The sequence below is a fragment of the Streptomyces sp. NPDC002851 genome (assembly GCF_053591935.1).
Genome location: NZ_JBSFUT010000015.1, coordinates 111,380 through 169,050, shown reverse-complemented (window position 1 = coordinate 169,050; position 57,671 = coordinate 111,380). Strand labels below are relative to the sequence as shown.

The following is a 57,671-nucleotide window of genomic DNA, read 5'->3' as shown; positions in this document are numbered from 1 at the left end:
TTTCGAGGGCGCCGGGCGACGTACCACCACGCGGCTGCTCGAGGGCGACCTGCCGAAGTACCGGACGCTCTTCCCCACCGAGTTCAACTCGGTCGCCGTCATCGAGACCGCCCCGTTCGTCGAGGCCGTGAAGCGCGTGGCGCTCGTCGCCGAGCGGAACACTCCGGTCCGGCTCAGCTTCGAGCAGGGCGTGCTGATCCTGGAGGCCGGTTCCAGCGACGACGCACAGGCTGTGGAAAGGGTCGACGCGCAGCTGGAGGGCGATGACATCTCGATCGCCTTCAACCCGACGTTCCTGCTCGACGGCCTGAAGGCGATCGACGCACCCGTCGCGCAGCTCTCCTTCACGACGTCCACCAAGCCCGCGCTGCTCGGCGGCAAGCCGGCCGTGGACGCCGAGGCGGACGAGGCGTACAAGTACCTGATCATGCCCGTGCGCCTCAGCGGCTGAGCGCACGCATGAGCGGGTAAGCCCGACAGGTGTGCCCAAAGGTCCCGGCGTAGGCTCGGACGCGGGGTCGGCGCTGGGCCATTTGGCTCACGGGGCCCCCGCCACCGCACAGTCTGACTAAGGGAACACCACTGATGGAGCTTGGTCTCGTCGGTCTCGGCAAGATGGGCGGCAACATGCGCGAGCGCATCCGCCGCGCAGGCCACACCGTCATCGGATACGACCGCAACCCCGACCTCGCGGACGTCCACAGCCTCAAGGAGCTTGTGGGCAAGCTGAAGGGCCCCCGCGTGGTCTGGGTCATGGTCCCGGCCGGGGACGCGACGCAGGCCACGGTCGACGAGCTGGCCACGCTCCTGGAGCCGGGCGATGTCGTCGTGGACGGCGGGAACTCGCGCTGGACCGATGACGAGAAGCACGCCGCGGAGCTCGCCGCCAAGGGCATCGGCTTCGTCGACTGCGGCGTCTCCGGCGGCGTCTGGGGCCTGGAGAACGGCTACGCCCTGATGTACGGCGGCGACAAGGACCATGTCGCCAAGGTGCAGCCGATCTTCGATGCCCTGAAGCCGGAGGGCGACTTCGGCTCGGTGCACGCCGGCAAGGTCGGCGCGGGCCACTTCGCGAAGATGGTCCACAACGGCATCGAGTACGCGATGATGCAGGCCTACGCCGAGGGCTGGGAGCTCCTGGAGGCGGTGGACTCCGTCACCGACGTCCGTGAGGTCTTCCGCAGCTGGCAGGAGGGCACCGTCATCCGCTCCTGGCTGCTCGACCTGGCGGTCAACGCCCTCGACGAGGACGAGCACCTGGACCGGCTCCGCGGCTACGCCCAGGACTCCGGCGAGGGCCGCTGGACCGTGGAGGCCGCCATCGACAACGCCGTACCGCTGCCCGCCATCACCGCGTCCCTCTTCGCGCGCTTCGCCTCGCGCCAGGAGGACTCGCCGCAGATGAAGATGATCGCGGCGCTGCGGAACCAGTTCGGCGGCCACGCGGTCGAGAAGAAGTAATCCACAGCCTGTTCACACGCTCACACGCTCCACAGGGGGAGGTCGGTCCACGACCATGCATGTCACGCATCTGTCGCTGGCCGACTTCCGCTCGTACGCCCGGGTCGAGGTCCCGCTCGACCCGGGCGTCACCGCCTTCGTGGGCCCCAACGGCCAGGGCAAGACCAACCTCGTCGAGGCGGTCGGCTATCTCGCCACGCTCGGCAGCCACCGGGTCTCCTCGGACGCCCCGCTGGTACGGATGGGCGCCGAGCGTGCGGTCATCCGGGCCGCCGTACGCCAGGGCGAGCGCCAGCAGCTGATCGAGCTCGAGCTCAATCCGGGCAAGGCCAACCGCGCCCGCATCAACCGGTCGTCGCAGGTCAAGCCCAGGGACGTGCTCGGTATCGTGCGCACCGTCCTGTTCGCGCCCGAGGACCTCGCCCTGGTCAAGGGCGATCCGGGCGAGCGCCGCCGCTTCCTCGACGAGCTGGTCACCGCCCGCTCCCCGCGGATGGCGGGCGTCCGCTCCGATTACGACCGCGTCCTCAAGCAGCGCAACACCCTGCTCAAGTCCGCCGCCATGGCCCGGCGGCACGGCGGCCGCTCGATGGACATGTCCACGCTCGACATCTGGGACCAGCACCTCGCGCGGGCGGGCGCCGAGCTGCTCGCCCAGCGCCTCGACCTGATCGCCACGCTCCAGCCGCTCGCCGACAAGGCGTACAACCAGCTCGCCCCCGGCGGTGGCCCGGTCGCGCTCGAACACCGGCCCTCCGCCCAGGGCCACGGGCACACGCGCGAAGAGCTGTACGAGCAGCTGCTCGCCGCCCTCGCCGACGTCCGCAAGCAGGAGATCGAGCGCGGCGTCACGCTCGTCGGCCCGCACCGCGACGACCTGCTGCTCAAGCTCGGACAGCTGCCCGCGAAGGGGTACGCGAGCCACGGCGAGTCCTGGTCGTACGCGCTAGCGCTGCGCCTGGCCTCGTACGACTTGCTGCGTGCCGAAGGGAACGAGCCGATTCTGGTGCTCGACGACGTCTTCGCCGAGCTGGACGCGCGGCGCCGCGAGCGCCTTGCCGAGCTGGTCGCGCCCGGCGAGCAGGTCCTGGTGACGGCCGCGGTGGACGACGACGTTCCGGGCGTACTCCAGGGGACGCGGTACACCGTCGCGGCGGGCGAGGTGACCCGGGCATGAGCGAGCAGCTCCCCGACGGTCCGGATCCCGCCGAGCCCCGCAAGACCCCCGAGCCCTCCGGCGTCGACCTCGCCCGGGTCGCGCTGCGCGCAGCCAAGGAGCAGGCGCGCGCGCGGGGCGCCGCCGCCGAGCAGAAGCGGCAGGCCCGGCGCGGCGGCGGCCTGCGGTCCGGCGCGCGCGCCGACGGCCGGGACCCGCAGCCGCTCGGCGCCGCGATCAACCGGCTGATCGCCGAGCGCGGCTGGGAGACGCCGGCCGCGGTGGGCGGCGTGATGGGCCGCTGGCCGCAGATCGTCGGCGAGGACCTGGCCAAGCACTGTGTGCCGCAGCGGTACGACGAGGAGGAGCGGGTCCTCACCGTCCAGTGCGACTCCACGGCCTGGGCGACCCAGCTGCGGCTGCTCGCCCCGCAGCTCGTGGCCCGGCTCAACCAGGACCTCGGCCAGGGCACGGTCAAGCTGATCAAGGTGTACGGACCTCAAGGCCCGGGCCACGGACGCCGCTTCGGCCCGCTGCGCGCGCCCGGGAGCACGGGTCCCGGCGACACCTACGGCTGACGTTCCGGCTGACCCTCTCCGGCCGGTAGCGGATGGTTGACAGCCCGAAGCGCTGAGTGCCGCTGTGAGCCTCTTGGAGCCCCTTTCCGTATATGGGGAGTCGGCTGCGGCCGGTTCAGGGCGGCACATGCGGACTCAGGCACCGGCAAACGCCCATCACTGTCGGCGCTACCGGTAGACTGGAGTCCATCTCGCCCCGTCATGGGGATCCACGAGAGACCATCGCGAGAAGCTGCACCACGCTGACCGACGAATGTCGACAGATGCCGATACGACAGATGCCGACTGACGCCGACCGAAACCGACACTCACTGAACGACGCAGCCGCTCCCGTCGCCGACGGGAGCTCGGCTTGTGCTGTGCCAGAAAGGGCGCTTCGTGGCCGATTCCGGCAACCCCAACGAGATCATCCCGTCCACCGCCGCCGCCGGCGAGAACGGCGAGTCCCCGGCCTCGTACGACGCCAGCGCGATCACCGTCCTGGAGGGTCTGGACGCGGTCCGCAAGCGGCCCGGCATGTACATCGGCTCGACCGGTGAGCGGGGCCTGCACCACCTCGTGCAAGAGGTCGTCGACAACTCGGTCGACGAGGCGATGGCCGGTCACGCGGACACGATCGACGTCACGATCCTCGCCGACGGTGGCGTGCGCGTCGTCGACAACGGCCGTGGCATCCCGGTGGGCATCCACCCCGTCGAGAAGAAGCCGGCCGTCGAGGTCGTGCTCACGGTGCTGCACGCGGGCGGCAAGTTCGGCGGCGGCGGCTACGCCGTCTCCGGTGGTCTGCACGGCGTCGGCGTCTCCGTCGTGAACGCGCTCTCGACCAAGCTCGCCGTCGAGATCAAGACCGACGGGTACCGCTGGACGCAGGACTACAAGGGGGGCACTCCGACCGCGCCGCTCGCGCGGCACGAGGCCACCGAGGAGACCGGCACCACGGTCACCTTCTGGGCCGACGGCGACATCTTCGAGACCACGGACTACGACTTCGAGACGCTGTCCCGGCGCTTCCAGGAGATGGCCTTCCTCAACAAGGGCCTGCGGATCTCGCTCACCGACGAACGCGAGTCGGCCAAGGCCACCACTGGCGCCGACACCGCCGACACCGAGGACAACGAAGAGGCGCGCACCGTCTCGTACCACTACGAAGGCGGCATCGTCGACTTCGTGAAGTACCTCAACTCCCGCAAGGGCGACGTGGTGCACCCCTCGGTGATCGACGTGGAGGCCGAGGACAAGGAGCGGATGCTCTCGGTCGAGGTCGCCATGCAGTGGAACACGCAGTTCACCGAGGGCGTCTACTCCTTCGCGAACACCATCCACACGCATGAGGGCGGTACGCACGAGGAGGGCTTCCGCGCCGCGCTGACCTCCCTGGTCAACCGGTACGCGCGGGACAAGAAGCTGCTGCGCGAGAAGGACGACAACCTCTCCGGCGAGGACATCCGCGAGGGCCTCACGGCGATCATCTCGATCAAGCTCGGCGAGCCCCAGTTCGAGGGCCAGACCAAGACCAAGCTGGGCAACACCGAGGCGAAGACCTTCGTCCAGAAGGTCGTGCACGAGCACCTCACGGACTGGCTGGACCGCAATCCGAACGAGGCGGCGGACATCGTCCGCAAGTCCATCCAGGCCCAGACCGCCCGCGTCGCCGCCCGCAAGGCGCGCGATCTGACCCGCCGCAAGGGGCTCCTGGAGACCGCCTCGCTGCCGGGCAAGCTGAGCGACTGCCAGTCCAACGACCCGGCGAAGTGCGAGATCTTCATCGTCGAGGGTGACTCCGCCGGTGGCTCCGCCAAGTCCGGCCGTGACCCGCAGTTCCAGGCGATCCTGCCCATCCGCGGCAAGATCCTGAACGTCGAGAAGGCCCGCGTCGACAAGATCCTGCACAACAACGAGGTCCAGGCCCTGATCTCGGCCTTCGGCACCGGCGTGCACGAGGACTTCGACATCGAGAAGCTCCGCTACCACAAGATCATCTTGATGGCGGACGCCGACGTCGACGGCCAGCACATCAACACCCTGCTGCTCACCTTCCTCTTCCGCTTCATGCGGCCGCTGGTCGAGGCCGGGCACGTCTATCTCTCGCGCCCGCCGCTCTACAAGATCAAGTGGGGCCGGGACGACTTCGAGTACGCGTACTCGGACCGCGAGCGTGACGCCCTGATCGAGCTCGGCCGGCAGAACGGCAAGCGCTTCCGCGACGACACCGTTCAGCGCTTCAAGGGCCTCGGCGAGATGAACGCCGAGGAGCTGCGCATCACGACCATGGACATCGACCACCGGGTGCTCGGCCAGGTCACGCTCGACGACGCGGCGCAGGCCGACGACCTGTTCTCCGTACTCATGGGTGAGGACGTGGAGGCGCGGCGCTCGTTCATCCAGCGCAACGCCAAGGACGTCCGCTTCCTCGACATCTGAGTCGGCCGCAGAAGCCGCAGCTCGAAAGGACTTTGACCAGCAATGGCCGACGAGAACACTCCCACCACTCCCGTCACGCCCACGCCCGCGGAGCCCGAGGTTCCGGGCGTCGGCATGCGCGTGGAGCCCGTCGGGCTCGAGACCGAGATGCAGCGCTCGTATCTCGACTACGCGATGTCCGTCATCGTCTCGCGCGCGCTCCCGGACATCCGTGACGGACTCAAGCCCGTACACCGCCGCGTCCTGTACGCCATGTACGACGGCGGCTACCGCCCCGAGAAGGGCTTCTACAAGTGCGCCCGCGTCGTCGGCGACGTCATGGGTACGTACCACCCGCACGGCGACTCCTCGATTTACGACGCCCTGGTCCGCCTCGCCCAGCCCTGGTCGATGCGGATGCCGCTGGTCGACTCCAACGGCAACTTCGGCTCTCCGGGCAACGACCCGGCGGCCGCCATGCGGTACACCGAGTGCCGGATGGCGCCGCTGTCCATGGAGATGGTCCGGGACATCGACGAGGAGACCGTCGACTTCCAGGACAACTACGACGGCCGTAACCAGGAGCCGACGGTCCTGCCGTCCCGCTTCCCGAACCTGCTGATCAACGGCTCGGCGGGGATCGCGGTCGGCATGGCCACCAACATCCCGCCGCACAACCTGCGCGAGGTCGCGGCCGGCGCCCAGTGGTACCTGGAGAACCCGGAGGCCTCGCACGAGGAACTCCTGGACGCTCTGATCGAGCGGATCAAGGGCCCCGACTTCCCCACCGGCGCCCTCGTCGTCGGCCGCAAGGGCATCGAGGAGGCGTACCGCACCGGCCGCGGCTCCATCACGATGCGCGCGGTCATCGAGGTCGAGGAGATCCAGGGCCGCCAGTGCCTGGTCGTCACTGAACTCCCGTACCAGGTCAACCCGGACAACCTCGCGCAGAAGATCGCCGACCTCGTCAAGGACGGCAAGATCGGCGGCATCGCGGACGTCCGCGACGAGACCAGCTCCCGCACCGGCCAGCGCCTCGTCATCGTCCTGAAGCGCGACGCGGTCGCCAAGGTCGTCCTCAACAACCTGTACAAGCACACCGATCTGCAGACCAACTTCGGCGCCAACATGCTGGCCCTGGTCGACGGCGTGCCCCGCACCCTCTCCCTCGACGCCTTCATCCGCCACTGGGTGAACCACCAGGTCGAGGTCATCGTCCGGCGTACGAGGTTCCGCCTCCGCAAGGCCGAGGAGCGCGCCCACATCCTGCGCGGCCTGCTCAAGGCCCTGGACGCCATCGACGAGGTCATCGCGCTGATCCGGCGCAGCGAGACGGTCGACGTGGCCCGCACGGGCCTGATGGACCTGCTCGAGATCGACGAGGTCCAGGCCAACGCCATCCTCGAGATGCAGCTGCGCCGCCTCGCCGCCCTGGAGCGTCAGAAGATCACCCGGGAGCACGACGAACTCCAGGCGAAGATCAACGAGTACAACGAGATCCTGGCCTCGCCGCTGAAGCAGCGCGGGATCATCAGCGAGGAACTCGCCGCGATCGTCGAGAAGTACGGCGACGACCGCCGCACCAAGCTGGTGCCCTTCGAGGGCGACATGTCCATCGAGGACCTGATCGCCGAGGAGGACATCGTCGTCACGGTCACCCGCGGCGGCTACGTCAAGCGCACCAAGACCGACGACTACCGCGCCCAGAAGCGCGGCGGCAAGGGCGTGCGCGGCACCAAGCTCAAGGAAGACGACATCGTCGACCACTTCTTCGTGTCGACGACGCACCACTGGCTGCTCTTCTTCACCAACAAGGGCCGGGTGTACCGCGCGAAGGCGTACGAACTCCCCGATGCCGGACGCGACGCCCGCGGCCAGCACGTGGCCAACCTGCTTGCGTTCCAGCCGGACGAGCAGATCGCCGAGATCCTCGCCATCCGCGACTACGAGGCGGTCCCGTACCTGGTCCTCGCCACCAAGGCGGGCCTGGTCAAGAAGACCCCGCTGAAGGACTACGACTCGCCCCGCTCGGGCGGCGTCATCGCCATCAACCTGCGGGAGGCGGCGGATGGTTCGGATGACGAGCTGATCGGCGCGGAGCTGGTCTCGTCCGAGGACGATCTGCTCCTGATCAGCAAGAAGGCGCAGTCGATCCGGTTCACCGCAACGGACGAGGCGCTGCGCCCCATGGGCCGCGCGACCTCGGGCGTCAAGGGCATGAGCTTCCGCGAGGGCGACGAACTCCTCTCGATGAATGTCGTCAGGCCGGGTACGTTCGTCTTCACCGCCACCGACGGCGGGTACGCGAAGCGGACCCCCGTCGACGAGTACCGCGTCCAGGGCCGCGGCGGCCTCGGTATCAAGGCCGCCAAGATCGTGGAGGACCGCGGTGAACTCGTGGGCGCGCTGGTGGTCGAGGAGGCCGATGAGATCCTCGCCATCACGCTCTCGGGCGGCGTGATTCGTACGCGAGTCAGCGGAGTCAGGGAGACGGGCCGTGACACCATGGGCGTCCAACTGATCAACCTGGGCAAGCGCGATGCCGTCGTGGGCATCGCTCGTAACGCCGAGGCCGGACGTGAGGCCGAGGAGGTCGACGGTGACGTCGACGTCGACGCAGCGGCCGAGGACGAGTCGGCCGCAGGCACGGCCGAGGGCGCGCAGCCCGAGACCGAGTAGCGCGAGGAGTAAGTCGTGAGTGGAGCCACGGGCGCCGGAGCGAGCGGAACCGGAGCGGACGGCGGCCGTGGCCCCACCACTGACCCACAAGGGCCCCAGGGGGGAACCGTGACGGACACCCGGGCGCCGCAGGCGGAGGAGTACGACGGCAAGGCCGAGTACCCCGCCGGGCCGCTCCCCACCGAACGCAAGGCTGGGCAGCAGCAGGCGCAGCCGTACCACCCGCCACAGGCCTATCCGGCGCCTCCGGAGGGCGGTGTGCGCAAGCCGCGGACGGGGGCGCGGACGACTCCGCGGACCCGTAAGGCGCGGCTGCGGGTGGCCAAGGCCGACCCGTGGTCGGTCATGAAGGTCAGCTTTCTGCTCTCCATCGCGCTCGGCATCTGCACCATCGTGGCGGCCGCCGTGCTGTGGATGGTCATGGACGCCATGGGCGTCTTCTCCACGGTCGGCGGGACCATCGCCGAGGCGACCGGGTCGAACGAGTCCAACGGCTTTGACCTCCAGGCGTTCCTGTCGCTGCCGCGGGTGCTGATCTTCACCTCGGTCATCGCGGTGATCGATGTGGTCCTGGCCACAGCCCTGGCGACGCTCGGCGCCTTCATCTACAACCTGTCCGCCGGTTTCGTGGGCGGTGTGGAGCTCACGCTGGCCGAGGACGAGTAGGGCACGAGTAACCGATTTTGGGACTCAGCGCGTCGTGCGCTAATCTTCAGTGGTCAGCGCGGCGGGGAACACCGCAGAGCGCGGCGGGGCTATAGCTCAGTTGGTTAGAGCGCATCCCTGATAAGGATGAGGTCACTGGTTCAAATCCAGTTAGCCCCACAGCAGAAGACACAGAAGAAGGCGTCTCCCCTGGTGGGAGGCGCCTTCTTCGTGTGCCTGGGTACTTCTTCTTCGTGTGCCTGGGTACGTCGTGGGTCTGTGCTCCGGGCACTTCGTGGGTCTGTGCTCCGGAGGGGAGGGGGGGAGACGCGCGCCGCGTCGTTTCGGTGCCGGTCCCTCCCCTCGCAAGGACCGGTACCGAACGACGCGGACGACGTGGATCCACGCTGGGTCGGCGTATCAGCACGGATCAGGGATCTGAGCCGGTGACCTGCTCAGACGTTGTGTGGGTGGCTCGCGGCTGCGACGTGATCCTGCCATTTGCGGGGCCCGCAGAGGAGTTCGTGCGATCGTCCGGAGGGCTTTACCGCAGGTCAGGCGTATACAGTGAGTTTTCCGGTCCGGATGTCCAGGTGGGCAAAAGTAAGGGGTGGGAGGCCTTGAGTTCCGACTCAGGGGCACGCACGGCCTTCGCGGAACGTCTCGCGCTGCTGTACTCGGAGGCCGGTAACCCTCCCCTCAAGCGGGTGGCCGAGGCGGTCGTCCGGCTGCAGCGGATCGACGAACGCGGGCGGCCGGTACGGGTGTCCGCACAGCGGATCAGTGACTGGCGACGGGCCAAGAACGTGCCGGCCCAGTTCGCCGCCCTCGCCGTGGTCCTTCAGGTCCTCATTCCCGAGGCACGGCGTGAGCGGCCCACTCCAGTGTCCGCGGGCCTGTACGACCTGGCCCAGTGGCAGCGTCTCTGGGAGCGGGCGGTGGCGCATCCGGTCGGCGAGCGGGCCGGGGCGGGCGCGGAATCCGCCGAAGACGGGGCGCGATCCCTGGCCGAGGCCACGACCGGCCCCAGTGTGTGCCCCTACCGGGGCCTTGCTTCGTACCGTCGGGAAGACGCCCAGTGGTTCTTCGGCAGGGAGCGGAGCACGGAGGCGCTCGTCGGCCAGCTGCGCGCGGTGCGCGAGACGGGCGGCCTGGTGATGCTCGTGGGCGCCTCGGGGGCGGGGAAGTCCTCGCTCCTGAACGCCGGTCTGGTGCCCACGTTGCGGAACGGCGGATTGGGCGACGAGGGCGGCGGCGAGGGCGACGAGAGTGCCGCCGGTGCTGCCGGGCCGGTGCTCCAGTTCGTGCCGGGCGGCGATCCGCTCGCCGAGCTGACCCGCCAGATCCCCGAGCTCGCGCATGCCCTCTCCGTGGCGGAGAAGTCGGCGGGGCGAGAGCCCGGTACCCCGCGGTTCGCGCACGCGGTGCGGGAGGCGATCAGGGCATGGGCGGCCGGGCGTGAGGCATCCTCCGCGGCCCGTCCGGTCGTCATCGTGGATCAGTTCGAGGAGATGTTCACGCTCTGCTCGGACGAGGAGACCAGGCGCACGTTCATCCAGCTTCTCCACGCCGCCTGCTCGCCCGCGGACGGCGGTGAGCGGGCTCCCGCGCTCGTGGTCCTCGGCATACGCGCCGATTTCTACGAAGAGTGCCTTAGATATCCCGAATTGGCCGATGCGCTTCAGCACCGGCACATGGTGCTCGGCCCGCTGACCACGGCGGAGCTGCGCAAGGCGGTGACCGGACCGGCCAAGGCCGTGGGTCTGGAACTCGAGTCCGGGCTCGCGGAGCTGATCGTCCGGGAAGTGAGCACGGACGGACCGCGCGGGGCGCACGACGCGGGCGTCCTGCCGCTGCTCTCCCACGCCCTGCTCGCGACCTGGCAGCGACGGAAGACGGGACGGCTGACGCTCGCCGGTTACCGCGCGGCGGGAGGCATCCAGGGAGCGGTGGCGGCGACCGCCGAGCGCGCCTGGTCCGGCCTCGACCCGGCGGCTCGTACGGCCGCGAGGCTGCTCCTGCTCCGCCTGGTCCGGCTCGGTGAAGACACCCAGGCCACCCGCAGGCGGGGAACACGGCGCCAGTTGGCGGAGGAGTCGACGGACCCCGGCAAGATGGAGCAGTCGCTCGAAGCGCTGGTCCGCGCGCGGCTGGTGACCCTCGACTCGGAGACCGTGGAGATCACGCATGAAGCGCTGCTCCACGCCTGGCCCCGGCTGCGCGACTGGATCGACGAGGACAGGAACGACCACCTGCTGCGCCAGCGGCTCGAGGAGGACGGCCGGGCCTGGGAGGACTCCGGCCGCGATCCGTCCCTGCTCTACCGGGGTTCGCGCCTGGAGCAGGCCCACGCCTGGGCGAAGAGCGCCGGTAACTCCCTTCTGACCCGGGGCGCGGTCGAGTTCCTTGCCGCGTCGGCGAGGCTGCGCAGGCGTACGGTCTGGCTCAGCCGTGGCGCGGTGGCGGCGCTGGTCGTCCTGTCGATGGTGGCGGTCGCCGCGGCGGTGGTCGCGGGGCAGCAGCGGGACGATGCCGTGTTCGAGCAGGTGGTCGCGGACGCCGATCGCGCCCAGTACACGGATCCGTCGCTCTCCGCCCAACTCGATCTGGTGGCCCACCGATTGCGGCCTGACGACGCGGGTACGAAGAACCGGCTGATGTCGATCGTGAACGCGCCGCTGGCCACACCGCTGCTCGGCCACACCGGCGCCGTCTACCTCACCTCGTTCAGCCCGAACGGACAGCTCCTGGCCACCGCCAGTTACGACCGGACCGTCCGCCTGTGGGACGTATCGGACCGTTCTCGCCCCAAGCCCCTGGGCAAACCCCTCACCGGCCATACGAGTTGGGTGAGCACCGCGGTCTTCAGCCCGGACGGTACGACCCTCGCCAGCGCTTCGGACGACGGCACGATCCGGCTGTGGGATGTCCGGGATCCCCGCCACCCGCGCCCGCTGGGCAAGCCGCTGACCGGCCATGACGGCACGGTCTATCTGCTCGCCTTCAGCCCGGACGGGCGCACGCTGGCCTCGGCCAGTGAGGACCGCACCGTAGGCCTGTGGGACGTGCACGACCCGAGCAGGCCGAAGGTGCTCGATGCCTTGAAGGGGCACACCGCTGCCGTGCGATCGGTGGCGTTCAGCCCCGACGGAAAGACGCTGGCGGCCGGTGCCGACAACGGCGCCATCAGGCTGTGGAAGCTGGCCGGTCAGCGGGATCCGAAGCCGATCGACACGGTGCTCACCGGTCACAGGGGCACGGTGCACTCCGTGGCCTTCGCTCCCGACGGCCGTACGCTCGCCAGCGGCGGCTCGGACGAGACCCTACGGCTCTGGAATGTGGCCGACCCGCGCGATGCGCAGTCGATCGGCGAGCCGCTCGCCGGCCACACCGGCCCCATCTGGTCCGTGGCCTTCAACCCCGACGGAACGATGCTCGCGGCGGGCAGTGCGGACAGTACGGCGAGCCTGTGGAACGTCCGGGACCGGGAACACCCCTCCCAGGTCGGCGAGCCGCTCGCGGGCGGCAGCGGGGAGATGTACGCGATCGGCTTCAGCCCCGATGGGCGCACGCTCGCCACGGGGAGCGGCGACAACAAGGTCCGCCTGTGGTCGATCCCGACGTCCGACATGATCGGCCGCATCGGAGCGTTCCGCCCGGACGGGAAGGTGCTTGCCACGGTCGCGCGCGACCACATGGTCCGGATGTGGAACGTGGCGCGTCCCCACCGGCCCGTATCCCTGAGCGGGCCGTTCAAGCAGGGCGACGAGGACGTGCACACGCTGGTGTTCTCGCCCGACGGGCGCACCCTCGCGGTCCTGACGAGCGGTGCGGTGCAGCTGTGGGACGTCACGAAGCCGACGCGGCCCGTCCCTTACGGTCAGCCGGTGGAACTCGGGACACGCTTCGCGGGCCCGCACGCGCTGGCCTTCAGCCCGGACGGACGTACGCTCGCGACCGCTCAGACCGACCGCACCGTACAGCTGTGGAACGCCACCGATCCGTCCCGCCTCGTTCCGCTCGGAGCGCCGCTGACCGGCCACACCGGATACGTCAACTCCCTTGTGTTCAGTACGGATGGACGCTCGCTCGCGAGTGGCAGCGCGGACGGGACCATCCGGCTCTGGAACGTGACCGACCCGCGCCATGCCGCCCGCCTCGGCAAGCCGCTCACCGGCCACCTGGGGCCCATCAACACGCTCGCCTTCCGCCCGGACGGCCATACCTTGGCCAGCGGCAGCGACGACGGCACGGTCCGGCTGTGGAATGTCACCGACCCCCGTAAGGCCACCCGCCTCGGCCCCCGCCTGACGGGCCACACCGACGCGGTGGTGTCGCTGACGTTCAGCAAGGACGGCCGCACCCTGGCGAGTGGCGCCAACGACAACAGGGTCCGGCTCTGGGACGTCGCGCAGCCCTCCCGGGTCTCGCCCATAGGCGAAGCGATGAGCCCCAACGCCAAGACCGGCAATTTCCTGTCGTTCAGCCCTCAGGGCCACATGCTGGGGGTGTCGAGCGGCGCCGATACCGTCCGGATGTGGAACTTGGACACCGATGAGGCGATTCGCCGTATCTGCTCGACCACGCGGGGCGTTCTGACCCGGGAGAACTGGCAGGAGCATCTGCCCCGCCTCTCGTACGACCCTCCGTGTGACGGGTAACGATGCCTCCAGCTTCGCCGGTCCTCCCCCGCGCCGCCTCGCGCCAGGTGACCCAGCTCACAACTCCGCATTCTCCCTGGGTGGTTGGCTCCCCCTGTGCGAACTTGCTTGTTACTGTTGGATGCAGCCCGATCGCTGGTGCATCCCCCGTCGCCAGCGGTCGGGTTCTTCCATGGGGCCTCTAGTGCTCCAAGTGCATGACGTCCGCGAGCGAGATCGTGAACTCCCCGCCGGATGCAGGCGATTGCGACAGGTACTCCTTATCCGGCTGCATCCAGCCCGCCTTCTCGGCCGCGTCCACAGCCGCCTTCTCGGCGGCATCCGCCTTGTCGTTCAGGTCCTTGTTCGTGCCCAGGTTTCCCCGCGCCGCGGCGGCACCCGCTGCTTGCGAGGCATGGAGAGCGGCACGAGCGGCCGCCACGGCCTCGTCACCGGACTGGTCGTGGGCCTGAGCCGTCCGGGCGGCGAGCGCGGCGGCGGCGGAGGCGTTCCGGGCGCAGCGGGCTTCCGCGGCGGGGTCGGATGCGCTCGCGGAGAGCGCCTTCAGGGCCTGAGCGGCCGTCTGCACGGCATGCTCGGCCTTCAGAACGGGCCCCTCCAGGGCTTCGCCGACCTGCCGCTTCGCGACCAGAGCGCTGTGCCTGCTGGTGAGGTAGTGGCAGGTGGCCGCGGTACGGGCCGCGGCACTCCTGGTACGGGCCGCGTGGCTCTCGCTCGGGGCGTCCTCGGCGGTCTGCGTCGACTCCTGGGCGTCGTATGCGCGCATGGTCAGCTCCTCGTCCGACAGGGCGGATCGTGCGGCAGGGTGCCACCGTGGCCGCCAAGAGGCCATAGCGGCTCACGCATTGATGGGCACACGTATCGATGGGTCAGCCCTCAGCCGATGTTTCCCGTGAAACAAACGACGTGGGCGAGGTCGTGCCGCGCCACCTGGGCGCAGTGCGCACCGAGCGCTCGCTGGATGCGGTCGAGCTTGTCCTCGTCGAGGCCCATCGCGCGTTCGAAGCGCGAGGGGGACGTACGGCTGTGCCAGGCGATCGTGACCGTTCCGGCCGGGCGCGTGACGCGGCACAGCTCGGTGACGCCCGGCTCGAGCGAGGGCCAGATGGCGACATTGTTGACCGAGATCACGTGATCGAACGAGGCGTCGTCGTACGGAACCGAGTCCGCCGCACCGGCGCGGATCTCCGCTCGGCCCGCACGGATCGCGTCCGAGGCGACCTTCGAGGCCTGCGCACGCATCACGTCCGACGGGTCGACTCCGGCCACGTACGCGGCCTCGGTCGAGTCCAGGAGCAGCCGGATGAGTACGCCCGGGCCGTGCCCCACCTCGAGCACCCGGTCGCCGGGCTTGATCGTGAGCAGGCCGAGGGCCTCGCGCTGCGCCGCGTCGTTGCCCCGGGCCATGGCCCGGCCTCCGAGGCGGCCGAGGACGCCCCGCGGGAGGCCTGCGAAACGGTTGACCGGGCGGTCCGAAGTCCATGACGTCATGCCTCGAGCTTGGACCTTCGGGCCGCTTAGAGGAACAACCCCCAGACGCTGTCGAGCGACCAGGTCTGCCAGCTCATGGCGAAGAGCGCGGTGAGCGAGATCAGCGCCATCATCAGGTTCTGTCCCTGCTCGGCCCAGTCGTGGATCATGAGGACCAGATAGATCAGGTTGAGCAGCAGGCCGCCGACCAGGGCGATAGGCGTCAGAAGGCCGAAGATCAGGCCCAGGCCGAGAGCCAACTCGGCGTAGGCGACGACGTACGCCATGAGCCGCGGGCGAGGCTTCACGATGCCGTCGAAGCTCCGGCGCACGAAGGCCCAGCGGTGCTTGTCCGCGACGCTCGCCGCCCATCGGATGCCACCGCCGCCGAACCAGTCCTTCTTGTCCTTGTGGCGCCAACTCTCCAGCCACCACAGGCCGAGGCCGATACGGAGGACCGCGAGCCACTCCGCTCCGCTGAGCCAGATCGTCTGCATCCTGTACCCCTCCACCAAGAAATCTGACGATTCGTCAGTTCAGCGGATAGGCGGGCGATCGCGCAAGGGGCTGCACTTTGCGGGAGTGCCTTGCCGTCGCTCGGGCAAGGCCATAACCTCGAATCTGATGGATCGTCAGATCCAGTGACTCGGGCCGGGAAGACCGGCAGGCAGTAGGGGGTACGAGCGTGGTCAGCAACGAGAGCAGCGCCAGGGAGATCCCCAAGGTCATCAGCGTGGACGATCACGTCATCGAGCCCGCGCACCTCTTCGAGACCTGGCTCCCGGGCAAGTACCGCGACAAGGGGCCGAAGCCCTTCACCGCGGGGATCGGCGAGCTGGAGTACATCGGCGGGAAGTACCGGTTCACCACCGACCCTGAAGGCCAGGTCACGGACTGGTGGGAGTACGAGGGCGAGATCTTCCCGTACAAGCGCATCATCGCCGCCGTCGGTTTCTCGCGGGACGAGATGACGCTCGACGGGATCACCCGGGAGCAGATGCGGCGCGGCTGCTGGGACCCCAAGGCCCGGCTCGCGGACATGGACCTCAACCATGTGGAGGCCTCGCTCTGCTTCCCGACGTTCCCGCGGTTCTGCGGCCAGACCTTCGCCGAGGCCAAGGACAAGGAGGTCGGGCTCGCGTGCGTGCGGGCGTACAACGACTGGATGGTGGAGGAGTGGTGCGGCGACAGCGGGGGCCGGCTGATCCCGCTGTGCCTGATCCCGCTGTGGGACGTGGACCTCGCCGTCGCCGAGATCAAGCGCAACGCCGCCCGTGGGGTGCGGGCGGTGACCTTCAGCGAAATCCCCACGTACCTGGGGCTGCCCTCGATCCACTCCGGCTACTGGGACCCGTTCTTCGCGGCGTGCGAGGAGACGGGAACGGTGGTGAACATGCACATCGGCAGCAGCTCCCAGATGCCCGCGGCATCCCCCGACGCGCCGCCCGCCGTCCAGGCCTCGCTCAGCTTCAACAACGCCATGGCCTCGATGATGGACTTCCTGTTCAGCGGCGTGCTCGTGAAGTTCCCGCGGCTCAAACTCGCCTACAGCGAGGGCCAGATGGGCTGGATCCCGTACGCCCTCGAACGCGCCGACGACGTGTGGGAGGAACACCGGGCCTGGGGCGGCGTCAAGGATCTGATCCCCGAGCCCCCGTCCTCGTACTACTACCGGCAGATCTTCTGCTGCTTCTTCCGCGACAAGCACGGAATCGACTCCATCGAGACCGTCGGCGTCAACAACGCGACCTTCGAGACCGACTACCCCCATGTCGACTCGACCTGGCCGCACACGAAAAAGGTCGCCGAGGAGCACGTCGGAGCGCTCCCGGAGGACGTGGCGTACAAGCTGCTCCGGGGCAACGCGATCCGGATGCTTGAGCTGCCGTACGACGCGGATCGCTGAGCCGCCGCAGGACCGGCCATGGCAGCGGCCCGCGCAGCGGAGTTACCGTTTCGCTGAACCCCAGCGGAAGGCGAGCCGGTTGCGTACCCCCTTTTCAGAGGCCCTGGTCACCCTCGGGCGCCGCTACGTACGTGACGCCCCCGGGTCCCTCGGCAAGGCGTCGCTCGCGGCGCGGTACCTGAACCCGCGGCTGCGTGACGTGCCGCGGCGGCGCGTGGTCCAGGACCGGTCCGGGGCCAGGTTCGCCGTCGATACGCGGGATCTGATCCAGCGGTATCTCTACCTGTTCGGGGTGTGGGAGCCGCACATGACGAGCTGGCTCCGGCGGCGGTTGCGGCCCGGGGACGGGTTCGTGGACGTCGGTGCCAACATCGGGTACTTCAGCGTGCTCGCCTCGCGGCTGGTCGGTGCCGAGGGCCGGGTCGTGGCGGTCGAGGCGTCGCCGGTCATCCACCGGACCCTGCTGCGCCAGGCCGAGCTCAACGACTGCGCCAATCTGCGGGCCGTGAACGCCGCCGTGTCCGACACCGAGAAGCCGCTGACGTTCGTCCTGGCGAGCTCGGAGAACACCGGAGCCAACAGCATCGTCCCGTACGACGGCCCGGCGGAGGCGACCTTCGAGATCGAGGCCCGCCCGCTCCCCGACCTCCTGGACCCGACGGAGATCCGCAACGCGCGCGTCATCAAGATCGACGTGGAGGGCGCCGAGGGCGGCGTCGTACGCGGCCTGGCCCCCATGCTCGGTGAGCTCCGCGAGGACGCCGAGCTCACCATCGAAGTCACCCCCGACCGGATGGCCCAACTCGGCGACTCCGTGGACGAGTTGATGGACATCATGCGGGGCCACGGGTTCCACGTGTACCGGCTGGCCAACGACTACGCACCGGAGAGCTATCCGAAGGCGCTAAGTGGCGCGCCCCTGGTGCCGGTCCGGTGGCGGGTACCGGTCGTGGGCGAGACCGACCTCATCTTTTCCCGGGTCGATGCGGAGGAGCTGCCCTGACGTCGCTGGAACGACCTGCGGTCGGTCGGACGGTGGGTCAGCCGGTGGTAGTGCCGTCGGCCGGGTAACGCCAGCCGAGGTCGGCGAGGGCGCGGGCGCGGGCGTCCACGATGGCCATGCGGGCCTCGCGCTCGGCCGGGTCCACGTGGGCGGCCTGGCCGGTCACCTGGCCTTCCCACTTGCGGTAGAGGAGTCCGACCTCGCTGGAGAACCAGCCGCGGCTGACCGCGTTCAGGGCAAGGAGCAGGCCCGTGTCCTCCGAGGCCGGGAGCGCCATCCAGCCGCCCAGGGCCAGGAGAAGGTCGCGGCGGACGCAGAGCGTCGCCGGATGGACCTGGGCGCGGTGGTCGTTCGCCCGCCAGTGGGCGAGCACGGCGTCACGCTCGACCGGTCCGTGCGCCGGGTCCCCGGGGAAACCGACCGTGGAGCCGTCCGGCAGCAGATCCAGGGCGCGTGACGTCGCCCAGCCGAGGCTGCGGTCGGCTTCGAGCGCGACGAGGTCGCGGGCGAGCGCACCCGTCGCCAACTGGTCGTCCGCGTCGAGCACCTTGACGTACTCACCGTCCGCCGCGGAGAGCGCCATGGTGCGCGCGACACCGGGCCCGCCCGCGCGCCCCTGGCGGAAGGTCACCCGCTCGTCCTCCGGCACATGCGGCCGGACCGCGTCGCTCCGGCCGTCCTCCTGGATCAGCCAGTGCCACGCCCAACCCTCGGGGAGTTCCTGCTCGCACAGGGACGTATAGGCGTCCGCGAGGAACGGGGCGGACGGCGCGTGGACAGCGGTGACGATGATGATGCGCCGGGACACGGCGGTCACCACCTTTCCAGGAGAGTGGTGAACAACATCTCCGTACGGTCGCCCGGCAGGATGACCTCGGAGATGTCCACGACGCGGTCATGGATGTCGTACGAGGTCTTGCGGAGCACCAGGACGGACGTGCCGGGCGGCAGCTCGAGCTCCTCGGCCTCCTCGGGCTTCGGAGGGCGGGCCGTGACGCGTTCCTCGATGCGGTCGACTTCGATGCCGACCGTGTAGAGCTGGTTCTGAGTGCCGCCCGGCCATGGCTCGTTGGCGTCGTTGAGGAGGTCCGGGTTCGACTCGATCAGGGCGCGTACGACATACGACGTCACCAGGCTGAACGGAGCGGTCTCCGCCGAGCACCTGGTCCGGTAGGTGCGCTCGAGCAGGCTGTCGCCCTCGGTGATGCCGAACGCCTCGGCGAGCTCCTGGTCCGCCTCGACCTCGCGGTACGCGGCGTGGAAGACGAGATCGTTCATCTCGAGTCCGGTCTCGCGCTCGGTGGCGCCGGTCTGTACCCGCTTCGCTCTCGGCTTGCGCGCGCGGTCCTTCTCCCACTGGTGCCGGGAGTTGTCGCGCAGCGCTCTGGTGCGGGGTTTCCGGACGAAGTTGCCGCGGCCGTGATGCTTCTCGATCAGCCCCTCGCCCTGGAGGACGCGCAGGGCGTTCTGGACCGTAGGCACGCTCTTGCGGTACTTCTCCGCGAGCCGGGTCTCGGCGGGCAGACGGTCGCCGGGACGCAGCTCACCTGCGCGGATGCTCTTACGGAGGTCATCGGCGATCCGCTCGTAGGCCTTCGCCATGGTGCTCACCGTCCCGTCCGCTCCGACGCAACACACCCTATGACTCCTCAACAGGTGTTGACGACCTGAGGAGGTGGGTGGTGCGGCCGCGGCGGACGCCGGAGGGGGCGACCAGGGGGCCGTCGAGGAAACAGGCGGACGTGACACGCCTGGTGCTCGAGGTGTTCGAGGGGATCGACTACGTATTTCGAGGAGATCGAGTCCGTATCAGGTGCTTCCGGGCTGCGGGTGCTGCGGATGTACGGGAACCGCTGTGCTGTGGACGTACGGGTACCGCTTGTGCTGCGGATGTACGGAAACCGGTTGTGCTGTGGACGTACGAACTGCGTGTGCCGAAGGGCTCACTCGCCCAGAAGGGCCGTGGCGTTGCCGGGCCGGGGGCGCGGCGGGAGGACGTCCGCTTCCTTGGTCTTGTCGACCTGGTGGATGTCGGAGAGCGGGGCCGCCGGCAGGTTCACGGTGCGGGAGCTGGGCGAGGAGCCGTGGGCCTCGGCGCGGATGCGCTGCTTCATCGTCGGGGGCCTGGAGCCGTCGTACGCCCGGGCCGCGGGCAGTGTCACGGGTGCGGTGCGGTCGGTGTGCTGCGCCGCGGGCTCGGCCGTGCGGTTGCCGGAGCTTTCCTCCTGCGGTACGGCCGGGGTGGCGGCGGCGGTGCTGCTCAGGCCGAGAGAGGCGAAGAACGCCAACAGAGCAGTCACGATGACGGACCAGACGCGGATGACCTTGTGCTTAGCCACGATCCCTCACTTTCGGGTCGGCGGATTTGCGTACTTTCCTCATGATGTGTACGAGGGCCGAGAAGTGGTGGAGCGGCGGCCGTGATTCGTGGATCTTCAGATGAACACCACACGGATGGGCGCATGGACCCCTGGAGAGATACGGGTGGTCATGGCCGTCGGCGGGCCGTTGCGGGCGGTGTGCGGCCGACCGGGGTGATTGCTGTGCCGGGGGCGGGAGTTGGCCCGGCGGGAGGTCACCGATTGGTATCGGGCGGTGTGTATAGTCGGGCGGCAGAGGTCCCCTACGTCAAGGAAAGACGAGGTAGCGCGGTGAAGAAGCTTCTCCTGGTCGCACTGGCCGCCATCGGCGGGCTCCTCGTGTACCGCCAGATCCAGGCGGATCGCGCCGAGCAGGATCTGTGGACGGAGGCGACCGACTCCGTGCCCGCAGGTTCGTGAGCCTTCGACGGTCACTAGTTTCGACAGTCACTTCACTGGCCCCGGTTGCCGTTGGCGGCCGGGGCTCTGTGTTGCCTCTGGGGACATGTCGCGTGAGTCGCACCAAGGGCGACTTGCCCCCGTGTGTGCACATTCGCTGACGTGAAGCCGGTGCGCGCCTTGATGGGCGCTGCCGGGGGACGACGAGGGGCGGTGCTTGAGGATGCGGCGCGGCAGCATGCCTGGTAAGGGCGGCGGCAGCGGACGCGGCGGTCGCAGGGGTGGCGCGGGCGTGGTGGCGGCCCTGTGTGCCGTCATGTACACGGTCCTGGCGGTCCCGGCGCAGGCTGCCTGGGCGGCGGACGGTGAGCCGCGGCCGTACGACTTCCCCGACGACGCCACCCCCGTCACCGGCGGCACGAGCCGGGTCAGCCGGACGCCGATCGAGGCGGACAAGACGTACAAGGCCGCGATCGGGCCGAGCGAGAAGCGCTGGTTCCGGGTCGGGCTCGACAAGGCCTCGCACGCCTACTTCTCGGTCGCGGCCGTACCCGGATGGGACGGCCGGGTCACCTACAGCGACGGGATCGCGGTGACCATCCTCGACCGCGACGGTACGAAGTGCGGCTTCGAGCGGGCGACCTTCGCGGGCGACACATATCCGCGGCCGCTGACCGTGGCGGCCGAACGGGCCGTCGAGCCCGGCAGCAAGGCCTGCCGCCGGGCGGGGACGTACGACGTGCTCGTCGAGCGCACCACCGACGGGGCCTCCTCGCAGGACGCCTGGGACCTGGAGCTGCGCCTCTTCACCGAGCCCGCGGCGAAGGGCACGGGCTCCTCCGCGCCCCCCGCGGCCTCGCCCCCGCGCGCCCACGCGTCGCCGGGCGGAGAGCCGGAGGCGCGCAGGGGCGGCACGGGCTTCGCGACCGCCGCGACCGTGGGCACCGGTGTCTGGACGGACCGGATCCGCCCCGGCGAGACCCGCTTCTACCGGGTGCCGGTGGACTGGGGCCAGCGGGTCCTGGCATCGGCCGAGCTCGGCGCCTGCGCCAAGGGCAAGGGCCTGGTCTCCCGCGCCTTCGCCCTGGAGCTGGTCAACCCGGCACGGAACAGCGTGACCTCGGACAACCAGCCGTACAACTGCCGCCCCGCGCTCGCCGAGCTGGAGTCGCTGCCCGCGGTCGACTACCGCAACCGCTTCGGCGCGAGCAGCGGCGAGGAGCAGCACCTGCGCTTCGCGGGCGGCTACTACCTGAAGGTGTCGCTCGACCCGGAGGTCGCGGAGAAGTACGGCAGCGGCCCGCTGGACGTGACCCTCGGCATCGAGGTGCGGGGGAAGGCCGTGGACGGGCCCGCGTATGTACGCGACCCGGGGGTCTTCCAGGTCACCACGGACGACACGAAGGCGGCGGAGCAGGGGAGTTCGGAGTCGTCGCAGGAGCGTTCGGACGGCTCGGACGGCGGTGGCGCCGGTGGTGCGGAGCGGTCCGGCGGGGGCGGTGACGGCGCTGCCGCCGCGGCGCCGAGCGGCACGATGCAGGTGGTCGCGGCCGCGGGGCTCGGGACCGGGACGTTGCTTGTGCTCGGGCTTGGCGTGTGGCGGGTGCTTGCGGTGCGGCGTGAACGGCGGGGGGCTGCGGCTCGGGTGTAGTACGTGCGGCGGTGCCCGCCGTGCCACGCCGCATTGACTGGCGGTACGTCAGATGCGGGTGAGGGCCCAGATGCCCACCGCGTAACTGAGCACGGCGAGCAGGAGTACGGGGACCACTACCTTGCGCGGAGGGCCCACGCGCTTGCGCGGAGACTTTGCGGGGTCCCCCGCTTCCGGCGTACGGGACAGGTCCCGGGTCGACTCCTGTGGCTGTGGCTGCGGCTCGGCCCGGGCGGGCAGCCGGGGCGCGGTGGCTTGAGTGAAGGACTGCGCCGGGGACTCCGTGTGGGCGGTGTGGCTCGAGTGGGCTGGTGCTGGTGCTGGTGCCGGGGGCGGACTCGGGGTCGCGTCGTGAGGGTGCGCCGGGGGCGTCGGGGGTGCCGGAGGCGGCGTGCTGGGCTGTGCCGGAGGGGCGTACGGGCGCGGGGGTGGCGGGCTCGGGGTTCTCCCCGGCGGGGGCGGCGGCAGACGGAAGCTGCCGGTGTCCGACGGGGAGAAGGGCTGCGGGGCGGCCGTGGGCGCCATGGACGGGATCGGCGGGATGGGCGGGTGCGCCGGGGCCGGGGGTGCGGGAGGTGCGGCGGGCGGGGGGTTGGGGCTGGTTCCCATGCCCGCGCCCGTTCCGCTACCCGTTCCTGTTCCCGTTCCCGTTCCCGTGCTCGTACGAGGCCCGCGCCCCATCCCCGCAGACGTGATGTCCGTACGAGGTCGGAGCGGGCCGTCCGGGCCGAAGTCGGACGGGAGCGGGCCCAACTGGTCGAAGATTTCCACCAGTTCGTCGTCGGGGCCGGGCTCGGGCAGCAGTTCGGCGGCCGCGGTCAGGGCCTTGCGGGCGCCCGTCGCCGTACGGAAGCGGGATTCCGGATCGGGCTGTACGAGGCCCGCGACGACCTGCCACAGGGGCTCGGGCACACCGCGCGGCGCCCCCGGAGTGCCGTGTTCCGCGAAGTGCTCGATCAGCGCCTTGGCGTCCGGCTTGGCGCCCTCCAGGAGGTACAGGGCCACCAGGCCGACCGCGAACAGGTCGGCCGGGAAGTCCGGTTCCGCGCCCAGCATCTGCTCGGGCGCGAAGTACCCCGGCGTACCCACCACGTAGTCGGTCTCCGTGAGCCGCGGCTCGCCCTTGCGCATCGCTATGCCGAAGTCGGAGAGGCGCAGATGCGGACGGCCGGTGCCGGTCGCCTCCATCAGGATGTTGGCGGGCTTGATGTCGCGGTGCACGACGTCCTCCGCGTGCACCGCGGCGAGCCCGGCGAGCAGCTGGTCGAGGAGGGTGCAGACATACGCGGGCGGCAGCGGGCCGTAGTCCCCGATGACATGCGCGAGCGAGCCGCCGCAGATCAGGTCCATGGTGAACAGGACCTTGTCGTCGTCGGCGGCCCAGCTGGTCGGGGCCAGCACATGGGGGTGGTCGATCCGCAGGGCCTGCTCGCGCACGAAGCGGAGCAGGCTGTGGGCGTCGCTCTGCTGCAGCACCTTGGCCGCGACGTAGCGGCGCCGTCGGTGGTCCCAGGCGCGCCAGACCGCGCCGACACCACCGCGCCCGATCGGATCGACCAGTTCGTACCGGCCGGCGAAGACCTCACCCATGGCCCTGCTGCACTCCCAGCCCAGCCACTGCGGCTGCTCTGCTAGTTCTGATGCGCCTCGTAGTGGGCGACGGCGTCCGCGGTGCGCCCGGCGCCGTACACCCGGAGGAACTCTGCCAGCTCGGGGTGGGTCGGGGCGAGGGTGTCCGCGGCATCGAGGATGTCCCCGGCGGCGGCGACGCTGCGCAGCAGGGACTGGATCTCGCGGACCACGCGCTTGACGGTGGGGGCGCCCGAACTGGTCGTCGTCTGGCCGGTGTTGGTGAGCACGGAGCCGCCCTGGGACTTCTTGATCTCGTCCATGCGCGCGGTGGCCTCGGCGGCGGACACACTGCCGTCGGCGACCTGGCCGGAGAGCTCCTGGAGGTGCTGCACCCGCTGGACCACGGCCGGATTGCCGATCTTCGCGCGCTGGCCGCTCATCAACTGGGAGAGCATCGGCGCGGACAGACCGAGCACGGCGGCGAGCCGGGCCTGGTTCAGTCCGAGGTCGTCGATGAGGCGGCGGAACAGTGCCCCGAGTGGTTCCCCGTACCAGCTGCGCTGCAGTTCTCGGGCTCTTGCGGTCGCTTCCTGCTGTGCTGCATCCATGGCGTCTCCCCTTCGCTGCTGCTTCGCTGCCGCGAACCTCGCCGTGCATCCTACGGAGAGTGGTCATGGACCGGGACCCCCAATGCTTTTGTGAGACTCGGGGGGTAACCCGGTACTCTGGTCCCCGACGACCGGCCGCCCGGTGATTCCACGGCCGTCGGCGTCGCTTCGGGGCCTTAGCTCAGTTGGTAGAGCGCTGTCTTTGCATGGCAGATGTCAGGGGTTCGACTCCCCTAGGCTCCACTCGGTAAGACCCCTCTGACCTGCGGAAACGTGGCTGGAGGGGTCTTTTTGCGTCGGTTTCCCGTGCTGACGTGTCAGCGCAGTGGTGCTGACAGACGTCTGCGGAGGCGGGTGTTGCGGGGTTCCGGGGAGGCGTCTCTCCCCTGCGGATCCCCTAGGCCTTGCTGCTGTAGCAGTCGGGAGCCAATCTCAGTGCGACGTGTGTGGGAGGCCCGGTGAAGCAGAGTCTGCTGGCCAAGCTGGATGACGTGGTCGATCGGGACGGAGTGGGGTCTGCTTGCGGAGTGCGTCGCTGATCCGGATCCCGCGATGCGGCTCGGCATCGTGTCGGGGCGCCGTCGGCACCGGAAGTCGTATCTCTTGCAGGCTTTGTCCGAACAGTTCGGCCGCCTGTATGTCACGGCCGTCCGGGAGGAGGGACGGCTTTCGGCGATCCGGCGGTTCAGTGATGCGGTCGCTGCCCATGCGGGTCTGCGGCCGGGGAGTCTGCGCCTGACGGACTGGCGCGATGTGCTGCCCAAAGCCCGTGATATGACGGCCCGTTCGCCGAACCCGCTTTTGGTGATCGACGAGTTGCCGTATCTGCTTCGGTAATCACCCGAGATCCCCGGTCTGCTTCAGCAGCTCGACGGCGAGGGCCAGCGAGGCACACGGCCCGGAGCAGGGCCTCGGTCCCGGCTGATCCTGTGCGGTTCCGCGATGAGTGTCATGCACGAGTTGCTGTCGGGGACGAAGCCGCTGCGCGGCCGGGCCGTGGTCGATCTGCGCCTGGGCGCCTTCGACTACCGGGACAACCGGGCTTGTGGCAGATCGAGGATCCGTTGACCTGGATGAATACCTCGAGGCTACTGCGGGCCTTGCCCATGAAGTTTCCGGTCGCCCGATGGTCGGATGTCAGGGGGCTACGGGCACTGAGCGCGCGGCTCGCGCTCCGTTTCCCGTGGTCGGACGATCACGCTGAAGTCGGCCCTCGCGTACGTTGCGGTGCCCGCCTGGTCGTCCCGGAACTCCCCGTTCGGATTGTCGTCGCAGAACACCTGGCCCAGCTGCGTGTTGGGTTCGACGATCACATTTCCGTGCGCTGATCCGAACTGGAGGGTCTGGAGTGTGTCGGGTTGGCCGATCACCATCCAGCCGCGCGGGTTGGTCGAGTAATGGTGCAAGGAGAGCTGGGGGAGGGTGGCCCCGGTGGGTCTGCTCACTGTGGCTTCGATGGTGAACGGGGATGGTGCCCGAGGGGGAGGAGCCGTGAAGGTGAACTCCTTCGTGGTCTCGCCGGGGCCGAAGCTCAGGTCGAACCTCAGATTCGGGACGTGGACGATCTCGTCCTGGCTTTCGCCCCCTTCCCGCCGCAGGAGCCTGACCAGGTCGAGATTGTCCGAGACGTACCAGAGCTGGTAGACGTCGAAGTGTGGCGGCGGCAGCAGCTCCTGCGGCGGCTCTCCCTCGGGGGGTACCAGCAGGGGGACCCGGAACGTCGACCAGGTGGACGGTCTGGGGCGCGAGTTCCCGACCCACACGCGTTCGCAGTGGACTGCCTCGATGCCCAGTGCGACGCGCGGCTCCAGCGGATCATCGGGGCTGGGCGGCCTGGTCGCGTCGATGGTGAACTCGTCCGGGACGAGGGGGTCGATGTTGCGGAGCGGCACCTCCGGATTGGCGACCACGGCTGTGCAGCCGTCCGTGCGAACCGGCGTCGGGCCCTGTGCCTCGACGGTGGGCGCGGTGAGCGTGAGCAACGAGCAGCCTAGCGCCACTGAAACCGTCAATGTCCGCATTCTCCGGGTCCAACGCATCGCGACGTTCCTTTGTGTACGGCGTGGTGAGTGAGCCCATCGTCACGCCGTACGGACTGGCGATCTCGTTCCGCGTGCCGGACGGGTGATGCTCGCCTTGGCCCCCCGGTGCGCCTGGCGACCGTCGGCCGGCCCATCGCCTCAGCTCCGCCGTGGCACCTGCTCGGCATCTCCGTGGCATCTCCTTCGACGAGCAGGCCAACGGGCCCCGACGTACGGTGGGTTCCGAAGAGGTGACGCATGGTTACATCACGACAGGTGATCTCGCAGCGCTGCTGGGCCGTAGCGGCTGCCGCAGGCCTTGTGCTGACGCTGACGGCCACCGCCCCGGCGGACGCCGATGCCGCACAGCCCGACCGTTGCACGGGGCGTGAGCGACGAGACGCACTGCGCGCGGAACAAGCCGATGTGCTGGCCTTCGTCGGCGAGCACCGGACCCTGCGAAACGAGGCCGACCTGGCCGCTCTGGGTGTTCCCGACCTTGCCAACCAAAAGGCCTACAACCTTCTGGACCACCAATTCGCCAGCGCGCGCGGGATCGGCGTCAGCGTCGTCGATTCCCTCGGCACCCAGACGGTGACGCCGGGCCAGCCCGACCTGCTGTTCTACGCTCCCCGCCCCGGTACTACGGATGCCGAGGCGATCGACCCGTTCGGCCCCGACTTCCCGTACCGGCTCGTCGGCTGGGGATACACCCCGCTGTCCTACACCCCGGGAGATCCCCCGGGAGTTCCCCCGGAGGGGGACGAGGGACTCGACAGCAGGTGCATCGCCGGTGACGAGTGGTTCGTCCACGAGCGGAGCATCCACCCGTTCGACACATGGCAGAACATCGCTGTGCCGCCGGCCGATGACGAGCCCAAAGGCTCGAACCCCGGCCAGGAACTTCCCATCCGGCCGGACGAATGCGACCCGCCGTGCCCGCCCGGAGTCCAGCACGGACGCCTCTGGGACATCCACTTCTGGCTCGACGAGCGCGACGGCATCCCAGCCGTGTCGATCCTCAACCCCCACGAAGACATCCCCGGATGGGACCCCGAAGTCGGCGTCAGCTTCTTCTTCCCCGAGGCCCGGTAAAGCCGGGAGGACGCGTATCCATGGCATCACCATGCACCTTGAGGCGGTCGGCACGCGGCTTGATGCCCCGCGGATCCTCCCACCATGGTCCCCGGCCCTGGACCGCCGAGCGGTGCGTGGCAGAGCCGGAGAGGCCGGGGTCGGACTCGCGAAGCAGACCCGTTCGGGAAGGGCCGGGAGCGTGCGCACTGCGGACTCCGGTCAGCGCTTGCCCTTGCTTCCGTGAGTGCCGGCCTTCTTAGGGCTCGGCTTGGCGTCTGTCGCCTTGCGAGGACCAGATGGCAACTGCTTTGCGTATTCTGCCGGGCTTCCCGCATCCGCTGCGTCATGGCCGAAGGGGAAGTCTCTGGGGCGCGGTGTGACACGTCTTGGTGGTGTACCCGAAGGCTCAGATGGGGTTTGCGTTAGCACTTGCGGTCCAACGGCTTGTGATCGCTGGAATATGAATCACTCCGCACTGAGTGAGGCGTCTGGGATTCACGACTGCATCGGACGGCTGGTCCGTGCTGACACGTCAGCACGGAGGCCGGATCGAGCAGGGCTGAGCGGGATCCAGCAGGATGTAAACGAGGGTGTTTGTCCGGGTTTTCCGGCGTTGTTGCAGGTCAGGAAGGTAACGATTTCGGGTTCGACTCCCCTGGGCTCCACCTAAGAAATGCCCTCTGACCTGCGGAAACGCGGTCAGAGGGCATTTTTCGTGCGTGCCCGAGCAGCGCGGTGGAGGGTGACGGCGTAGCGCTGGACCTCACCGGCCGTGCGGTCGCAGCCGATGAGGACCGGTCGCGGGCCGAGGGAGTGCAGGTCGGCGGTGTGGTGGTGGGTGGTGCCGGTGCGGGGATCGTGGGCGGTCAGGGCGTAGCGGGTGTCGGTGGTGGGCTGCAGGGTGAGGTGGTGGAGGGGCCAGTCCCAGCCGTAGGTGCGGAAGAGTTCGCGTTCGAGGACCTGTTCGCCGGGGTGGGGCAGGCAGGCCCAGCCGCGGTAGAGGTCCATCAGGTCGGCGGGGTGGCCGGTGCGGTCGACGAGTTGGGCCATGCGGTCGGGGGTGAGGTTGCCCCAGTAGCGGGCTTCGGGGAGGTCGACCAGCGTGGGGGCGAAGCGGTGGCCGCCGAAGCTGCTGATGCGCCACACCCGTACCGTCCCCGTGCTGCCGTGGGCCTGGCGGAGCCGTTGGTAGAAGGGGTAGCCGCGGGTGCCGCAGCAGGCGTCGACCGAGGCGTGGGTGCAGACGGCGAGATCGCGGTGGGGGGTGGTTTCGCGGTAGGCGGTGAAGGGGGCCAGTGTGGTGGGTTCTTCGGCGGGGTTCTCGGGGAACAGGGCGTGGATCAGGGCCGGGGCCTGGTCGGCGGGGATGTGGTGTTCGACGCGGGTGAGCGGGGCGGCGGGGCCGGGGGTGCGGTCGAAGCGGATGACGCGCATCAGGTCGGGGGCGGAGTACTCCGGGTCCGGGGCCGCGGCGAAGGTCTTCATGGTCAGGCCGCGTTCCTCGGTGCGGCGGGTGGCCGTGCGGAGGGCGGCGCGCAGGGGAGCGGGGACCCGGTCGGTTTCCCATACCGGGGTGCCCATCCCCGGCGGCCAGGGCAGCGGGAGTTCGAGCATGAGGTAGCGGTCGAAGGGGCGGGCGGTGCCGATGGGGTCTTCGGCCGCGGCGCGGGCGACCAGGGAGCAGGACTGCCGGGCCGGGATCGCGGGTTGCGGTCGTGGGCGGTCGGGGGTGTGACCGGCCCGGGCGTCCAGGAGATTGCGGCGGGCCCGGTCCGCCTCGGAGTCCAGTTCTTCGACGGTGCCGAGCCGGGTGACGCTTTCCACGGCGCTGGGGCCGGTGAAGCCGTGGGCGCGCAGGGTGCGGAAGAGCCCGGTGAAGTCGACGATGCCGTCGCCGGGGGTGATGGCCGGTGGCATGGCTCCTGTGGTGTCGGCCCGGTGTCGGCCGCGGTCCGGATGGTCCCGTACCCCCACCGCCGCGATGTACGGGGCGAGTTCGGCAAGGCCCCGGGCGGGCGGCTCGCCGCCGTAGTGCACCAGGTTGCCCGGGTCCCAGCAGGCCCGGAACGCCTCGTGGCCCACGCGCTCGACGACGGACAGGGTGTCCGCCGCGGTACGGGTCAGCCCGCCGTGCGGCTTGACGGCGATGGTCACGCCGTGGGCGGCGGCGTACGGGGCCGCGGTCTCGATGAGCCGGAGATAGCGGTCGCCCTGTGCGGGCTCGGGACACCCCATGTCGACGAGCGTCGCCACCCCGAGCCGGGCGCAGTGGTCGAGCTGGCGGCGCAGGGCGGCCAGCGCCGCATCGTCGTCGCGGTCCAGGTCGGCGGCGTGGCTGAGGATCACGAGATCGAGGCCGTGGTCACGGATGACGGCGGCGATCTCCTCGGCGCGGGGGGCCGCGGTGTCGGGGGTGATCACCTCGGTGACCCCGTGCACCGGGAGGGCGACGGCGTCGTACCCGGCCGTACGGATGCCGCTCAGGGCACGTTCCAGCGGGAACTGTGCCCACGGGCGGACGGTGCAGGCGAGGTGGGGCATGGGCGTCATGGGCGTCATGGGCGGTACCTCTGTCGGAGGGCGACGGACGGGGTGTCTCTCGGGGCGCGAAGTCAGTCGTGAAGTCAGTTGCGAAGTCAGGGGCGTCGGGCGACTACGGGGACCACTCCTGGTCGTAACGGTCATAGCGGGTCACGATGGTGCGGCGGGGTAGGTCGGTCTCCCCGGCCGCGTCGAGGGTGAGGGTGTGGGCGCGCACGCCGTACAGGGCCGAGACGGCGGTGTCGGTCAGCAGCGCGTCGGCCGGGCCGACCCGGACGTCGGCGCCGCCGTACAGCAGCAGCGCGGTGTCGGCGATCTCCAGGGCGTGGTCGGGATGGTGGGTGGTGAGCACGATGGTGCGGCCCTCGTCGGCGAGTGAGCGCAGCAGGTGCAGCACCCGGCCCTGGTTGCGCAGGTCCAGTGCGGAGGCCGGTTCGTCGAGGACGAGCACGGGGCCTTCCGCGGCGATCGCCCGGGCGATCAGGACGAGTTGGCGTTCCCCGCCGCTGAGGGTCGGATAGTCACGGTCGGCGAGTGCGGTAAGGCCGACCCTGTCCAGGGCGGCGAGAGCGTGCTCGTAGTCCCGGGGGCCGGGCGTGGTCAGCGGCCGCAGGTGCCGTACGCGGCCCATCAGCACCATGTCGAGGACCGTGTAGGCGAAGGTGGTGCGGTGGCTCTGCGGGACGAAGCCGATCGCTCCTTGGGCGCGTATTCGCCCCTCGGTGGGCTCGGTCAGACCGACGAGGCAGCGCAGCAGGGTGGTCTTGCCGCGGCCGTTCGGGCCGAGGACGGTGAGGATCTCCCCGGGTGCGAGCCGGTGCGAGACGCTGCGGAAGAGCCAGCGGTCGCCGTGGTGTGCGAAGCCGAGCCGGTCGAGCTCAAGCATCGGACCACATCTTTCGGCGGCTGCGGTGCAGCAGCACCAGGAACACCGGGGCTCCGACGAGCGCGGTCAGCACACCCAGCGGGATCTCGGCGACGCTCAGGTTGCGGGTGACGGTGTCGATCGCGGTGAGGTACACCGCCCCCACACCGGCGCTGACCGGGATAAGCACCCGGTGGTCGGGCCCGACCCACAGCCGGGCCAGATGCGGCACCACAAGCCCCACCCAGCCGATGACCCCGCTCACCGCGACCGCCCCGGCCACGATCGCGGCCACCGTGGTCAGCAGGAGCCAGCGCAGCCGCCCGGGTCGAAGGCCCAGGGCCGTGGCGTCCTCATCGCCAAGGGACAGCACGTTGATCCGCCAGCGCTGGGAGCAGATCACCGCACCGCCGAGGAGCACCGGCACCGCGGCCACGGCGGCCTTGCCGTACGTGGCGGTGGCGAGGCTGCCGAGCAACCAGAAGACCAGGGACTGCAACTCGCCGTAGGGGTCGGCGAGATACGTAAGGAGCGAGACCAGCGCCGCGAAGAACGCCCCGACGACGATCCCGGACAGCACGATCGTCAGGGGTGGCGCCGGGCCGCGCACCCGGCTGGTCGCGAAGACCGCGACGAGCGCGAGCAGCCCGAACCCGAACGAGCCGAGCACCAGCGCGGCCGAGCCAAGGCCGAGGACGAGGGCGAGGGCCCCGCCGAAGGACGCGCCGGAGGAGACGCCGAGAATCTGCGGGCTGACGATCGGATTGCCGAAGACGGCCTGCAACGTCGCCCCGCACAGGGCGAGGCCCGCGCCGACCAGCATGGCAAGCAGCACCCGGGGGAGCCGGACGCGCAGCACGGTGGCTTCCTCGGTCGGCGTCCACGTCGGCTCCAGCGGCAGCAGTTGGCCGAGGAGGATCCGTACGACCTGGTCGAAGCCGACCGTGTAGCGGCCGAGGGCGAGGGCGGCGACGGCCACGAGCACGACAGCGGCCGGGAGGGCGAGGAGGGCGGTGCGGCGACGGGCCGAGCCGACCCGTACCGGCGTGGTTCCCGGCCCGCCGGGTCGCGCCGGGCCGCTGCGCCCGACCCGCTCAGCGGCCGAAGTCATCGTAGTCCCGGGACCCGGAGTTGGCCTTGGTCCGCAGAATGCCGTCCAGCTGGGCGTCGGTGGGTTCGGCGCCGTAGAGGAACGCGTACTGGCGGACCACCTCGGCCCGCAGGCCCGGCGCGCCGGTGCCGTGCACAAGCCCTGCGAGCCACTGCCACATGAGCGGCGACTCCTGGCTGGGCGGGTCCCAGCGGTAACCGCCCAGCGGCACCTTGTAGATGCGGCGCTCGCGCACGGCGCGCAGACTCGCCAACGCCGGGTCACCGTAGAGGTCCTTCGGGGCCGCCGGACCGAAGTTGCCGAGGAGGACGATGTCGGGGTCCCATTTCAGCAGCTGCTCGGTGTCGATGGCGGCCTGCTCGCTGTCGATCCCGGCCGCGGGATTGCGGGCGCCGACGAGTTCGGTGACGTAATGGTTGTACGAGGCGCCGCCCCCGACCTGCAGACTCTCGGTGGCCCCGCGCAGATAGAGCACCGACGGCGCGGACCTGGCCCCGGCACCGGGCGTGCGAAGCTCGGAGCGCAGCTTCCTCATCCGCTCGCGCATCCCGGCGACCATCCGCTCCGCCCGCTTCCGCTTGCCGAGCAGGGCGCCGTACAGCGCGATGGCGCCTTCCAGGTCCTTCTGGGTGCCGTAGGTGAGCCGGGCGACGGTCAGACCGGCCTGGCGGAGCGGTTCGACGATGCCCGGGCCGCGGTCGCCCCACTGGATGACGACATCAGGGCTCAGGTTCAGGACGCTCTCCACGTTGGGCGCGAACTCGGCACCGGCCACGTCGGTGGGGACCTTGAGCAGCTCGGGGTAGGCCGAGCCGAGGAAACTGCCCGCGACGGCGGTGCGCGAGGCGGCGTTCATCCCCACCAGCACCTCGGGTCCGCCGTTGACGGCGACCACCATGGACGCGGCCGGCAGCGGGATGGTCACCACCCGACGGGCCGGGTGCGGCAGTTCGACGCTCTTGCCGGTCAGATCGGTGACGGTGAGACCGTCACCGCGGCTCGCCGTCCCGGCTCGCCCGCAGGCGGTGCCGAGCAGGGGCAGGGCGACCGCGGTCAGCGCGCCACCGAGCAGTCTGCGGCGGGAGACGTCCGGGCTCGGCACAGTGCGTTCAGGCATCCGGGGTCCTCTCGGGTCCGGAGCACGATCCGCCAGGGGACCGGCAGCCGGGACCGCGACGCACCGGCCATGGCCCACTGGGCCGTCAGCCACACACGCCTAGCCGCCCGAACGGGTCTGCCGCGGCGCCTGTCGCCACCGCAGACCTCATGCACGCCTCCTGGAGTCCACGCCCCGTGGATGGTGTCCGCGACAGGTCAGTGTCCTGACTCCCGGATCGCTGCTCGCCCCGACCTTCCAGCCGCGCGGCCGTGGTCGTATGCGGGGTCCGCTCCCCGGTCACAGTGGCGGGACCGTGCCGGATTCTCACCGGCTTCCTGGCTCCCGTCGCGTGGTTCGACGGGCACACAGTAGCCAACCCGTTCCTACCCGGGGAAGACGAGCCTGCCGGTGCACCGGCGCACGGAGGGGTGTGAGCGAGGCACGTGGACCTGGACCGCACCGCCAAGTACGGCCGTGCTCAATACGTCTTGTCGTGCTCAATACGTCTTGTACGGATGCGTACGAGCGATCAGCAGGGCCACATCGTCCGGATCCTGGTGGTCGCGCAAGGTGTTGAGGAGGAGGTCGCAGGTTTCCTCCAGGGAGCCGCGGGGGCGGTCGAGGAGGCGGGGCAGGGCCTGGAGGCGGGTGTCGATGTCCTGGCCGCGGGACTCTACGAGACCGTCGGTGTAGAGGACGAGTTCGTCGCCGGCGGCGAGGGTGATCTCGCGGGCCTCGAAGGGGACGCCGCCGACGCCCAGGGGTGCTCCGGTGGGCAGGTCGAGGAGGCTCGGCGTGCCGCCGCCGGGTCCGGTGTGGGTGCGGACGGGGGGCAGATGGCCCGCCGTGGCGAGACGGCAGCGGCGGCTGTGTGGGTCGTACTCGGCGTAGACGCAGGTGGCGATGGTCTCGCCGAGGTCGGCGGTGATCCGGTCCAGGTGGGTCAGGACGTCGGTGGGCTCCAGGCCGAGCCCGGCCAGGGTGCGGGTCGCGGTGCGCAACTGGCCCATCGTTGCCGCGGCGTGCAGGCCGCTGCCCATGACGTCGCCCACGACGAGGGCGGTCTTGTGGCCGGGCAGCGGGATGACGTCGAACCAGTCGCCGCCGACCTCGATGGCCGTGGAGGCGGGCCGGTAGCGGTAGGCGACCTCGAGGCCGGGCGGGCGCGGCGGGCGCACGGGCAGCAGGTGGCGCTGGAGGGCGAGCGCGGCCTGGGACTGCTCCTGGTAGCCGCGGGCGTTGTCGATGGAGATGGCCGCTCGGGAGGCCAGTTCACCGGCGAGCAGCAGGTCGTCGTGGTCGAAGCCGCGCGGGTTGCGGGCGCGGGCCAGGGTGAGCGCGCCGAGCACCGTGCCCCGGGCGCGCAGCGGCACCGCGAGAAACGAGTGCACCCCGGCCTCGGCCAGGAGTTTCGCGGCGTTCTCGTCGCGCGCGATCCGCTTCATGTCGTTCGGCCCGACCTGCGCGACGAGGACCGGGCGGCCGGTGCGGATGCACTTGGCGACCAGGCGCGAGTCGTCGTACTGAATCGACCGGCCGACCGGGTCGGGGGCCTGGACGGCCGGGGTCGGGTAGGCCGTCTTGAGCGCGAGCGCGCGGAACCGGGGGTACCGGGTGGCGGTGGCGGACGGGCTCGGCGGGCCGTCCTGCAGCACGGCTTCGAGGAGGTCGACGGCGGCGATGTCGGCGAGCTCGGGGACGAGGCTGTCGGCCAGTTCGCGGGCGGTGAGGTCCAGGTCGAGGGTGGTGCCGATGCGCTCCGTGGCGTCGGCGATCATCGCGAGGCGGCGTCGGGCCCGGTCCGCCGCGGTGGCCGCGCGGTGCTGCTCGGTGACGTCCACGACGGACACGGCGAGGCCGAGGACGCCCCGGGACGGGTCCTCGAGCCGGTAGAACGACACCGACCAGGCGTGCTCGGTATTGGGGTCGGCCGGGGTGCGCCCGACCGTGAAGCTGTCCCGCACCGGGGCGCCGGTGTGCAGGACGTCGCGCATGGTGGCCGCGATGGCGGTGACGTCCAGGAACGGCAGTACGTCTTGGACGGTCCGGCCCAGGTGCTCCCCGGCGGGTACGCCGTTGATCCGCTCGAGGGCCGGATTGACCAGGACGTACCGCAGGTTGGTGTCCAGGATCGCGAGGCCGATGGGGGACTGCTCGACCAGGCGCATGGTCAGGGCCAGATCGCGTTCGATCCGCTGCACCGTGGCCCGGTCGGAGGCGAGGCCGAGCGCGTAGGGGCGGCCCTGGTCGTCCTCCAGACGCATATTGCGGAACTCGGCGTACAGCCTGCTGCCGTCCTTGCAGCGCACCGGGAACACGCCCGCCCATGGGGTGCCGTCCGCCATCACCTCGGCGTACAGCGTGAGCACCTGCTCCAGGTCCTCCTCGTCGACCAGGACCTTGGCCGCGGGCCGCCCGAGGGCCTCGGCGGCGGGGTAGCCGAACAGGTCCTCGGCCTGCGGGCTCCACAGCACGATCCGCCCGTCCGCGTCCAGGACCACGGCGGCCACGCCCAGCTCGTCGAGGAGCCCGCCCGGCTGGAGCGCGGGGTCGCTGTCGGCCCCGACCAAGCGGGTCCACGGCGTGGTGCGGGCCGAGGAGTTCTTTGGTGCGTCGGAGTCTTTTGGCGCGTCGGAGTTCTGTGGTGGGTCGGGTGTCCCGGGCGACTCACGCGCCGAGGGTGCCGAAGGTGCGTCGCCGGGCTGTGCCGACCGTTCGCTGTCTGCCAGTTCTGCCGGTTCTGCCGGTGCTGCCGGTGCTGCCGGTTCTGCTGGTCCTGCCGGATCCGGCGGTTCCGACGGTTCGGGAGACAGGGCGTCCGCAGCGCTCATGCGTCCGCTCCCTTCGTCCAGGCCGCCGCCGAGTCTCTCTTGCAGTCTCCTGTTTCGCTACGGGTTCCACGGCGCGGCCGGGGATCTCTCCATCATCTCCACTGCCGGGCCCGCCCGCCATACCTTTCCGGCGGCCGCTGCGGCTCATCCGGCCCCATAAAGCGGAAGAGATCCCTCACGCCTCCCCGTCCGCTTCTGCCTCCCCGTGTGCGCGGTAGCGATCGGCCAGGCCCGCCACCGTCCGGGCCAAGGCCGCGCGCAGCTCCGGTGGGCCGAGCACCTCCGCGTCGGTGCCGAGCCGGAGCAGATCCCCGACCGCGATGGCCTCCGCCTCTACCGGCAGCTCCACCCGCACCCAGCCGTCGGCGTCCGGCTCCCCGGCGTCCCGCAGCGCCGCGTCCCCCGCCGTCCCGAACAGCATCGGCAGCAGCCGCCGGGCCCGCGGCGAGAGCCGGACCACGGCCACCCCCTGGTACCGCGCCTCCTCGAGCCGCCGCGACGACTCCTCCCAGTACGCGGCCAGATCGAACCCGGCGGGCCGCTCGAAGCTCTCCCCCGCCACGGTGTCCACCGCCAGGAACCGGGAGACGCGGTACGTCCGTATCGACGCGTCGGCACGCGCCACCAGGTACCACATGCCGCCCTTCAGAACGAGCCCCAGCGGATGCAGCTCGCGGTGCACTCGGGTCCTGTCGTCCCAGCGCCGGTAGTGCACCCGCAACACCTCCTGCTCCCACACCGCGCGGGCCACCCGCTCCAGGTGCGGCACCGGATCGGCGTCCCGGAACCAGCCCGGTGCGTCCAGGTGGAAGCGGTCCTCGATCCGCCGGGCGCGGTCCGCGAGCCCGGCCGGGAGCGCGGCCTGGAGCTTGAGCCGTGCGGTACTGAGGATCGCGCCGAGGCCCAGGTCGCGCGCGGGCCCGGGCGCCCCGGCGAGGAACAGGGACGCGGCCTCGGGGTCGGTGAGGCCGGTGAGCCGGGTGCGGTAGCCGTCGAGCAGCCGGTAGCCGCCGAGCGGCCCGCGGTCGGCGACCACCGGGACACCGGCGGCGCCGAGGGCCTCGATGTCCCGGTAGACCGTGCGGACCGACACCTCGAGTTCGGCGGCGAGTTCGGGCGCGGTCAGGCGGCCGCGGTTCTGAAGCAGCAGGAGAACGGAGAGCAGCCGGTCGGCACGCATGACGCCATTCTCCCGGCCCGTGCTCCGTACCTGACAGAAGGTGTCAGATACGGCCGCAAAGCTGAGGGCACATCAAAGGCCGAGAGGAGCACGACCCGTATGCCCACGCAGACCACGCCGACTACGCAGACCCCGCAGACCACGCAGTCCACTCAACCCACCGAGACCACCGGACACTTCACCTTCGCCGACTGGGAGGAGAACGCCCGCACGCCGAGCGGCGCCGGTCCCGCGCTCGCACACGCGAAGGTCACCAACAGCTTCTCCGGCGGCATCGAGGCCGCCGACACCCGCTGCGAATACACCATCGTGTACGTCACCGAGAAGACCGGCGCGTTCACCGGCATGGAGCTGCTCACCGGCAGCGTCGACGGTCGTACCGGAACCTTCGCCGTCGAGGAGCGCGGCACCTTCGGCGAGGACGGCACGGTGCACTGCACCTTCGAGGTCGTCCCGGGCTCGGGCACCGGCGCACTCACCGGCCTGCGCGGCACCGGCGGCTTCACCGCGCGGCACGGCGAGCCGTCGGTCCCGTACACCTTCAGCTACGAACTCACGGAGTAGGCGCGGGAGTTCAGCGGTCCTGCGGCCGCCGTGGCGACCAGCCGCCGCCCTAGGCCTCGCCGCGCTTGTCCGGCCTGTCGGCCTCGGCCTGCTGGGACCGGACCTGGGGGTCGACCGTGTCCTGTTCCGGGCTGCCGTCGACCGAGGTGATCGGCTGGGAGCGGGCGGAGTCGCCGACCTCGGTGGCGGCGGGCGGCTCGACCAGCCAGTCCGGGTTGGCCTGCTTGTCCCACCACTTCCAGGCGGCGAACGCGGCGCCGCCGAGCAGCCCGATCGCGCCGATCCGCTTCGCCACCCGGCCGACCGCGCAGCGGCGCTGATGCCGGCGGGCGAGGCGCCGGATGTCCTTGGGCGAGACCTGGCCGCGCAGCGCCGCGACGGCTGCCGCACTGCGCGCGGCGGCCTCGTTGGCGGCGGGCTGTGCGACGGCCACGGCGTGTTCGACGCGCGGCTTGGCGGCGGCCGCGGCATCGGCGGCGGCCCTACGGGTGCGGCGGGCCGCGCGGTCGACCTTGGGCGGTACGTGCGTACGGGCCTGCTCAAGGCGCGGGTGCAGGTGGGCGTCGTACTGGTGGCGGGCCTGATGGGCCGCCTGGTGCGCGGCGTCGGACATGATCGGCGTCAGCCGTACGCGGGCCTCGTGCGCGTAGTGCGCCGCCCGGTCCTTGGCCGTACCGGCGTAGGGCGCCACCGCATCCGCGGCGTGACGCACGCTGTCCTTGGCCGAGACGGTCGCGGCGCGCACGCTGTCTTTGCGGGTCACGGGTTCCTCCTCCTCGGTGGCGTACGGTAAGTCACCTTTCCACCCTTTTCCGCATCGTGCCTCCCGAAGCGCCCAAGTGGCATGTGGCGGACGGCATCCGGGGCATGCGCCCCCGCCCGGGCGGTCTCCCCGCGCTCGCGTGGCCGGATCCGTGCGAGGATCGGGGAGACAGTTAAGGCAACGGAAGGCAGATCGTGGCCGAGAAGCTTTACGCCACCCTGAAGACCAACCACGGCGACATCGAGATCGAGCTCTTCGAGAACCACGCGCCGAAGACGGTCAAGAACTTCGTGGAGCTCGCCAACGGCGAGCGCGAGTGGACGCACCCGGAGACCGGCAAGAAGTCGACGGACCGGCTCTACGACGGCACGGTCTTCCACCGCGTCATCAGCGGCTTCATGATCCAGGGCGGCGACCCGCTGGGCAACGGCACGGGCGGCCCGGGGTACGAGTTCGAGGACGAGTTCCACCCGGAGCTCAGCTTCGACCGTCCCTACCTGCTTGCCATGGCCAACGCCGGTCCGGGCACCAACGGTTCGCAGTTCTTCATCACGGTCTCCCCGACCGCGTGGCTGACGCGTAAGCACTCGATCTTCGGCGAGGTCACCAGCGAGGCCGGCAAGAAGGTCGTCGACGCCATCGCGGGCACCCAGACCAACCCGCGCACCGACCGCCCGGTGAACGACGTCGTCATCGAGTCGGTCGTCATCGAGCGCCGCTGAGGCCCGCCCGCACGGGAACTTTTTTGCCCCGCTCATCCGTCAGGATGGGCGGGGCAGTGCGTTGGGCACATGTGTCTTCATACGGAGCGTGTGCCCTACGGAGCGCCTGCCGTCGTACGGAGATCGAGGGGACCCATGGACCAGGCACCCGGCAGTCCGCAGGAGCCGCGGAACACACCTGACCTGCCCGGCTGCTACCGGCACCCGGACCGCGAGACGGGCATCACCTGCACGCGCTGCGAGCGGCCGATCTGCCCGGAGTGCATGGTCAGCGCCTCGGTCGGGTTCCAGTGCCCGAACTGCGTCCGCGAGGGCTCCGGCACCGGGCACGCGCCCACGGCCGGCCGGCCGCGGAACATCGCGGGCGGTGTGGTGGTGGCCGACCAGCGGCTCCTCACCAAGATCCTGATCGTGCTCAACGTCGCCGTGTTCATCGCGGTGAGCGTCGACGACAGCCTGGTGCGCGAGCTGTTCCTGCTCGGCGGCACCCCGCCGCAGTACATTCCCGAGGGCGTCGCGCACGGCGAGTGGTACCGCCTGGTGACCTCGATGTTCCTGCACCAGGAGATCTGGCACATCGGGTTCAACATGCTGGCCTTGTGGTGGCTCGGCGGCCCGCTGGAGGCGGCGCTCGGCCGCGCCCGCTATCTCGCGCTGTATCTGCTCTCCGGCCTCGCGGGCAGCGCCCTCACCTATCTCGTCGCGGCCCCGACCCAGCCGTCGCTCGGCGCCTCCGGCTGCGTGTTCGGTCTGTTGGGCGCCACGGCGGTGCTGATGCGCCGGCTCAACTACGACATGCGGCCGGTTCTGGTGCTGCTCGCGATCAACCTGTTCATCACGTTCAGATTCAGCGGCATCGCCTGGGAGGCGCACATCGGCGGTCTGGTGGCCGGTATCGCCATCGCGTTCGCCATGGTGCACGCGCCCCGGGACCGGCGGACCCTGGTGCAGTGGGGCACCTGTGGGCTTGTCCTTCTGATCACGCTGGCCACGGTCGTGCTGCGGACCGTTCAGCTCACGTAGGGCCACCTCGGGTCAGAGTTGTCCACAGCGTGTGCCCGATCCTGTGCATGCTGTGGGGAACGACCGCGCCCCTCGTCGCTGACCTGGGTTTTCCCAGGGAGGACAAGGGGCGGACAGTCTTTCCACATCGCGGACGCCGGTCATACCGGCGTCAACACTCAATGGGTTATCCACAGATCGTCGTAGTTTTCCGCAGCTGTGGAAACGGCTGTGGATAACTCAGTGGATTGCTTGGGGGAAGGCTTGCGCGCGGCGCTGCTTCTCTGCTTGGCGGTGGTGCTGGGGCTGCCGCAGTGCTCGTCCTGCCCGGCGCGTCGGCGCGGGCTCTTACTTCCACTGCGTGGAGACGCCGAAGCCTGCGGCGATGAAGCCGAAGCCGACCACGATGTTCCAGTTGCCGAGCGCCGCGACGGGCAGCCGGGTGTCCGTGACGTAGAAGACCACGATCCAGGCCAGGCCGATCAGGAACATCGCCAGCATGACGGGAACGACCCAGCCGCGGCTCGTCAGCTTGATGTTGGTTGTCTGCTTCGACGACGGCGGCGGCGTGTAGTCGGCCTTCTTGCGGATGCGTGACTTCGGCACGAGGGTTTCTCCTGTCGATGCGCTGCGTGGCCGCGCAGAACGGGGTCGGGCTGGGGGCGCCGGGCGGAGGCGCTTTCGGGATACACAGGGGGGCTCCTGGCTCCCCTGGGCGTCCGTTAGCGTAGTGCTTCCGCGGCGCCGTAAGGAGTAAGGGTACGTTGAGCAATTCTGCCGACTTCCCCGGTGGGGCCGCAGGCCCTGGTCGCCGTGTCCGCTGGCGGCCGGTGCGGCTGCTGACCGCCGCCGTCTTCGCGCTCGCCGGTCTCATCTTCTTCACCAGCTTCAATACCGCCAAGGGTACAAATATCCGGACGGATGCCTCACTCCTGAAGCTCTCCGACCTCATCCGGGAGCGCAGCCACCGCAACGGCGCCCTCGACGACGCCAACGGCACCCTGCGCGAGCAGATCGACGGGCTCGCCCAGCGGGACAACGGCAGCTCGAAGGAGGAGGCGGCGAAGCTCCGGGCGCTTGAGGAGGCCGCCGGCACCAAGAAGCTCAAGGGCAGGGCCGTCACGGTCACCCTCAACGACGCCCCGCCGAACGCCACCGCCCGCATCCCCGGCTACCCCGAGCCGCAACCCAACGACCTGGTCATCCACCAGCAGGACCTCCAGGCTGTGGTGAACGCGCTGTGGAAGGGCGGCGCCGAGGGCATCAAGGTCATGGACCAGCGCCTGATCTCCACCAGCGCCGTCCGCTGCGTCGGCAACACCCTGATTCTTCAGGGCCGGGTCTACTCACCGCCGTACAAGGTGACCGCCGTCGGCGACCCGGACAAGCTCAGGACCGCGCTCAGCGCCTCCCCCGAGATCCAGAACTACATGCTGTACGTCAACGCCTACGGGTTGGGCTGGAAAGTCGACGAGCACCGGGCGATGACTCTTCCCGGCTACTCGGGCACAGTGGATCTCCACTACGCGCAGCCTGCGGAGTAGTCGAGGGGTAGGTAGTTCCGGGGAGGGCCCGCCCGTGTCGGTGCGAGCGATCGTCAGGACCTTCAGCGAACTGTGCATCACCGTCGGCATGGTGATCGTCCTGTTCGTGGCGTACGTCGTGTACTGGACCGGAGTGAAGGCCGACGGCGCGATGGACCGTCAGATCGACCAGCTCCAGGACCGCTGGTCCCAGGGCGCGATGGCGGCGGGCGCCAAGGGCGACGGGGGCGCCAAGGGCGATCCGGGCACCGGGGACGACGGGGACGACGGGGCCGGTTCCGCCCCGGAGGCTGCGAATCCGCCCGCCCCCGGCCCGTACGAGGACGGCAAGCCCTTCGCCGTGATGTACATCCCGCGGTTCGGTTTCACGTGGAACAAGCCCGTGCTCGAAGGCACCGCGACCGAGACGCTGAAGAAGGGGCTCGGCCACTACGACGCCACCGCGCGGCTCGGCCAGAAGGGCAACTTCTCCGTGGCCGGTCACCGCCGCACCTACGGCGACCCGTTCAAGGACTTCCCGAAGCTGCGCCCCGGCGACCCGGTGGTGCTCACCGACGGCACGACCTGGTTCACGTACCGCATCACCGACAAGCCCTACAAGACGCTGCCCAGCGACGTCGGCGTGATCGACCCCGAGCCGCGCAAGTCCGGAAGGGAGAAGGTCTTCGACGGGCCGGGCCGTTACCTCACCCTTACGACCTGTGAGCCAGAGTGGGGCCACAGCCATCGGCTGATCGTCTGGGCGCACCTCGATGCGAGCAAGCCGGTCGAGGAGGGGAAGCCCGAGGCTTTGCACAGCTGACCCACGGACACCGGGGGCCGCCCTTTAGTCTGGTGGCGTGGTCCGAACAGGCCACGGGGCCAACCGGCCACAGGCGTCACGGGAAGGGACAGCGGACGGCATGTACGGCTGGATCTGGCGGCATCTGCCGGGCAACGCGTGGATCAAGGCCGTGATTTCGGCCATCTTGATCCTCGCCGTGGTGTTTCTGCTCTTCCAGTACGTCTTTCCGTGGGCGGAGCCGCTGCTGCCGTTCAACGATGTGACGGTGGACCAGGGCATGTCCGCGCCGAACGGCGCCCTGGTGGGGGTGGCCCGATGAGCGCGCGCATTCTCGTCGTCGACAACTACGACAGCTTTGTCTTCAACCTCGTCCAGTACCTCTACCAACTCGGCGCCGAGTGCGAGGTCGTGCGGAACGACGAGGTCTCCACGGCACACGCCCAGGACGGCTTCGACGGCGTGCTGCTCTCGCCCGGGCCCGGCGCGCCCGAGCAGGCCGGGGTCTGTATCGAGATGGTGCGGCACTGCGCCGCGACCGGGGTGCCCGTCTTCGGGGTCTGCCTCGGCATGCAGTCGATGGCGGTGGCGTACGGCGGGGTCGTGGACCGCGCACCGGAACTCCTGCACGGCAAGACCTCGCTGGTGACGCACAAGGGGATCGGCGTCTTCGCGGGCCTGCCCTCGCCGTTCACCGCGACCCGGTACCACTCGCTCGCCGCGGAGCCGGACGCGATTCCGGATGTGCTGCGGGTGACGGCGCGCACCCAGGACGGCATCGTGATGGGGCTCCGCCACCGTGAACTGCCGGTCGAGGGCGTGCAGTTCCACCCCGAGTCCGTGCTGACCGAGCACGGTCACCGGATGCTCGCCAACTGGCTGGTCGAGTGCGGTGACGCGGGGGCGGTGGACCGCTCGGCGGGGCTCGCGCCGGTTGTGGGCAGGGCCACGGCGTGACGGCCCTCCGTCCCGAGCGCGACTCCGATGCCCCGTACGAGCACGAGCCGTACGGGGCCGCCGGTGCGTTCGAGGCGGCGGTGGACGGCCTCGCCGATCCATTGAACGACCCGCTGCCGGGGCAGCAACAGCCCGCGCAGCAGCTCCCTGAGCAGTCTCATGAGCAGTTCCACGAGCAGTTCCATGAGCAGTTCCATGAGCAGTTCCATGAGCCCGCGTACGGCTCGTACGACGTCCCGGGCGATACGTACGACGTTCAAGGCACCGCGTACGACGTCCAAGGCACCGCGTACGACGTCCAGGAGACCGCGTACGACATCGGTGAGCCGGAGGCCATCGGCACCGCCCCCGCACCGGCCCAACTCCCGTACCAAGACGAGACGGTGGGCCTGCGTACCGCCGACACCGACCCCCGGCCGACCGCCGAGGCGGACGACGCCACCGTCGAGGCCGCTACCGCCGAGGCCGCCACCGCCCCGGCCCCCGGCGGCCGCGCCGCCCGCCGCCGGGCCGCGCAGCAGGCGGCCCGGAACCGTTGGGGAGTTGAGGGCCTTGCGGGCCTCATAGGTCTCGCCGGGCGAGGTCGAGGAGGTCGAGGAGGTCGAGGGGGAGGCGGAGGGCGCCGTCGCGCCGCTCCCCGCGGCAGGGGCTCGGGCACGCGCGCCGCCACGGCGGCCGGGTCGTCCCAGAGGCAGAAGCAGCAGGAGCAGGAGCCGGAGAAGAAGGCGGCACCGCTCTCCCGGCTCGAGGCCCGGCGGGCCGAGCGGGCCAAGAAGCCGAGCCCCGCGGTGATCGCGAGCCGGGCCGTGGGTGAGGCGTTCATCACACTCGGCGTGCTGATGCTGTTGTTCGTCACGTACCAGCTGTGGTGGACGAACGTCCGCGCCGGGGCGCAAGCGGGCAACGAGGCGTCCAAGATCCAGGAGGGGTGGGCGAGCGGAAAGCGGGCCCCCGGCGCCTTCGAACCCGGACAGGGCTTCGCGATCATGCACATCCCGCGCCTGGACGTGGTGGTGCCCGTGGCCGAGGGCATCGACAAGGAACGGGTCCTGGACCGCGGCATGGTCGGCCACTACGCCGAGGGCGCCCTGAAGACCGCGATGCCCGGTGAGAAGGGCAACTTCGCGGTGGCGGGACACCGCAATACGCACGGCGAACCGTTCCGCTACATCAACCAACTGGAGAAGGGCGACCAGATCGTCGTCGAGACCCGGGACAAGTACTACGTCTACGCGATGCAGAGCATCCTGCCGCAGACCAGCCCGGGCAACACGGGCACCATCGCGCCGATCCCCAAGGGCTCCGGATTCACCGAGCCCGGGCACTACATCACGCTGACGACCTGTACGCCCGAGTTCACCAGTACCTACCGCATGATCGTGTGGGGCAAGATGGTCGAGGAGCGGCCGCGCAGCAAGGGCAAGCCGGACGCCCTCGTCCGTTGACCGAGGCGAGGGCGGGACAGAACGAGATCGGGGCAGAAACAGTGGGAGCCACCACGCGCCGGGGGCGGGGCCGCATAGCGACGGCCGTCAGTGTCTTCGGCGAACTCCTCATCACCGCGGGCCTGATCCTCGGCCTCTTCGTCGTCTACTCGCTGTGGTGGACCAACGTGCAGGCGGACCGCGAGGCGAAGAAGCAGAGCGACGCGGTCCGCGACAACTGGGCCCACGGCGACGGCGGCCCCGGCGCCCTGGACACCAAGGACGGCATCGGCTTCCTGCACGTACCGGCGATGAAACAGGACGACATCCTGGTCAAGAAGGGCACGGCGAGCGACACCCTCAACAACGGTGTGGCCGGTTACTACACCAAGCCGATCAAGTCCGCCCTGCCCCAGGACAAGAAGGGCAACTTCTCGCTCGCCGCGCACCGTGACGGCCACGGCGCGAAGTTCCACGACATCGACAAGCTCAAGAAGGGCGACGCGATCGTCTTCGAGTCCAAGGACAAGTGGTACGTCTACAAGGTCTACAAGACGCTGCCGGAGACCTCGAAGTTCAACGTCGACGTCCTGGACGAGGTCCCGAAGGAATCGGGCAAGAAGAAGCCGGGCCGCTACATCACCCTGACGACCTGCACCCCGGTCTACACGTCCACGTACCGCTACATCGTGTGGGGCGAACTGGAACGCACCGAAAAGGTCGACAGCGACCGGACGCCACCGGCGGAGCTGCGTTAGCGACGAGGCTCGTACGGCTCAGGCCTCCTACGGCTCAGGCCTCCTACGGCTCAGGCCTCGTACGCGTCAGGGCCCGGTCCCCTTCCGAGGGGGCCGGGCCCTGTTGCTGTTGCTTGTTACCGGTAGCCGTGCCGGTCAGTCCTTGCGGGTGCTGCTGAAGCCCGACGGCCCGCCGAAGAAGGTGTCGCCGTCATCGCCGCCGATCTGGCCGCCCTGGTCACCACCGTTTCCGCCGTTGCCGTTCCCGCCGTTGCCCTGGCCGGGAACCGTCGCCATATTGATCGCGGTGCCCTCCTCGACCTCGGTACCGGCCGCCGGGTTGGTTGCCGCCACCAGGGCGTCGTCCTGCTGGTCGCCGCTGATGGTGCCGACCTTGAGGCCCGCGTCCTCGATGGCCTTCTTGGCGTCCTTGAGCTTCTGCCCGACCAGCTCGGGCACTGCCGTCTTCTCGGGCGCCTCGGCGACGGTCAGGTGGACCGTCGACTCCGGGTCGGCCAGGGTGTTGCCCTTGGGCGTCTGGTCGACGACCTGACCCTCGGGGACGTCGCTGCGCGGTGTCTTCGTGACGTTCACCTCGAAGCCGTTGGCCTCGAGCTGCTGCTTGGCCGCATCGAGCTGCTGGCCGATGACGTCGGGGACGGTCTCCTTGGACTTTTCCGTGGCCACGGTCAGGACGACTGGGGAGCCCTTCCTCAGTTCGGTGCCGCTCGTCGGGTTCTGTTCGAGGACCGTGCCGGGCTCCGCTGAGGACGTCTCCTTGGTCTTCTTCTTGACCTTGAACCCGTACTCTTCGCTCTCCAGCTTGCTGCGCGCCTCGTCGTAGTCGTCGCCGATGACGCTCGGCACGGCGACCTTCGGCGGGCCCGTAGAGACGTCCACCGACACCGAGCCGCCCTCATCGATCTTGCCGCCGCCGTCCGGGGTCTGGCGGCAGACCTTGTTCTTCTCCACGCCTTCGCACGGCTTCTTCGTGACGTCGAGTTTCACCTCGCCGTTCTCGGCCCTCTTCTCCGCTTGCTCGAGCGTCAGGCCCACGAAATTCGGCACCGGCACCTTGCCGTCGTCCGCAACGCTGCCGCTGAAGATCCACTTGCCGATGAGCAGCGCGCCCGCAAGGACGAGGAGGGCCGCGAGGATCAGGAGCGCCGTGGAGGCGCCGCCCTTCTTCTGGCGGCGGCGGGGCTGCCGCTCGTCGTAGCCGTAGCCGCCGTCGTCCGGGTTGACCGGGGGCATCATCGACGTCTGGCCGCCGCCGTTCTGCGGCCGCAGCATCGCCGTCTGCTGGTCGTCCGGGTGGCCGCCGCCGTAGCCGACCGCGCCGAGCGCCGCCGTGGCCGCCACCGGCTGGCCGTCGAGGCAGGCCTCGATGTCGGCACGCATCTCGTCGGCCGACTGGTAGCGGTAGTCCGGGTCCTTGACCAGGGCCCGCAGGACGATCGCGTCCATCTCGGGCGTGATCTCGGGGTCGAAGGTGCTCGGCGGCTGCGCCTCTTCGCGTACGTGTTGGTAGGCGACGGCGACCGGGGAGTCGCCTACGAACGGCGGGCGGACCGTCAGCAGCTCGTAGAGCAGGCAGCCGGTCGAGTACAGGTCGGAGCGGGCGTCGACGGTCTCGCCCTTGGCCTGCTCCGGGGAGAGGTACTGCGCGGTGCCGATCACGGCCGCGGTCTGCGTCATCGTCATGCCGGAGTCGCCCATGGCGCGGGCGATGCCGAAGTCCATCACCTTGACCTGGCCGGTGCGGGTCAGCATGACGTTGGCCGGCTTGATGTCGCGGTGGACGATGCCGTTCCGGTGCGAGTACTCCAGGGCCTGGAGGATGCCGATGGTCATCTCCATGGCCCGCTCGGGCAGCAGCTTCCGCCCGGAGTGCAGCAGCTCACGGAGCGTGGAGCCGTCCACGTACTCCATCACGATGTACGGGATGGAGACCCCGTCGACGTAGTCCTCGCCGGTGTCGTAGACCGCGACGATCGCCGGATGGTTGAGCGAGGCGGCGGACTGGGCCTCTCGGCGGAACCGGGCCTGGAACGACGGGTCGCGGGCGAGGTCCACCCGGAGCGTCTTCACGGCGACCGTACGGCCGAGGCGGGTGTCATGGGCGAGGTAGACCTCCGCCATGCCGCCGCGGCCGAGCACCTGGCCCAGCTCGTACCGGCCGCCTAGGCGACGCGGCTCTTCCATAGCTACCTACCAGCCCTCTCCGTCGGTCCCGACCGCACCCGTGTGTGGTCCGGCGGTGTGCTGTCCCGGCATACCGTACCGGCCCTCCCTGGCGTGATCCGGGCCAAGTGGGATACCTGATACAGGACCGGTACCGCCGTGACCTGGGTCACTCGCCGCCGTCTCCGTTGTCGGCGGTGCTGCTGTCGAGAACGGCCTTCATCACGTTCTTGGCGATCGGGGCGGCGAGGCCACCACCCGAGATGTCACCGCGGTCGGCGTCGCTGTCCTCGACGACCACGGCGACGGCGACGGGTGAGCCGCCGTCGGGGTTCTTGGCGTACGAGATGAACCAGGCGTACGGCTTCTCGCTGTTGTCGACACCGTGCTGGGCGGTGCCGGTCTTGCCGCCGACCGTGACGCCGGGGATCTGTGCGTTGCTGCCGGTGCCCTGCCTGACGACCGTCTCCATCATGTCCTGGAGCTTCTGGGCGTTCGGCTCGGACAGCGGCTCGCTGAGCTCCTTCGGCTCGTGCTTCTCGATCACATCGAGGTTCGGGGCCCGGAGCTCCTTCACCATGTACGGCTCCATCAGGGCGCCGTCATTGGCGACCGCGGCGGAGACCATGGCCATCTGCAGCGGGGTCGCCGCCGTCTCGAACTGGCCGATGGAGGAGAGCGCCGTCTGAGACTTGTTCATCTCCTTCGGGAAGACCGAGGCGTTGGAGCGGACCGGAACGAACTGCTCCTTGTTGAAGCCGAACTTCTTCGCCGTCTCCAGCATCTTGTCGTTGCCGAGATCCGAACCGATCTTGCCGAAAACGGTGTTGCAGGACACCCGCAGCGCCTGGCGGAGCGAGGCGTTCCTACAGGGGATGTCGCCCTCGTTCTTCAGCTCGGTCGTGGTGCCCGGCATGGTCCACGGCAGCGGCGTCTTGGTGTCGTCGTCCGGGTCGCTGTAGAGCCCGTGCTCCAGGGCGGCCGCGGCGGTGACCACCTTGAACGTGGAGCCGGGCGGATAGGTCTCGCGCAGCGCCCGGTTCAGGGTCGGCTTGTCCGGGTCCTTCTCCAGCTTCGCCCAAGCCGCCTGGTCGGACTTGCCGTTGCCGGCGAACTTCGACGGGTCGTACGACGGCGTTGAGGCGAGCGCCAGGATCGCGCCGGTGGACGGGTCGATCGCGGCGACCGCGCCCTTCTTGGTGCCGAGGCCCTGGAACGCGGCCCGCTGCGCCTTGGCGTTGAGCGTGGTGACGACATTGCCGCCGCCCTGCTTCTTGCCGGTGATCATGTCGAGGGTGCGGCGGAAGAAGAGACGGTCGTCGTTGCCGGTGAGGATCTCGTCCTCGATCGACTCGATCTGCGTCGCGCCGAACGCCTGCGAGGCGAAGCCGGTGACCGGCGACCACATCTCGCCGTTCTTGTACGTCCGCTTGTACGCGAAGTCGCTTCCGGTGGTCCGCTCGGAACCGGTGACGGGCTTGCCGTCCACGATGATGTCGCCGCGCTCCTGCGCGTACCGCTCGATCAGAACCCGACGGTTCTTGTCGTGCGTACGCAGCTCCTCTGCGGAGACGTACTGCAGCCAGTTGTCCCGGATGAGCAGAGCCATCACGAGCACACCGCAGAAGATCGCGATGCGGCGCAGGGGCTTGTTCACGGCCGCACCACCTGGGTCATCTCGGCGTCGGGGTTGGAGGCCGGGGTGGGCGCCGGGCGGCGGGCGGTGTCGCTGATTCTGATGAGGATCGCGATCAGGGCCCAGTTGGCGATGACGGAGGAACCGCCGGCCGCGACGAACGGCAGCGTCATACCGGTCAGCGGAATCAGGCCCATCACGCCTCCGGACACCACGAACACCTGGATCGCGAAGGCGCCGGACAGACCGACCGCGAGCAGCTTGCCGAACGGGTCGCGGGCGGCGAGCGCTGTCCGGACACCGCGTTCCACGATCAGGCCGTAGATCAGCAGGATGGCCATCATTCCGGCGAGACCCAGCTCTTCACCGAAGGTGGCGAGGACGAAGTCCGAGTTGGCGGCGAAGCCGATCAGATCGGAGTTGCCCTGGCCCCACCCGGTGCCGAGCACGCCGCCGGAGCCGAACGCCATCAGGGACTGCGCGACCTGGTCGCTCTGCTGCATCACCGTCTCGGAGAACGGGTGCAGCCAGGCGTCCACACGCTGCTGGACGTGCGACTCGAACGTGGCCACACCCACGGCCCCGGCCCCGGACATCAGCAGGCCGAACACGATCCAGCTGGTGCGCTCGGTGGCGACGTACAGCATCACCACGAACATGCCGAAGAACAGCAGCGACGTACCCAGGTCGGTCTCGAAGACCAGGATGAGCAGGCTCATCGCCCAGATGGTGAGGATCGGCCCGAGGTCACGGCCACGCGGCAGATACAGGCCCATGAAGCGGCGCGAGGCGAGCGCCAGGGCGTCCCGCTTCACCATCAGATACCCGGAGAAGAAGATCGCGATGATGATCTTCGCGAACTCGCCGGGCTGGATGGAGAACGGGCCGAGACTGATCCAGATCTTCGCGCCGTTCACCGCCGGGAAGAACATCGGCAGGATCAGCAGGACGAGCGCCACGGCCATCGAGATGTACGTGTACCGCTGCAGGATCCTGTGGTCCTTCAGGATGAGCAGCAGCGCCACGAAGAACGCGATGCCGATCGCCGAGTACATCAGCTGCTTCGGGGCGTCCGGCGTGAACGAGCCGAACAACGTCTCCGCGCGCTGCTGCAGCCGCGGCGACTGGTCGAGCCGCCAAATCACCACCAGGCCGAGCCCGTTGAGCAGCGTCGCAAGCGGCAGCAGCAGCGGATCCGCGTACGGCGCGAACTTGCGCACCACCAGGTGGCCGACGGCCGCGAGCAGCCCGAGGCCCAAGCCGTAGCCGAGCATGCCGGTCGGCATCTCGCCGTTCATGGCGAGGCCGACATTGGCGTACGCGAACACCGGGATGAGGACCGCGAAGGCCAGCAGGGCGAGCTCGGTGTTGCGCCGGCTCGGCGCCCCGATCGCCCCGATGGTGGACGTGTGTGTAGTGCTGCTCATGGTGTCGGCAAGCCCCCTGCGCCTACTGCGGTACGGCGGATTGGCCGCCGGCTCCGGTCGTGGGCGTCGGTGATGTGGTCGGGGTGGGCGAGGTGCCCGGGTCGGTCTTCTTGCCGTCCCCCGTGCCTGCGGCGCCGCCCGCTTCGCCCTCGCCGGTGGGCGCCTTGGCCTCGTCCTCGGCCTTCTGGCGCTTGGCGTCCTCGCAACTGGCCCCCAGCTCCGCGATCTTGGCGCGGGCGTCCTCGAGGCTCGTCGGCTCCAGGCCCTTGTCCTTGATCTTCTCGCTCTGGAAGCTCGGCAGGCAGCTCAGCTCGACCTCGGGGTGCTCCTCCTCGAGCTCCGAGAGGCTGAGCCAGGCCAGGTCCTGGTTGATGCCGCGGTACAGCGCGAGATGGCCGTCCTTGGCGCCGACGTAGTACTGCGACCGCGTCCACTGGTAGCCCGCGTACAGGCCGCCGCCCACCACGGCGAGCACGAGCGCGGCGATCAGCGAGCGCTTGACCCACCTGCCGCGCCGGGCGGGCTTCACGAAGTCCTCGTCCGAGTACGCCCCGAACGAGCCCTCCGGAATGTACGCGTCCGGCTCACCGCTGCCGGGCGGGCCGAAGCCGCCGCCCTGCGGAGGCACCGGGCGGCCGAGGCCCGCGGCGCGTCCCGCCGGGGTCTGCATCGCGCCGTTGTCGCCCAGCTGGAGCTGGTTCTCGGCGACCGCGCCGACGACCACGGGGGTGTCCACGAGCTGCCCGGCGAGGGTGTCGCTGTGGTCGATGTCGAGGACGTCCGCGACGATCACCGTCACGTTGTCCGGGCCGCCGCCGCGCAGCGCGAGCTGAATCAGCTCCTGCACGGTCTCCTGCGGGCCCTGGTAGCTGGCGAGGGTCTCCTCCATCGTCTGGTGCGAGACGACCCCGGAGAGCCCGTCGGAGCAGAGCAAGTACCGGTCACCGGCGCGGACTTCACGGATCGACAGATCCGGCTCGACGTGGTCGCCGCTGCCGAGCGCCCGCATGAGCAGCGAGCGCTGCGGGTGCGTGGTGGCCTCTTCCTCGGTGATCCGGCCCTCGTCGACGAGCCGCTGCACCCAGGTGTGGTCCTGCGTGACCTGCGTGAGCACCCCGTCGCGCAGCAGATACGCGCGCGAGTCACCGACGTGTACGAGGCCGAGCCGCTGCCCGGTCCACAGCAGCGCGGTGAGCGTGGTGCCCATGCCCTCGAGCTGCGGGTCCTCCTCGACCATCACGCGCAGCTGGTCGTTGGCCCGCTGCACGGCGTCCCCGAGGGACGTGAGGATGTCCGAGCCCGGTACGTCGTCGTCGAGCTGCACGAGGGTCGAGATCACCTCGGAGCTGGCGACCTCACCGGCGGCCTGGCCTCCCATGCCGTCGGCGATGGCAAGGAGACGGGGACCGGCATAGCCCGAGTCCTCGTTCCCCTCCCGGATCATGCCTTTGTGCGATCCGGCGGCGAAGCGCAGTGACAGACTCATGCGCACCTCGCCCGTCGGCTCCGGGTACATCCGCACGGTTCCCACCCTTCGGTCGGGAGACGCGTCGTGCCCGCTGTGGGGACCGCAGCGGCTCGATCGCTGTGCTCGCGCTCTTTCATGACGTAGCACTTACTTCCGAAGCTCGATGACGGTCTTGCCGATGCGGATCGGCGCGCCCAGCGGAATGGGTGTCGGGGTGGTGAGTCGGGTCCGGTCGAGATACGTGCCGTTGGTGGACCCGAGATCCTCGACGATCCACTGGCCGTCACGGTCCGGGTAGATCCTGGCATGCCTGCTGGAGGCGTAATCGTCGTCGAGGACGATCGTGGAGTCGTGCGCCCGGCCCAGGGAGATGGTCTGGCCCTGCAGCGCGACGGTGGTGCCGGTGAGCGTGCCCTCGGAGACCACCAGCTTCGTGGGGGCGCCGCGGCGCTGCCGCCCGCCCTGCTGGCGCTGCGCCGGGGGGCTCTGTCGGCCGCCCTGCTGCGGGCGCGCGTCGCCGCCGCGGCGGGAACCGCGCTGGGTGACGCGCGTACCGAAGAGGTCGCTGCGGATGACCTGGACGGCCACGATCACGAACAGCCACAGGACGGCCAGGAAACCCAGCCGCATGACCGTCAGGGTCAGCTCTGACATTGCCCCCGCTTCACCCTTCGGCTTGCCGGTAAATGATGGTGGTGCTGCCCACGACGATCCGCGAGCCGTCGCGGAGCGTAGCGCGGGTGGTGTGCTGCCCGTCCACCACGATGCCGTTGGTGGACCCGAGATCCTGGATCGTCGAGGGCGTTCCGGTCCGGATCTCACAGTGCCGGCGGGAGACGCCGGGGTCGTCAATCCGTACATCAGCGTCGGTGCTGCGGCCGAGCACCATCGTGGGCCGGGAGATCTGGTGGCGGGTGCCGTTGATCTCGATCCAGCGCCGCGTCTGGGCGCCGGGCATCGGTCCGGAGGGACCACCGGGACGCGCGGGCGCGGCCGGGCCGCGGTCGCCACCGGGACCGCCGGGGGCTCCAGGGCTGCCGGGCGGGGGCGCGGACGGCATGGGCGGGGCACCGGCCGCCGGGCCGGGGTAGCCGTAGCCGCCGGGACTGCCGCCCGGGGCGCTGCCGGGGCGGCCGCTCGGGGCGCTGCCGGGGCGGCCGCTCGGGGCGCCGCCGGGAGCGCCGGGGGGCATGCCGGGTCCGCCCGCGGGGGCGGACTGGGAAGCGCTGGACGCGAGCGTGCGGCTGCGCACCCGGTAGAGCCCGGTGTCGAGATCCTCGGCCTTCTCCAGGTGCACCTTGATCGGGCCCATGAAGGTGTACCGCTGCTGCTTCGCGTAGTCGCGCACCATCCCGGACAGCTCGTCGCCGAGCTGGCCCGAGTAGGGGCTCAGCCGCTCGTAGTCGGGCGTGCTGAGCTCCACGATGAAGTCATTGGGTACGACGGTCCGCTCGCGGTTCCAGATCGTGGCGTTGTTGTCGCACTCGCGCTGGAGGGCTCCCGCGATCTCGACCGGCTGCACCTCGGACTTGAACACCTTGGCAAAGGTGCCGTTGACCAGACCTTCGAGGCGCTGCTCGAACTTCTTCAGGACTCCCATGGCACCTCCTCCGGTCGTCGTCATCCTGGTACTGCTTACTGATCGTATCCACGCGCCAGGAAAACACCTGGTTCCCCTTGTCCGGCCTGTGGACGGGTGTCGCCTCTCACATGGCCGGGGCCCGCTTCCGCTCTTCTCCCGCTCCCTCTTCCTCCGCTCTCCCTCTTCGTCCCGTCGTCCCGCTCCGGTCGTGCTCCCGGCCCGGTTCCGGTCCTGCTTCCGGCCCGGTTCCGGTCCTTCTCCTGTGTCCGGCTCCGGTCCTTCCGTACAGACCTTCCACACGGATCGTAGAGGTGGCCTCCAGTCAGTGTCCCGTACCCGGAGAGCTCCCCTCACGGCCCGGTGGTCCGGACCTCATCTGTGAACGGGGCGTGAGGGCGACCACTGCGGCGTCCTCGTGCCGGTCCACCGTGCCATCGCGGACCGGCCCGGGGGAAAACCAAGGAGGTCGGGGCCGGTCCGGCGGGCCGACACCGACCGGGCGACGGGCCCGTTCGGGACCGAGGCGCGGACGGCGTCCGGACCCGGTTCCCGCGCGAGCCGTGGTCATCCCCACAGCCAGGTGCCCCACGGAAACGGATGTGAATCCACCGTCCGCAGCGTGCTAATCTTCTGGATGTCGGCAGGCGCCCGCAGCGAGTGGGAACCGGACGACACACCCAATGCGCGGGTGGCGGAATAGGCAGACGCGCTGGATTCAGGTTCCAGTGCCCGAAAGGGCGTGGGGGTTCAACTCCCCCCTCGCGCACCACCGAAATGGTCGGCATCGTGATTACGATGCCGACCATTTTTGTGTCTCCGGGGGCGGGGATGGGGGCCGGGGCTGGCTGCTTGTTGGCGTGCGGCGCATGTGTGGCGTGTGTGTGGCGACGAGTGTGAGGAAGGTCTCAGGTGCGGGGGCGGGCGGGGGGTGCGGGATCAGTCGCCGTACGGGCCGAGTTCGCTGTTCCAGGCGTGGTCGCCGAGGCCGGTGACGACCTGGAACTTGCCGATGGTCTTGCTGCCCGCGGTCTTGTAGGCGGGGGCGGCGTAGTAGCGGGTGAGGCCGTCGAGCATGTTGGCCTCGGGGCTCAGGCGGCTCTTGGTGGCCCTGAACTTGTACGCGGCGTTGTGATTCCGCAGGGTGTGACCGGTGCTTGCGTCCGTGCCGGTGATCATGCCGTTCTTGGTGGTCCGGTAGCTGAGCCAGGTCGCTGCGCGGGTGATCGGGATGCCGTAGACGTACTCGGTCGCGGCTGAGGTGACCTTGATGGCGAGGTCGCCCTCGTCCTTGCCCTCGCGCTTGACGGTCTGCTTGGTGCTGGTGACCTGGGTGGTGAAGACGACGTCCTTGTTGTAGCGGCGAGTTGTCGTCTTGTTCGTGCCGATGCTGTCGTCGGCCTTGCCGAGGAAGGCGCGCTGGACCTTGGGGTCCTGGAGGTACCCGACCAGCTTCTGCTGTTGGGCGGCCGGGAGCGCGTTGAACGCCTTCAGGGTCTCTGCGGCGCCTTCGGTGCGCTGGAGCCAGGACTTGTAGCCGGAGACGGTGAGTTCGGTCTGCTGTCCCTGTGTCTCTATCTGTCCCTCTTCGTCTCCCTGCCCTTGGCCCTGCCCTTGGCCCTGCCCCTGGCCTTGGCCCTGTGCCTCTGAGTGAGCCTGTTTCTCTAACTGGGAGGAGGGCGCGGGGCTGGCGGCTTGGGTGGCTTGGCCGGTGCAGGCGACGGTCAGCGTGGCGGCGAGGCAGGCGGCGGTGCGGGCTGCGGCGGTACGGGTGCGCATGGGGCCCTTTCGGAGCGGTTCGGGAATGCGGTGGTTCAGGAATGCGTGGTTCAGGGATGCGGTGCGCTTTGTGCGGCCTGCTGTGAGAGGCCAACGAGGCCAGCGAGGCGGGGGGTTGGGCGAATCCGCCTTGGCGCGGCTCGCATGCTCGCCGATCGGTGAGACGTGACGAGCCGCGATAGCCGTTCCCTCCGTTTGTGGGGGAACTGGGGAGTGGGGGCGTTTGGGGAGGGCGGTCGCGGCAGTCTCCTCGGGGTCGGCGCGCGGGGTGGCTCGCAGTACCGCCGTACGCCCGCTCGCGGCCCCGACCCGTACGCTGGACGGGTGACGATCCCCGAAGCCGATGAACCCGTATCGGACCAGCCCCGTCCCGGTGAGGGCGGCAAGGCTGGTGAGGCCGGTGATGCTGGGGCTGCCGGTGATGCCGGTGATGCCGGTGATGCCGGTGATGCCGGTGATGCCGGTGACGCCGGTGAGCGGACCGGCGAGCGGCCGGAGGCGCGGCTTGAGCACGCGGTGCGGGTCGCGGAACAGGCGCTGATCGAGTTCGAGATCGCGGTCGAGACGTTCCGGGTCGAGGTCGAGAACTTCTCCCGGCTGCACCACCAGAAGCTCGGACCGATGTACGCGCGGCTCGAGGAGCTGGACGCCCGGATCGCGGAGGCGCAGGCGGCGCGCAGCGGGGACGCCGAGGATCTGCGGCGTGCGCAGGAACTCCGGGCGCGCGTCATGCCGATGCCTGATGTGTCCGAACTGTTCCACGAGTGGATGGATTCGGACGGTCTGTCGGCCGAGGCGTCCGCGATGCTGAACGAGCTGCCGGTACGGCCGCCCGAGCGGGTCCGGCCCAGCGACGAGGCGCGGCGCCTCTACCGCGACCTGGTCCGCAAGGCCCACCCCGACCTCGCACAGGACGAGAAGGAGCGGGAGCGCCGCGACGCGTTCCTGGTCCGGGTCAACGCCGCGTACGCCCGTGGAGACGTGGCCCAGCTGACCGAGCTCTCCGAGGAGTGGGCGGCCGGGCCGGTTCCGGAGGACGAGCAGCCGAGCCGGAGCGAGGAGCTCTACGCCCGCCTCGAGTGGCTGGCCCAGCGTAAGGAACTGCTCACGCTGGTCGCGCGGGACCTGGAAGAGGGCGCCATCGGGTCGATGCTGCGCATGGCCCCGGACGACCCGGACCGCCTCCTCGACGAAATCGCCGAGCAGCTTCTTGCCCAGGTGGCCGAGCGCGAGGCGGAGCTGGCGCGGCTGGTCGGCTAGGCGGACTCGGGCGGTCCGGCGGTGGGGGCCTGGCGATGGGCCTCGCGGTGGGTGCCTGGGGATGGGCCTTCGTGGTGGGTGCCTGGCTGTGGGTGCCCATGTGTGTCCGGTTGTGGGTGCCGCGATGCGTGCGGGGCGTGCCCGAGGGGCGAGGGTGTCCGGTAGCGTCGGGGGCATGGCTTTCGGAACTGGTGTGCCCACGGTCGGCGTCGACGCGCTCTCGGACGGTGACTTCCTGCTCGACGTCCGCGAGGACGACGAGTGGCAGGCGGGTCACGCCGCGCGTGCCCTCCACATTCCGATGTCCGAATTCGTGGCCCGCTACGGCGAGTTGACCGAGGCGGCCCCGGCGGACGGCCGGGTGCACGTCATCTGCCGCTCCGGCGGCCGCTCGGCCCAGGTGACGATGTACCTCGCGCAGCAGGGCATCGACGCCGTGAACGTGGCGGGCGGCATGGAGGCCTGGGAGGCGGCGGGGCTCCCCGTCGTGGACGACGAGGGGAAGCCCGGCGCGGTCGTCTGAGCCGAAGCCGGTTCGGGTAGCGGTACGGCTTGCTGGCCGTCAGCACG

48 protein-coding genes, 3 tRNA genes, 1 pseudogene and 1 riboswitch (1 of these 53 cut by a window edge) are annotated in these 57,671 nt (G+C 70.1%); of the genes and pseudogenes, 28 read left to right on the top strand and 24 right to left on the bottom strand.

What is annotated here, in order from left to right; genetic code table 11:
- From dnaN to ACWD10_RS18220, 9 genes are all read left to right on the top strand, one after another.
- A protein-coding gene (gene dnaN / locus ACWD10_RS18260) for a DNA polymerase III subunit beta (RefSeq protein ID WP_451092047.1) crosses the window boundary here: on the top strand, window positions 1–451 show its 3' end. It extends 680 nt beyond the left edge of the window; 451 of the gene's 1,131 nt are visible here — the last part of the coding sequence; its start codon lies beyond the left edge, outside the window; its stop codon occupies window positions 449–451.
- A gap of 134 nt (window positions 452–585) precedes the next feature.
- Window positions 586–1,461, top strand: a complete 876-nt coding sequence (gnd, locus tag ACWD10_RS18255; protein WP_451092045.1) for a phosphogluconate dehydrogenase (NAD(+)-dependent, decarboxylating) — start codon at window positions 586–588, stop codon at window positions 1,459–1,461.
- A gap of 55 nt (window positions 1,462–1,516) precedes the next feature.
- Entirely contained in the window at window positions 1,517–2,638 is a 1,122-nt protein-coding gene (gene recF, locus ACWD10_RS18250; protein WP_451092043.1) for a DNA replication/repair protein RecF, read from the top strand.
- Complete coding sequence (locus ACWD10_RS18245) at window positions 2,635–3,195, top strand: DUF721 domain-containing protein (RefSeq protein WP_451092041.1); 561 nt, start codon at window positions 2,635–2,637, stop codon at window positions 3,193–3,195. Before recF ends, ACWD10_RS18245 begins: the two co-directional genes overlap by 4 nt.
- Before the next feature lie 354 nt (window positions 3,196–3,549).
- Window positions 3,550–5,616: a DNA topoisomerase (ATP-hydrolyzing) subunit B gene (gene gyrB, locus ACWD10_RS18240; protein WP_451092039.1), complete on the top strand. Its 2,067-nt coding sequence runs from the start codon at window positions 3,550–3,552 to the stop codon at window positions 5,614–5,616.
- 42 nt (window positions 5,617–5,658) lie between these two features.
- Window positions 5,659–8,274: a DNA gyrase subunit A gene (gene gyrA, locus ACWD10_RS18235; RefSeq protein ID WP_451092037.1), complete on the top strand. Its 2,616-nt coding sequence runs from the start codon at window positions 5,659–5,661 to the stop codon at window positions 8,272–8,274.
- A 15-nt stretch (window positions 8,275–8,289) separates the two neighbouring features.
- On the top strand, window positions 8,290–8,940 hold the full coding sequence (locus tag ACWD10_RS18230; RefSeq protein ID WP_451092035.1) for a DUF3566 domain-containing protein: 651 nt from the start codon (window positions 8,290–8,292) through the stop codon (window positions 8,938–8,940).
- Window positions 8,941–9,025: 85 nt separating this feature from the next.
- Window positions 9,026–9,099, top strand: a tRNA-Ile gene (locus ACWD10_RS18225).
- Between the two features lie 440 nt (window positions 9,100–9,539).
- Entirely contained in the window at window positions 9,540–13,580 is a 4,041-nt protein-coding gene (locus tag ACWD10_RS18220; RefSeq protein ID WP_451092033.1) for an nSTAND1 domain-containing NTPase, read from the top strand.
- Between the two features lie 181 nt (window positions 13,581–13,761).
- On the opposite strand, the gene ACWD10_RS18215 is transcribed toward ACWD10_RS18220, so the two are convergent.
- From ACWD10_RS18215 to ACWD10_RS18205, 3 genes are all read right to left on the bottom strand, one after another.
- On the bottom strand, window positions 13,762–14,346 hold the full coding sequence (locus ACWD10_RS18215; RefSeq protein ID WP_451092031.1) for a hypothetical protein: 585 nt from the start codon (window positions 14,344–14,346) through the stop codon (window positions 13,762–13,764).
- Between the two features lie 110 nt (window positions 14,347–14,456).
- Window positions 14,457–15,071, bottom strand: a complete 615-nt coding sequence (locus ACWD10_RS18210) for a class I SAM-dependent methyltransferase (protein WP_451092029.1) — start codon at window positions 15,069–15,071, stop codon at window positions 14,457–14,459.
- Window positions 15,072–15,097: 26 nt separating this feature from the next.
- Window positions 15,098–15,547, bottom strand: coding sequence for a DoxX family membrane protein (locus ACWD10_RS18205; RefSeq protein ID WP_451092027.1), 450 nt, complete (start codon window positions 15,545–15,547; stop codon window positions 15,098–15,100).
- Between the two features lie 188 nt (window positions 15,548–15,735).
- On the opposite strand from ACWD10_RS18205, the gene ACWD10_RS18200 reads away from it, so the two are divergent.
- On the top strand, window positions 15,736–16,956 hold the full coding sequence (locus ACWD10_RS18200; protein WP_451092025.1) for an amidohydrolase family protein: 1,221 nt from the start codon (window positions 15,736–15,738) through the stop codon (window positions 16,954–16,956).
- A 79-nt stretch (window positions 16,957–17,035) separates the two neighbouring features.
- Window positions 17,036–17,959, top strand: a complete 924-nt coding sequence (locus tag ACWD10_RS18195; protein ID WP_451092023.1) for an FkbM family methyltransferase — start codon at window positions 17,036–17,038, stop codon at window positions 17,957–17,959.
- A 37-nt stretch (window positions 17,960–17,996) separates the two neighbouring features.
- Here the strand turns inward: ACWD10_RS18195 and ACWD10_RS18190 are convergent, their stop codons facing one another.
- The 3 genes from ACWD10_RS18190 to ACWD10_RS18180 form a co-directional block, all read right to left on the bottom strand.
- Complete coding sequence (locus ACWD10_RS18190) at window positions 17,997–18,767, bottom strand: glycosyltransferase family 2 protein (RefSeq protein ID WP_451092021.1); 771 nt, start codon at window positions 18,765–18,767, stop codon at window positions 17,997–17,999.
- A 5-nt stretch (window positions 18,768–18,772) separates the two neighbouring features.
- On the bottom strand, window positions 18,773–19,561 hold the full coding sequence (locus ACWD10_RS18185) for a GntR family transcriptional regulator (RefSeq protein WP_451092019.1): 789 nt from the start codon (window positions 19,559–19,561) through the stop codon (window positions 18,773–18,775).
- A 341-nt stretch (window positions 19,562–19,902) separates the two neighbouring features.
- On the bottom strand, window positions 19,903–20,298 hold the full coding sequence (locus ACWD10_RS18180) for a DUF6344 domain-containing protein (protein ID WP_451092017.1): 396 nt from the start codon (window positions 20,296–20,298) through the stop codon (window positions 19,903–19,905).
- Between the two features lie 312 nt (window positions 20,299–20,610).
- On the opposite strand from ACWD10_RS18180, the gene ACWD10_RS18175 reads away from it, so the two are divergent.
- Together ACWD10_RS18175 and ACWD10_RS18170 are read left to right on the top strand one after the other, a co-directional pair.
- Window positions 20,611–20,739, top strand: coding sequence for a DLW-39 family protein (locus ACWD10_RS18175; protein ID WP_010467770.1), 129 nt, complete (start codon window positions 20,611–20,613; stop codon window positions 20,737–20,739).
- Window positions 20,740–20,956: 217 nt separating this feature from the next.
- A complete protein-coding gene (locus tag ACWD10_RS18170; protein WP_451092015.1) occupies window positions 20,957–22,369 on the top strand; it encodes a hypothetical protein in 1,413 nt (470 codons plus the stop codon).
- A 48-nt stretch (window positions 22,370–22,417) separates the two neighbouring features.
- Here ACWD10_RS18170 and ACWD10_RS18165 read toward each other — a convergent pair whose 3' ends face one another.
- The gene (locus ACWD10_RS18165; protein ID WP_451092013.1) at window positions 22,418–23,959 is read right to left on the bottom strand and encodes a serine/threonine-protein kinase; all 1,542 of its coding nucleotides are present in this window, start codon (window positions 23,957–23,959) and stop codon (window positions 22,418–22,420) included.
- Window positions 23,960–24,000: 41 nt separating this feature from the next.
- Window positions 24,001–24,549, bottom strand: coding sequence for a helix-turn-helix domain-containing protein (locus tag ACWD10_RS18160; protein ID WP_451092011.1), 549 nt, complete (start codon window positions 24,547–24,549; stop codon window positions 24,001–24,003).
- Between the two features lie 170 nt (window positions 24,550–24,719).
- Between ACWD10_RS18160 and ACWD10_RS18155 the strand changes: the two genes are divergently transcribed.
- Together ACWD10_RS18155 and ACWD10_RS18150 are read left to right on the top strand one after the other, a co-directional pair.
- Window positions 24,720–24,792, top strand: a tRNA-Ala gene (locus tag ACWD10_RS18155).
- Between the two features lie 215 nt (window positions 24,793–25,007).
- A pseudogene (locus ACWD10_RS18150) lies at window positions 25,008–25,673 on the top strand (AAA family ATPase); the annotation flags it as partial.
- A gap of 21 nt (window positions 25,674–25,694) precedes the next feature.
- Here the strand turns inward: ACWD10_RS18150 and ACWD10_RS18145 are convergent.
- Window positions 25,695–26,561 (bottom strand): hypothetical protein, encoded by an 867-nt coding sequence (locus ACWD10_RS18145; protein ID WP_451092100.1) that lies wholly within the window; start codon window positions 26,559–26,561, stop codon window positions 25,695–25,697.
- Between the two features lie 285 nt (window positions 26,562–26,846).
- Here ACWD10_RS18145 and ACWD10_RS18140 point away from each other — a divergent pair, with 285 nt between their 5' ends.
- Window positions 26,847–27,665, top strand: a complete 819-nt coding sequence (locus ACWD10_RS18140; RefSeq protein ID WP_451092009.1) for a hypothetical protein — start codon at window positions 26,847–26,849, stop codon at window positions 27,663–27,665.
- A 681-nt stretch (window positions 27,666–28,346) separates the two neighbouring features.
- Here the strand turns inward: ACWD10_RS18140 and ACWD10_RS18135 are convergent.
- The 6 genes from ACWD10_RS18135 to ACWD10_RS18110 form a co-directional block, all read right to left on the bottom strand.
- Window positions 28,347–30,206, bottom strand: coding sequence for a TIM barrel protein (locus tag ACWD10_RS18135; protein WP_451092007.1), 1,860 nt, complete (start codon window positions 30,204–30,206; stop codon window positions 28,347–28,349).
- Between the two features lie 94 nt (window positions 30,207–30,300).
- The gene (locus ACWD10_RS18130; RefSeq protein ID WP_451092005.1) at window positions 30,301–31,074 is read right to left on the bottom strand and encodes an ABC transporter ATP-binding protein; all 774 of its coding nucleotides are present in this window, start codon (window positions 31,072–31,074) and stop codon (window positions 30,301–30,303) included.
- Complete coding sequence (locus ACWD10_RS18125) at window positions 31,067–32,164, bottom strand: FecCD family ABC transporter permease (RefSeq protein WP_451092003.1); 1,098 nt, start codon at window positions 32,162–32,164, stop codon at window positions 31,067–31,069. The genes ACWD10_RS18130 and ACWD10_RS18125 overlap by 8 nt, the downstream gene beginning before the upstream one ends.
- On the bottom strand, window positions 32,148–33,281 hold the full coding sequence (locus ACWD10_RS18120) for an ABC transporter substrate-binding protein (protein WP_451092001.1): 1,134 nt from the start codon (window positions 33,279–33,281) through the stop codon (window positions 32,148–32,150). Before ACWD10_RS18120 ends, ACWD10_RS18125 begins: the two co-directional genes overlap by 17 nt.
- Window positions 33,282–33,459: 178 nt before the next feature.
- Window positions 33,460–33,648, bottom strand: a riboswitch (cobalamin riboswitch).
- 112 nt (window positions 33,649–33,760) lie between these two features.
- On the bottom strand, window positions 33,761–35,833 hold the full coding sequence (locus ACWD10_RS18115; RefSeq protein ID WP_451091999.1) for a SpoIIE family protein phosphatase: 2,073 nt from the start codon (window positions 35,831–35,833) through the stop codon (window positions 33,761–33,763).
- Window positions 35,834–36,269: 436 nt separating this feature from the next.
- The gene (locus ACWD10_RS18110) at window positions 36,270–37,274 is read right to left on the bottom strand and encodes a helix-turn-helix transcriptional regulator (RefSeq protein WP_451091997.1); all 1,005 of its coding nucleotides are present in this window, start codon (window positions 37,272–37,274) and stop codon (window positions 36,270–36,272) included.
- Between the two features lie 99 nt (window positions 37,275–37,373).
- Here ACWD10_RS18110 and ACWD10_RS18105 point away from each other — a divergent pair, with 99 nt between their 5' ends.
- A complete protein-coding gene (locus ACWD10_RS18105) occupies window positions 37,374–37,838 on the top strand; it encodes a DUF3224 domain-containing protein (RefSeq protein WP_451091995.1) in 465 nt (154 codons plus the stop codon).
- Window positions 37,839–37,887: 49 nt separating this feature from the next.
- Here the strand turns inward: ACWD10_RS18105 and ACWD10_RS18100 are convergent, their stop codons facing one another.
- A complete protein-coding gene (locus ACWD10_RS18100; RefSeq protein WP_451091993.1) occupies window positions 37,888–38,601 on the bottom strand; it encodes a DUF5324 family protein in 714 nt (237 codons plus the stop codon).
- A gap of 194 nt (window positions 38,602–38,795) precedes the next feature.
- Here ACWD10_RS18100 and ACWD10_RS18095 point away from each other — a divergent pair, with 194 nt between their 5' ends.
- The gene (locus ACWD10_RS18095; protein ID WP_451091991.1) at window positions 38,796–39,323 is read left to right on the top strand and encodes a peptidylprolyl isomerase; all 528 of its coding nucleotides are present in this window, start codon (window positions 38,796–38,798) and stop codon (window positions 39,321–39,323) included.
- 135 nt (window positions 39,324–39,458) lie between these two features.
- Window positions 39,459–40,346, top strand: a complete 888-nt coding sequence (locus tag ACWD10_RS18090) for a rhomboid family intramembrane serine protease (RefSeq protein WP_451091989.1) — start codon at window positions 39,459–39,461, stop codon at window positions 40,344–40,346.
- Window positions 40,347–40,673: 327 nt separating this feature from the next.
- On the opposite strand, the gene crgA is transcribed toward ACWD10_RS18090, so the two are convergent.
- The gene (gene crgA / locus ACWD10_RS18085; protein ID WP_451091987.1) at window positions 40,674–40,931 is read right to left on the bottom strand and encodes a cell division protein CrgA; all 258 of its coding nucleotides are present in this window, start codon (window positions 40,929–40,931) and stop codon (window positions 40,674–40,676) included.
- Between the two features lie 158 nt (window positions 40,932–41,089).
- Here crgA and ACWD10_RS18080 point away from each other — a divergent pair, with 158 nt between their 5' ends.
- The 6 genes from ACWD10_RS18080 (at window position 41,090) to ACWD10_RS18055 (ending at window position 45,789) form a co-directional block, all read left to right on the top strand.
- Window positions 41,090–41,869, top strand: coding sequence for a DUF881 domain-containing protein (locus ACWD10_RS18080; RefSeq protein WP_451091985.1), 780 nt, complete (start codon window positions 41,090–41,092; stop codon window positions 41,867–41,869).
- Between the two features lie 40 nt (window positions 41,870–41,909).
- Window positions 41,910–42,671 (top strand): class E sortase, encoded by a 762-nt coding sequence (locus ACWD10_RS18075; RefSeq protein ID WP_451092098.1) that lies wholly within the window; start codon window positions 41,910–41,912, stop codon window positions 42,669–42,671.
- A 100-nt stretch (window positions 42,672–42,771) separates the two neighbouring features.
- Window positions 42,772–42,972 carry a hypothetical protein gene (locus ACWD10_RS18070; RefSeq protein WP_451091983.1) on the top strand — a complete coding sequence of 67 codons (201 nt, stop codon included), beginning with the start codon at window positions 42,772–42,774 and terminating at the stop codon, window positions 42,970–42,972.
- Complete coding sequence (locus ACWD10_RS18065) at window positions 42,969–43,607, top strand: aminodeoxychorismate/anthranilate synthase component II (protein ID WP_451091981.1); 639 nt, start codon at window positions 42,969–42,971, stop codon at window positions 43,605–43,607. Before ACWD10_RS18070 ends, ACWD10_RS18065 begins: the two co-directional genes overlap by 4 nt.
- A complete protein-coding gene (locus ACWD10_RS18060) occupies window positions 43,604–45,052 on the top strand; it encodes a class E sortase (RefSeq protein WP_451091979.1) in 1,449 nt (482 codons plus the stop codon). Before ACWD10_RS18065 ends, ACWD10_RS18060 begins: the two co-directional genes overlap by 4 nt.
- 26 nt (window positions 45,053–45,078) lie before the next feature.
- Window positions 45,079–45,789, top strand: a complete 711-nt coding sequence (locus ACWD10_RS18055) for a class E sortase (protein ID WP_451092096.1) — start codon at window positions 45,079–45,081, stop codon at window positions 45,787–45,789.
- Window positions 45,790–45,924: 135 nt separating this feature from the next.
- Here ACWD10_RS18055 and pknB read toward each other — a convergent pair whose 3' ends face one another.
- The 6 genes from pknB to ACWD10_RS18025 all read right to left on the bottom strand — a co-directional run bounded on the left by pknB (window position 45,925) and on the right by ACWD10_RS18025 (window position 54,083).
- Window positions 45,925–47,973, bottom strand: a complete 2,049-nt coding sequence (pknB, locus tag ACWD10_RS18050; RefSeq protein WP_451091977.1) for a Stk1 family PASTA domain-containing Ser/Thr kinase — start codon at window positions 47,971–47,973, stop codon at window positions 45,925–45,927.
- A 148-nt stretch (window positions 47,974–48,121) separates the two neighbouring features.
- Complete coding sequence (locus ACWD10_RS18045; RefSeq protein WP_451091975.1) at window positions 48,122–49,609, bottom strand: peptidoglycan D,D-transpeptidase FtsI family protein; 1,488 nt, start codon at window positions 49,607–49,609, stop codon at window positions 48,122–48,124.
- On the bottom strand, window positions 49,606–51,015 hold the full coding sequence (locus ACWD10_RS18040) for an FtsW/RodA/SpoVE family cell cycle protein (protein WP_451091973.1): 1,410 nt from the start codon (window positions 51,013–51,015) through the stop codon (window positions 49,606–49,608). Before ACWD10_RS18040 ends, ACWD10_RS18045 begins: the two co-directional genes overlap by 4 nt.
- Window positions 51,016–51,037: 22 nt before the next feature.
- On the bottom strand, window positions 51,038–52,501 hold the full coding sequence (locus ACWD10_RS18035) for a Stp1/IreP family PP2C-type Ser/Thr phosphatase (RefSeq protein WP_451091971.1): 1,464 nt from the start codon (window positions 52,499–52,501) through the stop codon (window positions 51,038–51,040).
- Window positions 52,502–52,630: 129 nt separating this feature from the next.
- Window positions 52,631–53,137 carry an FHA domain-containing protein FhaB/FipA gene (locus ACWD10_RS18030; RefSeq protein WP_451091969.1) on the bottom strand — a complete coding sequence of 169 codons (507 nt, stop codon included), beginning with the start codon at window positions 53,135–53,137 and terminating at the stop codon, window positions 52,631–52,633.
- A 10-nt stretch (window positions 53,138–53,147) separates the two neighbouring features.
- On the bottom strand, window positions 53,148–54,083 hold the full coding sequence (locus ACWD10_RS18025; RefSeq protein WP_451091967.1) for an FhaA domain-containing protein: 936 nt from the start codon (window positions 54,081–54,083) through the stop codon (window positions 53,148–53,150).
- Window positions 54,084–54,747: 664 nt separating this feature from the next.
- Here ACWD10_RS18025 and ACWD10_RS18020 point away from each other — a divergent pair.
- Window positions 54,748–54,834: transfer RNA gene (locus ACWD10_RS18020), tRNA-Leu, on the top strand.
- 167 nt (window positions 54,835–55,001) lie between these two features.
- On the opposite strand, the gene ACWD10_RS18015 is transcribed toward ACWD10_RS18020, so the two are convergent.
- The gene (locus ACWD10_RS18015; protein WP_451091965.1) at window positions 55,002–55,841 is read right to left on the bottom strand and encodes a hypothetical protein; all 840 of its coding nucleotides are present in this window, start codon (window positions 55,839–55,841) and stop codon (window positions 55,002–55,004) included.
- 324 nt (window positions 55,842–56,165) lie between these two features.
- Here ACWD10_RS18015 and ACWD10_RS18010 point away from each other — a divergent pair, with 324 nt between their 5' ends.
- Together ACWD10_RS18010 and ACWD10_RS18005 are read left to right on the top strand one after the other, a co-directional pair.
- Window positions 56,166–57,101, top strand: coding sequence for a hypothetical protein (locus tag ACWD10_RS18010; protein WP_451091963.1), 936 nt, complete (start codon window positions 56,166–56,168; stop codon window positions 57,099–57,101).
- Window positions 57,102–57,294: 193 nt separating this feature from the next.
- Window positions 57,295–57,624 (top strand): rhodanese-like domain-containing protein, encoded by a 330-nt coding sequence (locus ACWD10_RS18005; RefSeq protein WP_451092094.1) that lies wholly within the window; start codon window positions 57,295–57,297, stop codon window positions 57,622–57,624.
- Window positions 57,625–57,671: the final 47 nt, after the last annotated feature.

Excerpts from the sequence above, each read along its gene's own strand:
- gnd (WP_451092045.1), top strand. The coding sequence starts at position 586 with ATGGAGCTTGGTCTCGTCGGTCTCGGCAAGATGGGCGGCAACATGCGC.
- recF (WP_451092043.1), top strand. The coding sequence starts at position 1,517 with ATGCATGTCACGCATCTGTCGCTGGCCGACTTCCGCTCGTACGCCCGG.
- ACWD10_RS18245 (WP_451092041.1), top strand. The coding sequence starts at position 2,635 with ATGAGCGAGCAGCTCCCCGACGGTCCGGATCCCGCCGAGCCCCGCAAG.
- gyrA (WP_451092037.1), top strand. The coding sequence starts at position 5,659 with ATGGCCGACGAGAACACTCCCACCACTCCCGTCACGCCCACGCCCGCG.
- ACWD10_RS18215 (WP_451092031.1), bottom strand. The coding sequence starts at position 14,346 with ATGCGCGCATACGACGCCCAGGAGTCGACGCAGACCGCCGAGGACGCC.
- ACWD10_RS18210 (WP_451092029.1), bottom strand. The coding sequence starts at position 15,071 with ATGACGTCATGGACTTCGGACCGCCCGGTCAACCGTTTCGCAGGCCTC.
- ACWD10_RS18205 (WP_451092027.1), bottom strand. The coding sequence starts at position 15,547 with ATGCAGACGATCTGGCTCAGCGGAGCGGAGTGGCTCGCGGTCCTCCGT.
- ACWD10_RS18185 (WP_451092019.1), bottom strand. The coding sequence starts at position 19,561 with ATGGCGAAGGCCTACGAGCGGATCGCCGATGACCTCCGTAAGAGCATC.
- ACWD10_RS18170 (WP_451092015.1), top strand. The coding sequence starts at position 20,957 with ATGCCTGGTAAGGGCGGCGGCAGCGGACGCGGCGGTCGCAGGGGTGGC.
- ACWD10_RS18165 (WP_451092013.1), bottom strand. The coding sequence starts at position 23,959 with ATGGGTGAGGTCTTCGCCGGCCGGTACGAACTGGTCGATCCGATCGGG.
- ACWD10_RS18160 (WP_451092011.1), bottom strand. The coding sequence starts at position 24,549 with ATGGATGCAGCACAGCAGGAAGCGACCGCAAGAGCCCGAGAACTGCAG.
- ACWD10_RS18135 (WP_451092007.1), bottom strand. The coding sequence starts at position 30,206 with ATGACGCCCATGACGCCCATGCCCCACCTCGCCTGCACCGTCCGCCCG.
- ACWD10_RS18130 (WP_451092005.1), bottom strand. The coding sequence starts at position 31,074 with ATGCTTGAGCTCGACCGGCTCGGCTTCGCACACCACGGCGACCGCTGG.
- ACWD10_RS18125 (WP_451092003.1), bottom strand. The coding sequence starts at position 32,164 with ATGACTTCGGCCGCTGAGCGGGTCGGGCGCAGCGGCCCGGCGCGACCC.
- ACWD10_RS18120 (WP_451092001.1), bottom strand. The coding sequence starts at position 33,281 with ATGCCTGAACGCACTGTGCCGAGCCCGGACGTCTCCCGCCGCAGACTG.
- ACWD10_RS18110 (WP_451091997.1), bottom strand. The coding sequence starts at position 37,274 with ATGCGTGCCGACCGGCTGCTCTCCGTTCTCCTGCTGCTTCAGAACCGC.
- ACWD10_RS18105 (WP_451091995.1), top strand. The coding sequence starts at position 37,374 with ATGCCCACGCAGACCACGCCGACTACGCAGACCCCGCAGACCACGCAG.
- ACWD10_RS18090 (WP_451091989.1), top strand. The coding sequence starts at position 39,459 with ATGGACCAGGCACCCGGCAGTCCGCAGGAGCCGCGGAACACACCTGAC.
- ACWD10_RS18070 (WP_451091983.1), top strand. The coding sequence starts at position 42,772 with ATGTACGGCTGGATCTGGCGGCATCTGCCGGGCAACGCGTGGATCAAG.
- ACWD10_RS18065 (WP_451091981.1), top strand. The coding sequence starts at position 42,969 with ATGAGCGCGCGCATTCTCGTCGTCGACAACTACGACAGCTTTGTCTTC.
- pknB (WP_451091977.1), bottom strand. The coding sequence starts at position 47,973 with ATGGAAGAGCCGCGTCGCCTAGGCGGCCGGTACGAGCTGGGCCAGGTG.
- ACWD10_RS18040 (WP_451091973.1), bottom strand. The coding sequence starts at position 51,015 with ATGAGCAGCACTACACACACGTCCACCATCGGGGCGATCGGGGCGCCG.
- ACWD10_RS18035 (WP_451091971.1), bottom strand. The coding sequence starts at position 52,501 with ATGAGTCTGTCACTGCGCTTCGCCGCCGGATCGCACAAAGGCATGATC.
- ACWD10_RS18030 (WP_451091969.1), bottom strand. The coding sequence starts at position 53,137 with ATGTCAGAGCTGACCCTGACGGTCATGCGGCTGGGTTTCCTGGCCGTC.
- ACWD10_RS18025 (WP_451091967.1), bottom strand. The coding sequence starts at position 54,083 with ATGGGAGTCCTGAAGAAGTTCGAGCAGCGCCTCGAAGGTCTGGTCAAC.
- ACWD10_RS18015 (WP_451091965.1), bottom strand. The coding sequence starts at position 55,841 with ATGCGCACCCGTACCGCCGCAGCCCGCACCGCCGCCTGCCTCGCCGCC.